The 55,696-nt window shown below is 66.5% G+C and carries 52 protein-coding genes (2 of these 52 running past the window's edge); 41 read left to right on the top strand and 11 right to left on the bottom strand.

Going from position 1 to position 55,696, the window contains the following annotated elements; all coding sequences use genetic code 11:
• The 9 genes from AC07M7_RS10105 to hslU all read left to right on the top strand — a co-directional run.
• Positions 1 to 284 carry the end of a S9 family peptidase gene (locus AC07M7_RS10105; protein ID WP_046985002.1) on the top strand. It extends 1,849 nt beyond the left edge of the window, so only the last 284 of its 2,133 coding nucleotides appear in the window; the start codon falls outside the window, past its left edge; the stop codon is at positions 282 to 284.
• A 55-nt stretch (positions 285 to 339) separates the two neighbouring features.
• Positions 340 to 762, top strand: coding sequence for a YbaN family protein (locus AC07M7_RS10110; protein ID WP_046985003.1), 423 nt, complete (start codon positions 340 to 342; stop codon positions 760 to 762).
• 128 nt (positions 763 to 890) lie between these two features.
• The gene (gene lptM, locus AC07M7_RS10115) at positions 891 to 1,163 is read left to right on the top strand and encodes an LPS translocon maturation chaperone LptM (RefSeq protein ID WP_012512147.1); all 273 of its coding nucleotides are present in this window, start codon (positions 891 to 893) and stop codon (positions 1,161 to 1,163) included.
• A complete protein-coding gene (gene dapF / locus AC07M7_RS10120) occupies positions 1,156 to 2,007 on the top strand; it encodes a diaminopimelate epimerase (RefSeq protein ID WP_428709878.1) in 852 nt (283 codons plus the stop codon). Before lptM ends, dapF begins: the two co-directional genes overlap by 8 nt.
• Positions 2,004 to 2,678 carry a DUF484 family protein gene (locus AC07M7_RS10125; RefSeq protein WP_006393359.1) on the top strand — a complete coding sequence of 225 codons (675 nt, stop codon included), beginning with the start codon at positions 2,004 to 2,006 and terminating at the stop codon, positions 2,676 to 2,678. The genes dapF and AC07M7_RS10125 overlap by 4 nt, the downstream gene beginning before the upstream one ends.
• Positions 2,679 to 2,691: 13 nt before the next feature.
• On the top strand, positions 2,692 to 3,582 hold the full coding sequence (xerC, locus tag AC07M7_RS10130) for a tyrosine recombinase XerC (RefSeq protein WP_046985005.1): 891 nt from the start codon (positions 2,692 to 2,694) through the stop codon (positions 3,580 to 3,582).
• Positions 3,583 to 3,660: 78 nt separating this feature from the next.
• A complete protein-coding gene (locus AC07M7_RS10135) occupies positions 3,661 to 3,861 on the top strand; it encodes a DUF3079 domain-containing protein (RefSeq protein ID WP_046985006.1) in 201 nt (66 codons plus the stop codon).
• Positions 3,862 to 4,034: 173 nt separating this feature from the next.
• On the top strand, positions 4,035 to 4,586 hold the full coding sequence (hslV, locus tag AC07M7_RS10140) for an ATP-dependent protease subunit HslV (protein WP_005411093.1): 552 nt from the start codon (positions 4,035 to 4,037) through the stop codon (positions 4,584 to 4,586).
• A 60-nt stretch (positions 4,587 to 4,646) separates the two neighbouring features.
• Positions 4,647 to 6,020, top strand: a complete 1,374-nt coding sequence (gene hslU / locus AC07M7_RS10145) for an ATP-dependent protease ATPase subunit HslU (protein WP_046985007.1) — start codon at positions 4,647 to 4,649, stop codon at positions 6,018 to 6,020.
• A 109-nt stretch (positions 6,021 to 6,129) separates the two neighbouring features.
• Here hslU and AC07M7_RS10150 read toward each other — a convergent pair whose 3' ends face one another.
• Together AC07M7_RS10150 and smeT are read right to left on the bottom strand one after the other, a co-directional pair.
• Positions 6,130 to 7,122: a Gfo/Idh/MocA family protein gene (locus AC07M7_RS10150; RefSeq protein WP_337302209.1), complete on the bottom strand. Its 993-nt coding sequence runs from the start codon at positions 7,120 to 7,122 to the stop codon at positions 6,130 to 6,132.
• Between the two features lie 44 nt (positions 7,123 to 7,166).
• Positions 7,167 to 7,826, bottom strand: a complete 660-nt coding sequence (gene smeT, locus AC07M7_RS10155; RefSeq protein ID WP_046985009.1) for an efflux transporter SmeDEF transcriptional repressor SmeT — start codon at positions 7,824 to 7,826, stop codon at positions 7,167 to 7,169.
• Between the two features lie 227 nt (positions 7,827 to 8,053).
• On the opposite strand from smeT, the gene smeD reads away from it, so the two are divergent.
• From smeD to smeF, 3 genes are all read left to right on the top strand, one after another.
• Positions 8,054 to 9,235 carry a multidrug efflux RND transporter periplasmic adaptor subunit SmeD gene (smeD, locus tag AC07M7_RS10160; protein WP_495207308.1) on the top strand — a complete coding sequence of 394 codons (1,182 nt, stop codon included), beginning with the start codon at positions 8,054 to 8,056 and terminating at the stop codon, positions 9,233 to 9,235.
• Between the two features lie 12 nt (positions 9,236 to 9,247).
• Entirely contained in the window at positions 9,248 to 12,370 is a 3,123-nt protein-coding gene (smeE, locus tag AC07M7_RS10165; RefSeq protein WP_495207309.1) for a multidrug efflux RND transporter permease subunit SmeE, read from the top strand.
• A 97-nt stretch (positions 12,371 to 12,467) separates the two neighbouring features.
• Complete coding sequence (gene smeF, locus AC07M7_RS10170) at positions 12,468 to 13,853, top strand: multidrug efflux RND transporter outer membrane subunit SmeF (RefSeq protein ID WP_046985012.1); 1,386 nt, start codon at positions 12,468 to 12,470, stop codon at positions 13,851 to 13,853.
• Between the two features lie 108 nt (positions 13,854 to 13,961).
• Here the strand turns inward: smeF and AC07M7_RS10175 are convergent, their stop codons facing one another.
• The 4 genes from AC07M7_RS10175 to AC07M7_RS10190 all read right to left on the bottom strand — a co-directional run bounded on the left by AC07M7_RS10175 (position 13,962) and on the right by AC07M7_RS10190 (position 15,767).
• Entirely contained in the window at positions 13,962 to 14,384 is a 423-nt protein-coding gene (locus tag AC07M7_RS10175; RefSeq protein ID WP_012512139.1) for a low affinity iron permease family protein, read from the bottom strand.
• A gap of 73 nt (positions 14,385 to 14,457) precedes the next feature.
• Positions 14,458 to 14,784, bottom strand: a complete 327-nt coding sequence (locus AC07M7_RS10180) for a hypothetical protein (protein WP_006393104.1) — start codon at positions 14,782 to 14,784, stop codon at positions 14,458 to 14,460.
• 74 nt (positions 14,785 to 14,858) lie between these two features.
• A complete protein-coding gene (locus tag AC07M7_RS10185) occupies positions 14,859 to 15,116 on the bottom strand; it encodes a hypothetical protein (protein WP_295382056.1) in 258 nt (85 codons plus the stop codon).
• A gap of 198 nt (positions 15,117 to 15,314) precedes the next feature.
• Complete coding sequence (locus AC07M7_RS10190; protein ID WP_046985014.1) at positions 15,315 to 15,767, bottom strand: nucleoside deaminase; 453 nt, start codon at positions 15,765 to 15,767, stop codon at positions 15,315 to 15,317.
• 79 nt (positions 15,768 to 15,846) lie between these two features.
• On the opposite strand from AC07M7_RS10190, the gene ubiE reads away from it, so the two are divergent.
• From ubiE to AC07M7_RS10215, 5 genes are all read left to right on the top strand, one after another.
• Complete coding sequence (ubiE, locus tag AC07M7_RS10195; protein WP_136639030.1) at positions 15,847 to 16,608, top strand: bifunctional demethylmenaquinone methyltransferase/2-methoxy-6-polyprenyl-1,4-benzoquinol methylase UbiE; 762 nt, start codon at positions 15,847 to 15,849, stop codon at positions 16,606 to 16,608.
• A 302-nt stretch (positions 16,609 to 16,910) separates the two neighbouring features.
• The gene (locus AC07M7_RS10200; RefSeq protein ID WP_495207310.1) at positions 16,911 to 18,839 is read left to right on the top strand and encodes a M1 family metallopeptidase; all 1,929 of its coding nucleotides are present in this window, start codon (positions 16,911 to 16,913) and stop codon (positions 18,837 to 18,839) included.
• A 127-nt stretch (positions 18,840 to 18,966) separates the two neighbouring features.
• Positions 18,967 to 19,698, top strand: a complete 732-nt coding sequence (locus tag AC07M7_RS10205; protein ID WP_428709871.1) for a hypothetical protein — start codon at positions 18,967 to 18,969, stop codon at positions 19,696 to 19,698.
• Positions 19,695 to 20,327 carry an HAD family hydrolase gene (locus AC07M7_RS10210; protein ID WP_295382064.1) on the top strand — a complete coding sequence of 211 codons (633 nt, stop codon included), beginning with the start codon at positions 19,695 to 19,697 and terminating at the stop codon, positions 20,325 to 20,327. The genes AC07M7_RS10205 and AC07M7_RS10210 overlap by 4 nt, the downstream gene beginning before the upstream one ends.
• 286 nt (positions 20,328 to 20,613) lie before the next feature.
• Positions 20,614 to 22,587: an LTA synthase family protein gene (locus tag AC07M7_RS10215; RefSeq protein ID WP_495207311.1), complete on the top strand. Its 1,974-nt coding sequence runs from the start codon at positions 20,614 to 20,616 to the stop codon at positions 22,585 to 22,587.
• 142 nt (positions 22,588 to 22,729) lie between these two features.
• On the opposite strand, the gene AC07M7_RS10220 is transcribed toward AC07M7_RS10215, so the two are convergent.
• A complete protein-coding gene (locus tag AC07M7_RS10220) occupies positions 22,730 to 23,668 on the bottom strand; it encodes a carbohydrate kinase family protein (RefSeq protein WP_006392776.1) in 939 nt (312 codons plus the stop codon).
• Positions 23,669 to 23,951: 283 nt separating this feature from the next.
• Between AC07M7_RS10220 and AC07M7_RS10225 the strand changes: the two genes are divergently transcribed.
• From AC07M7_RS10225 to AC07M7_RS10265, 9 genes are all read left to right on the top strand, one after another.
• Positions 23,952 to 24,998, top strand: coding sequence for a rod shape-determining protein (locus AC07M7_RS10225; RefSeq protein ID WP_005419402.1), 1,047 nt, complete (start codon positions 23,952 to 23,954; stop codon positions 24,996 to 24,998).
• Positions 24,999 to 25,119: 121 nt separating this feature from the next.
• The gene (gene mreC, locus AC07M7_RS10230) at positions 25,120 to 26,211 is read left to right on the top strand and encodes a rod shape-determining protein MreC (RefSeq protein ID WP_495207312.1); all 1,092 of its coding nucleotides are present in this window, start codon (positions 25,120 to 25,122) and stop codon (positions 26,209 to 26,211) included.
• Entirely contained in the window at positions 26,208 to 26,693 is a 486-nt protein-coding gene (gene mreD / locus AC07M7_RS10235) for a rod shape-determining protein MreD (protein WP_046985023.1), read from the top strand. The genes mreC and mreD overlap by 4 nt, the downstream gene beginning before the upstream one ends.
• Before the next feature lie 3 nt (positions 26,694 to 26,696).
• Positions 26,697 to 28,772 (top strand): penicillin-binding protein 2, encoded by a 2,076-nt coding sequence (mrdA, locus tag AC07M7_RS10240; RefSeq protein ID WP_046985024.1) that lies wholly within the window; start codon positions 26,697 to 26,699, stop codon positions 28,770 to 28,772.
• A complete protein-coding gene (gene rodA / locus AC07M7_RS10245) occupies positions 28,769 to 29,881 on the top strand; it encodes a rod shape-determining protein RodA (protein WP_046985025.1) in 1,113 nt (370 codons plus the stop codon). The genes mrdA and rodA (AC07M7_RS10245) overlap by 4 nt, the downstream gene beginning before the upstream one ends.
• A gap of 159 nt (positions 29,882 to 30,040) precedes the next feature.
• A complete protein-coding gene (rodA, locus tag AC07M7_RS10250) occupies positions 30,041 to 31,120 on the top strand; it encodes a rod shape-determining protein RodA (RefSeq protein WP_428710013.1) in 1,080 nt (359 codons plus the stop codon).
• Between the two features lie 1,072 nt (positions 31,121 to 32,192).
• Entirely contained in the window at positions 32,193 to 33,338 is a 1,146-nt protein-coding gene (mltB, locus tag AC07M7_RS10255; protein WP_046985795.1) for a lytic murein transglycosylase B, read from the top strand.
• Positions 33,335 to 34,606, top strand: a complete 1,272-nt coding sequence (locus tag AC07M7_RS10260) for a septal ring lytic transglycosylase RlpA family protein (RefSeq protein ID WP_046985794.1) — start codon at positions 33,335 to 33,337, stop codon at positions 34,604 to 34,606. The genes mltB and AC07M7_RS10260 overlap by 4 nt, the downstream gene beginning before the upstream one ends.
• Before the next feature lie 100 nt (positions 34,607 to 34,706).
• Positions 34,707 to 35,927, top strand: a complete 1,221-nt coding sequence (locus AC07M7_RS10265; RefSeq protein WP_046985793.1) for a D-alanyl-D-alanine carboxypeptidase family protein — start codon at positions 34,707 to 34,709, stop codon at positions 35,925 to 35,927.
• A gap of 90 nt (positions 35,928 to 36,017) precedes the next feature.
• Here the strand turns inward: AC07M7_RS10265 and AC07M7_RS10270 are convergent, their stop codons facing one another.
• Positions 36,018 to 37,091, bottom strand: coding sequence for a lipid A deacylase LpxR family protein (locus AC07M7_RS10270; RefSeq protein ID WP_495207313.1), 1,074 nt, complete (start codon positions 37,089 to 37,091; stop codon positions 36,018 to 36,020).
• Positions 37,092 to 37,449: 358 nt separating this feature from the next.
• Here AC07M7_RS10270 and AC07M7_RS10275 point away from each other — a divergent pair, with 358 nt between their 5' ends.
• The 8 genes from AC07M7_RS10275 (at position 37,450) to gnd (ending at position 46,101) form a co-directional block, all read left to right on the top strand.
• Positions 37,450 to 38,442 carry a CsgG/HfaB family protein gene (locus AC07M7_RS10275; protein ID WP_136638951.1) on the top strand — a complete coding sequence of 331 codons (993 nt, stop codon included), beginning with the start codon at positions 37,450 to 37,452 and terminating at the stop codon, positions 38,440 to 38,442.
• Positions 38,443 to 38,610: 168 nt separating this feature from the next.
• Complete coding sequence (locus tag AC07M7_RS10280) at positions 38,611 to 38,889, top strand: YbeD family protein (protein WP_012512125.1); 279 nt, start codon at positions 38,611 to 38,613, stop codon at positions 38,887 to 38,889.
• On the top strand, positions 38,877 to 39,587 hold the full coding sequence (gene lipB / locus AC07M7_RS10285; RefSeq protein WP_046986305.1) for a lipoyl(octanoyl) transferase LipB: 711 nt from the start codon (positions 38,877 to 38,879) through the stop codon (positions 39,585 to 39,587). Before AC07M7_RS10280 ends, lipB begins: the two co-directional genes overlap by 13 nt.
• Positions 39,588 to 39,605: 18 nt before the next feature.
• The gene (gene lipA / locus AC07M7_RS10290; protein WP_136638952.1) at positions 39,606 to 40,616 is read left to right on the top strand and encodes a lipoyl synthase; all 1,011 of its coding nucleotides are present in this window, start codon (positions 39,606 to 39,608) and stop codon (positions 40,614 to 40,616) included.
• 301 nt (positions 40,617 to 40,917) lie between these two features.
• Positions 40,918 to 43,095 (top strand): carboxy terminal-processing peptidase, encoded by a 2,178-nt coding sequence (locus AC07M7_RS10295; RefSeq protein WP_046986307.1) that lies wholly within the window; start codon positions 40,918 to 40,920, stop codon positions 43,093 to 43,095.
• 246 nt (positions 43,096 to 43,341) lie between these two features.
• Entirely contained in the window at positions 43,342 to 43,932 is a 591-nt protein-coding gene (locus tag AC07M7_RS10300; RefSeq protein WP_295378966.1) for a DUF2242 domain-containing protein, read from the top strand.
• A gap of 17 nt (positions 43,933 to 43,949) precedes the next feature.
• Positions 43,950 to 45,185: a hypothetical protein gene (locus AC07M7_RS10305; RefSeq protein ID WP_495207356.1), complete on the top strand. Its 1,236-nt coding sequence runs from the start codon at positions 43,950 to 43,952 to the stop codon at positions 45,183 to 45,185.
• A 10-nt stretch (positions 45,186 to 45,195) separates the two neighbouring features.
• Entirely contained in the window at positions 45,196 to 46,101 is a 906-nt protein-coding gene (gene gnd, locus AC07M7_RS10310; RefSeq protein WP_046986309.1) for a phosphogluconate dehydrogenase (NAD(+)-dependent, decarboxylating), read from the top strand.
• Between the two features lie 295 nt (positions 46,102 to 46,396).
• Here gnd and AC07M7_RS10315 read toward each other — a convergent pair whose 3' ends face one another.
• Entirely contained in the window at positions 46,397 to 47,440 is a 1,044-nt protein-coding gene (locus tag AC07M7_RS10315) for an oxidoreductase (RefSeq protein ID WP_495207314.1), read from the bottom strand.
• Between the two features lie 171 nt (positions 47,441 to 47,611).
• On the opposite strand from AC07M7_RS10315, the gene AC07M7_RS10320 reads away from it, so the two are divergent.
• The 4 genes from AC07M7_RS10320 to AC07M7_RS10335 all read left to right on the top strand — a co-directional run bounded on the left by AC07M7_RS10320 (position 47,612) and on the right by AC07M7_RS10335 (position 52,053).
• Positions 47,612 to 47,995, top strand: coding sequence for a BON domain-containing protein (locus AC07M7_RS10320; RefSeq protein WP_012512120.1), 384 nt, complete (start codon positions 47,612 to 47,614; stop codon positions 47,993 to 47,995).
• 287 nt (positions 47,996 to 48,282) lie between these two features.
• The gene (locus tag AC07M7_RS10325) at positions 48,283 to 50,100 is read left to right on the top strand and encodes a sensor histidine kinase (RefSeq protein ID WP_447782594.1); all 1,818 of its coding nucleotides are present in this window, start codon (positions 48,283 to 48,285) and stop codon (positions 50,098 to 50,100) included.
• The gene (locus tag AC07M7_RS10330) at positions 50,097 to 50,537 is read left to right on the top strand and encodes a response regulator (protein ID WP_005411057.1); all 441 of its coding nucleotides are present in this window, start codon (positions 50,097 to 50,099) and stop codon (positions 50,535 to 50,537) included. Before AC07M7_RS10325 ends, AC07M7_RS10330 begins: the two co-directional genes overlap by 4 nt.
• Positions 50,538 to 50,541: 4 nt before the next feature.
• Positions 50,542 to 52,053, top strand: coding sequence for an ATP-binding response regulator (locus tag AC07M7_RS10335; RefSeq protein WP_012512119.1), 1,512 nt, complete (start codon positions 50,542 to 50,544; stop codon positions 52,051 to 52,053).
• A 75-nt stretch (positions 52,054 to 52,128) separates the two neighbouring features.
• Here AC07M7_RS10335 and AC07M7_RS10340 read toward each other — a convergent pair whose 3' ends face one another.
• A complete protein-coding gene (locus AC07M7_RS10340) occupies positions 52,129 to 52,872 on the bottom strand; it encodes a proteasome-type protease (protein WP_495207315.1) in 744 nt (247 codons plus the stop codon).
• A gap of 92 nt (positions 52,873 to 52,964) precedes the next feature.
• On the opposite strand from AC07M7_RS10340, the gene folK reads away from it, so the two are divergent.
• Complete coding sequence (gene folK, locus AC07M7_RS10345) at positions 52,965 to 53,450, top strand: 2-amino-4-hydroxy-6-hydroxymethyldihydropteridine diphosphokinase (RefSeq protein WP_136638956.1); 486 nt, start codon at positions 52,965 to 52,967, stop codon at positions 53,448 to 53,450.
• A gap of 66 nt (positions 53,451 to 53,516) precedes the next feature.
• On the opposite strand, the gene AC07M7_RS10350 is transcribed toward folK, so the two are convergent.
• On the bottom strand, positions 53,517 to 54,254 hold the full coding sequence (locus AC07M7_RS10350) for a pteridine reductase (RefSeq protein ID WP_006391894.1): 738 nt from the start codon (positions 54,252 to 54,254) through the stop codon (positions 53,517 to 53,519).
• A gap of 59 nt (positions 54,255 to 54,313) precedes the next feature.
• Here AC07M7_RS10350 and AC07M7_RS10355 point away from each other — a divergent pair, with 59 nt between their 5' ends.
• Both AC07M7_RS10355 and AC07M7_RS10360 read left to right on the top strand, forming a co-directional pair.
• Complete coding sequence (locus tag AC07M7_RS10355; protein ID WP_495207316.1) at positions 54,314 to 55,498, top strand: class I SAM-dependent methyltransferase; 1,185 nt, start codon at positions 54,314 to 54,316, stop codon at positions 55,496 to 55,498.
• Positions 55,495 to 55,696 carry the 5' portion of a VanZ family protein gene (locus tag AC07M7_RS10360; protein WP_495207317.1) on the top strand. Its footprint extends 191 nt past the window's final position, so only the first 202 of its 393 coding nucleotides appear in the window; its start codon is at positions 55,495 to 55,497; its stop codon lies off the right edge, out of view. The genes AC07M7_RS10355 and AC07M7_RS10360 overlap by 4 nt, the downstream gene beginning before the upstream one ends.

Here is a 55,696-nt window from a genome sequence, read left to right on the forward strand (position 1 = left end):
ACTCGCCCTATGACAACGTGAAGAAGCAGGCCTACCCGGCGCTGTTCGTGGGCACCGGCCTGTGGGATTCGCAGGTGCAGTATTGGGAGCCGGCCAAGTGGGTGGCCAAGCTGCGTGACGACAACACCGGTCATCTTCCGATCCTGTTCCGCACCAACATGGAAGCTGGTCACGGTGGCAAGTCGGGGCGCTTCCAGCGCTACCGTGAGCTGTCCGAGTCATACGCCTTCGTGCTGCAGCAGCTGGGTATCCAGGACCCGGCCGGCGCCGCTGCGGCGGAATGAGGCAGGGTGGCGGCGGTGATATCGCCGCCGCCACCGCTCTGGGTATCCTTGTGCGATGAGCCAGCCCGACCCACCCGTTGCCAAAGCATCGTCCGCGCCGGTCCGGCCGGTACGTTTCCGCTGGGCCTGGTGGCTGCTGGCGTACGTCAGCCTCGGCACCGGCATCGTCGGCATCTTCGTGCCGGGCCTGCCGACCACCGTATTCATCCTGATCTCGGCCTGGGCCGCTTCGCGCGGTTCCGAGCGCCTGCACAACTGGTTGCTGCAACACCCGCGTTTCGGCCCGGCCATCGCCAACTGGCAGGCGCATGGCGCGGTCAGCCGTTATGGCAAGTGGATGGCCACGGTCACCATGGCGGTGTGCGCCGGCATCATGCTGTGGTGCGTGCCGATCGCCTGGGTGAAGTGGTTCTCGATCGGAAGCATGACCGTGGTGGCGATCTGGTTGTGGACCCGGCCGTTGCCGCCACCCGAGTAACGTCCCCCGCCGGGCATGATCCGGCGCTACCAGGGGGCCCGGTTGCGGTGGCGCCGGGCCATGCCCGGCGGATGCGCGGCACGGCACCCTGCACCAACCGCTCAGCCGCCAATGGCTATACTCGGGGCATGAAGATCCCCCATCGAAACGCCATCCTGATTCCGCTGGCAGCGGCTTCGCTGCTGCTCCTCGCCGCCTGCGGCAACAAGGGCCCGCTGGTACTGCCGCAGAAGCCGGTGCCGGTGGAAGAACTGGTCGAACCGGTTGCCGAGCCCGCCAACGAAGCGACTCCGGCGGAGACCCAGGGCACCGGCACCCCGGCCACGACCGTGGACCCGGCCGCGCCGACGACCCAGCCGGCGCCTGCGCCCGCGAAGAAGGTGGGCAGCGGGAATGAGTGAGGCCGGTTCCAAGGCGCTGCGTTTCAGCAAGATGCACGGCGCGGGCAATGATTTCGTAGTGATCGACCTGCGTGACAGCACCGTGCCGCCTACGCCCGAGCTGGCCGCGCGCTTGGCCGATCGCCACACCGGTGTCGGCTGCGATCAGATCCTGACCATCGAAGCGCCGCGTGCGGAAGGCTCGGTGGCTTCGTACCGGATCTGGAATGCCGATGGTTCCAATTCCGAACAGTGTGGCAACGGTGCGCGCTGCATCGCCGCCTGGCTGGTGCGCGAGGGCAGTGCACAGGGCGATGCGTTCGTCATCGACAGCCCGCTGGCCAGCCACGAAGTGAAGGTGCTGGGCGATGGCCAGTACGCGGTGACCATGGGCGTGCCCGCGTTCGAGCCGGCCAACGTGCCGCTGGTGGGCTTCGCCCATCCGCGCGAGGAGTACCTGCTGCCGCTGCAGGGCGAGACCGTGCGTTTTGCCGCAGTGTCGATGGGCAATCCGCACGCGGTGATTGAAGTCGGCCTGATCGATGCCGCACCGGTCGAGCGCGTCGGTTCGCTGCTGCAGCAGCATGCGTCGTTCCCGCGTTCGGTGAACGTGGGCTTCGCCCAGGTGATGAGCCCCGCGCATGCACGCCTGCGCGTGTTCGAGCGCGGCGTCGGCGAAACCCTGGCCTGCGGCAGCGGTGCCTGTGCCGCTGCGGTGACCCTGATGCAGCGTGGCCGCTTGCAGCGCGATGCGCGCATCAGCCTGCCCGGTGGTGACCTCCGCATCCAGTGGCCGGGTGATGGCCAGCCGGTGGTAATGGCCGGCCCGACTGCATTCGTCTTCGAAGGGGAGTGGATCGCATGACCGAAACCGTCGACAAGCTCGGGGCCCACGAAGTTGCTGCCTGGTTGCGGCGTCATCCCGGCTTCCTCAAGCAGTTCCCGGACCTGGCCCTGACCCTGGTGGTGCCCCGCGATGACGGCCCGACCGCATCGCTGGCCAGCTACCAGCTGGAAGTGCTGCGTGAGAAGAACCGCGAGCTCGCGCGACGCTTGGCCGATCTGGGCGCCACCGCGCAGGTCAACGAGCGTCTGGCGGTGCGTACGCACCAGCTGACCCTGGCGCTGATGAAGCAGGACAACGCCGCCGACACCCTGCGTGCGATGGCCGCCTCGCTGCAGGAAGACTTCGCCGGCGACCTGGTGCGGTTGGTGGTGCACACGCCGGTGGCGGGACTGGAACAGGCAGACTGGCTGCAGGTGATCGCCGCCGATGATGCGCAGCTCGGTCCGTTCCGCGATTGCCTGAAGGACGGCGAGCCGATCTGTGGCCGCCTGCAGCCGGAAAAGAACGCCGTGCTGTATGGCGTACGCAGCGAAGAAGTGCAGACCACCGCATTGCTGCCACTGCCGGGCGTAGGCCTGATCGCGGTCGGCAGCCATGACCCGAACCGCTTCTACCCGGGCATGGGCACGCTGTTCCTGCGCATGATGGGCGATGCGCTGGTCACCGGCCTGAAGCGCTTCCCGGGCTGAGCAGGACACGACGATGAGCGCGGTACAGGCCTTCCTGCAGCACCTGCAGGTGGAGCGGCGGATGTCGGCGCATACGCTTGATGCCTATCGCCGCGACCTGGACGCTCTGTCGGTGTGGGCCGAGCCGCGGGGCGTGGTGGTGGAAGCACTCGATGCCGAAACGCTGCGCCAGTTCGTCGCCGATGAACACCGCCGCGGACTGTCGGCCAAGAGCCTGCAGCGCCGCTTGTCTGCCTGCCGCAGCTTCTACGCCTGGCTGCTCAAGCACGACCGTATCGAGGTCAACCCGGCGGCGACGCTGAAGGCGCCGCGCGCGCCACGTCGGCTGCCGCAGGTGCTCGATGCCGATGAAGCCGTGCAGCTGGTTGAACTGGAGCCCGAGGGTGAACTCGGCCGTCGTGATCGCGCGTTGCTGGAACTGTTCTATTCCTCCGGCCTGCGCCTGAGCGAAGTGTGTGCGTTGACCTGGCGCGATCTTGATTTTGCCAGCGGCCTGGTCAACGTGATGGGCAAGGGCAATCGCCAGCGCCGGGTGCCGTTCGGCCGACCAGCGCGCGAAGCGCTGCAGGCATGGCGTGCGGAAAGTGGTGGTGGCCCGGCAATGCCGGTGTTTCCCGGTCGCAACGGGTCGATCAGCCAACGCGCGGTGCAGATCCGCATCCGCCAGCTGGCGCAGCGCCAGGGCCTGTTCAAGCACGTGCATCCGCACATGCTGCGGCATAGTTTCGCCAGCCATATCCTGGAATCCTCCGGCGACCTGCGCGGCGTGCAGGAGTTGCTCGGCCATGCCGACATCGCCACCACGCAGATCTATACCCACCTCGATTTCCAGCATCTGGCCAAGGTCTACGACGCCGCGCATCCACGTGCGAAGCGTCGCAGCAAGGACGACAAGGCTGAATAGACCGCCCTTGATCTGGATCAGGGCTGGGCGGATGCAACCGGCGCACCGTGGCCGCAGGCCACGAGGAAACTGCCTGCCATGGCGAAGCCCATTCCGCTGCACCCCAGGCATCCCGAGCGCATCTGCTGGGGCTGCGACCGCTACTGCGCGGCTGACGCGCTGGCCTGCGGCAATGGTTCCGGCCGGACCCAGCATCCGATCGAGACGCAGGGGGAGGACTGGTACATTGCCTGGGGCATCGAGCCCAATCCGGAGCGGCCGTCGCAGGCAAAACGTTGAACGACAGGCGTTCCACGTTCGGGCGGCGGGGTCCGCGCGCATTGCGATGCGTTCGTTGAAAGGGCGCCCGCCTGCCCATGGCGCGCCGCCAAGCGCTGAACGGCAGCCATCCGCACAGGCTTGATCGCACCCGGCGCTGTCCCCATCTCCCGGGAACAGCTATCGGAGGCCGCATGGACCCCAGTCAGAATCCCAACGTTTTCCACGCCACCACCATCGTCTGCGTCCGTCGCGGCGAGCACGTGGCCATTGCCGGCGACGGCCAGGTCACGCTGGGCCACACCGTGATGAAGGGCAATGCGCGCAAGGTGCGACGCCTTGGCCGTGACGGCCAGGTGCTGGCCGGCTTCGCCGGTGCCGCCGCCGATGCCTTCACCCTGTTCGAGCTGTTCGAGGCCAAGCTGGAAAAGCACGGCCAGCTGCAGCGCGCTGCGGTCGAGCTGGCCAAGGATTGGCGCACCGAGCGCCGTCTGGGCAAGCTCGAAGCCCTGCTGGCCGTGGCCGACAAGGAAACCTCGCTGATCATCAGCGGCACCGGTGATGTGATCGAGCCGGAGGACGGCATCATCGCCATCGGTTCCGGTGGTTCCTATGCACTTTCCGCCGCCCGCGCGCTGATGGCGCACACAGAACTGGATGCGCGCACCATCGCCAGTGAAGCGATCGGCATCGCCGGCGACATCTGCATCTATACCAACCGCAACGTGGTGGTCGAGGAGCTGTAACGCTCCCCGATCCGCCGGGCATGGCCCGGCGCTACCGACAACGAATTCGTGAGCACATCCATGTCGAAGATCGAAGTTTCCTCCGCCACCATGACCCCGCGCGAGATCGTGCAGGAGCTGGACCGGCATATCGTGGGCCAGCACGACGCCAAGCGCGCGGTGGCCATCGCCCTGCGCAACCGCTGGCGTCGCATGCAGCTGGTGCCTGAGCTGCGCAATGAGGTGATGCCGAAGAACATCCTGATGATCGGCCCGACCGGCGTCGGCAAGACCGAGATCGCACGCCGCCTGGCCACGCTGGCCAACGCGCCGTTCGTCAAGGTCGAAGCAACCCGCTTCACCGAAGTCGGCTACGTCGGCAAGGACGTCGAGCAGATCATCCGTGACCTGGCCGATACCGCAGTGAAGCTTTACCGCGAACAGGCCAAGGTGCGCGTGCGTACCCAGGCCGAAGAGCGCGCCGAAGACCGCATCCTTGATGCGCTGCTGCCGCGACGTAGTGGCGGCATCGGTTTCGATCCGGAGGTGGCGCGCAACGAGCCGTCGGCACAGGACAACGAGACCCGCATCAAGTTCCGCAAGATGCTGCGCAATGGTGAGTTGGACGACCGCGAGATCGAGCTCGACCTGGCCGCCAACGTCAGCATGGACATCATGACCCCGCCGGGCATGGAGGAAATGGGCCAGCAGCTGAAGTCGATGTTCGCCAACCTCGGTGGTGGCGCCAAGGCGCACAAGCGCACGCTGACCATCAAGGCCGCGCGTCCGCTGCTGATCGAAGAAGAAGCCGGCAAGCTGGTCAACGAGGACGACATCCGTACCGCGGCGATCGAAGCCTGCGAGCAGCACGGCATCGTTTTCATCGACGAGATCGACAAGGTCGCCAAGCGTGGTGACAACGTGGGTGGTGGCGACGTCTCGCGCGAAGGCGTGCAGCGCGACCTGCTGCCGCTGGTGGAAGGCTCCAACGTGTCCACCAAGTACGGCACGATCAAGACCGACCACATCCTGTTCATTGCCTCCGGCGCATTCCACCTGGCCAAGCCCAGCGACCTGATTCCCGAGCTGCAGGGTCGTTTCCCGATCCGTGTCGAGCTGGGTGCGCTGAGCAAGAACGATTTCGTGCGCATCCTGACCGAACCGAAGGCCGCGCTGACCAAGCAGTACGAGGCGCTGCTGGCCACCGAGGGCGTCAAGGTCAGCTTCACCGCCGATGCCATCGATCGCCTGGCCGAGATCGCCTTCCAGGTGAACGAGCGCCAGGAGAACATCGGTGCGCGCCGCCTGCACACCGTGCTGGAGCGGTTGCTGGATTCGCTCAGCTACGAAGCACCGGACCGTGATGGCGAGACCCTTGCAATCGACAGCGCCTACGTCGATACGCACCTGGGCGAGCTGGTGCAGGATCCGGACCTCAGCCGCTACATCCTGTAACGCAGAAGGCCGCTATCCGATGGGGGCGGATCCCTCGCCGTAGCGAGGGCTCTGACCCCGGCCGCTGCAACATGGAAGGCTGCCGCAAGGCGGCCTTCTTCGTTGATGGTCAGCGCGATTGCCGTGTGCGGTAGGCCTGCAGCACCTGATCCATCACCGCATTGGTGCGGGCGGCGCTGACGCCGGTTGACGGCGAGTGGCCGTTGCCGCGCAGCTCATCGACCAGAGTGGCGATCAACGGCTGCTGGATCGACGGCGGGTTCGGGATGTCGAACGCCTGCACGCCGGCCTCGGTCTCCAGTACTACCGGAACATCATCGAAGGTGGCAAAGCGCAGCTGACCGTGGTCGCCGGTGATCTCGACTTCATCCTGGCGGCGGAACGCGCAGAAACTCCACTGCGCGATGCCATGCACCCCCCGACCGGCACGAAAGCACATCGAGACGCTGTCCTCGGCGGCATACGCGCCTGCCTGCGAACTGGCCAGGCCACGCACATCGGTCAAAGGCCCGAGCAGGTGATCGAGCAGGTCCAGGGTGTGCGAGCCCAGATCAACGAACAGGCCGCCGCCGGAGATTGCCGGGTTGGTCCGCCAGAAGTCCGGCGACGCGGCATTCGCCGAGTGCGGTCGATGCAGGGTGGCGCGCACGCTGCGCGGTTCACCGATCGCGCCGCTGTCCAGCAGCTGCTTCACCTTCTCGAAGCGGGGCAGGGCGCGGCGGTAATAGGCTACGAACACCGGTACGCCGCTGCGTGCGCTGGCCTCCATGATGCGTTGGCACTGGTCATGGTCCATGGCCATCGGCTTTTCGATGTAGACCGGCTTGCCCGCGGCAATCGCCTTCAATGCGTAATGCATGTGCGTGGAAGGCGGCGTCGCAACGTAGATCGCGTTCACTTCCGGATCGGCGATGAGCGCATCGGCATCGGCGTACCAGCGGGGAATCGCATGGCGCCGTGCGTAGTCTTCGGCCAGTGCCGCATTGCGGCGCATCACCGCGGCCACCCGTGAGCCGGGCGCGCCGGCCAGAGCCGGGCCGCTTTTCTTCTCGGTGACGCTGCCGCAACCGATGAAGCCCCACGCCACATTGTCCAGGATCATGGGGCCGTCCTCACATGGGGCCGTCGTGGCGGCAGCAATGCCGCTCACGCCTCCGGCAGCGGCTCGGGTACTGTGCCCGGCACGAACACGCCTTCCTTCACGTAGGCGGCCAGGGTCATGTCCAGCGCCAGCATGCCATCGCGCTTGAGGTCCATCAGGTCCGGTTCGACCATCGCCCCGTGCAGCACGCCCAGTACCGTGGCATGCAGCATGCGTGCGGCGATCTTCGGGTCCGCACCCTCGCGCAGCTGGCCCAGGTCCTGGGCACGGCGCAGGGCGCGTTCCATGCGGTCCAGGGCATCGCGGAAGCCGCTCTGCTGCAGTTCGGTCAGCACCCTGGTGTCGGCCGAGGCATCGCTGCGCAGCATGATTTCCATGGTCTTGCGCAGGCGCTCGTCCTCGGACAGCTCGATGAACGAGTGGATCATCACCGCGCGCAGGTCATGCACCGGGGTGTCGCGCTGGTCGGTGGAGGTGCGCTCCAGTTCCTGCATGAAAGGCAGGTGCACGCGCTCGACGATCGCGGTCAGCACCTCGCTCTTGTTCTTGAAGTGCCAGTAGACCGCGCCGCGGGTATAGCCGGCACGGGCACCGATCATCTCCAGCGTGGTACGGGCCACGCCGTGTTCATGGAAGCAGGCTTCGGCGGCGTCAAGGATGCCTTCCCGGGTTGCCTGGGTGTCCTCTTTGGTCTTGCGGGCCATGGGTAGGTACGAGTGCGGGTGAAACGTGGCTGAATTGTACCTGTTTACAAACAAACACGCATGTATGTATATTTCGTTCCCATCATTCCCGTCGTGTGCGTGGCAGGCCCGTCCTGGCTCCCACTCCACCCGGGTGGGCGCTGTCCGTGCGGCCTTCCCTCCAGCAAGGAGAGGGGGCGCCTTGTCAGCCCCTGCTGAGATCCCTCCCTTCAAGAGCCATTCCCATCATGTTGCTGAGCCGAATCCGACCCTTCGCGTTGTCGCTGGCGATCGCTGCCACCGTCGCTGCCTGCGGCGGCCAACCCCAGGCGCCCGAACAGGGACCGGGCCAGGTCAGCGTGGTCACGCTGAAGTCCGAGACCGTCGGGCTGACCCGTGAGCTGCCGGGCCGCACCAACGCCTTCCTGGTGGCCGAGGTGCGCCCGCAGGTCAATGGCATCGTCGCCAAGCGCCTGTTCACCGAGGGCGGGATGGTCAAGGCCGGCGAGCCGCTGTACCAGATCGAAGACGCCAGCTACCGCGCCCAGGCCAACAGTGCGCGTGCACAGCTGGCCCGCGCCGAAGCCACCGCCAATGCAGCGCGGCTGAGCGCCAAGCGCATCACCGAACTTGCCAAGGTCGACGCGGTCAGCCAGCAGGATCTGGAAAACGCCGTGGCCGCGCAGAAGCAGGCAGAAGCTGATGTCGGCGCCGCCAAGGCCTCACTGGATGCCGCCAACGTGACCCTCGGCTATGCGCGCATCACCGCGCCGATCAGCGGCCGCATCGGCAAGTCCAGCGTCACCCAGGGCGCGCTGGTCAGCGCCGGGCAGGCAACGGCGCTGGCAACCGTGCAGCAGCTGGACCCGATCTACGTCGACCTGACCCAGTCCTCGGCCGAGCTGCTGCAGCTGCGCCGCGAACTGGCCGCCGGCCGCCTGCAGGACAACCAGCAGACGCCGGTCAGCATCCTGATGGAAGACGGCAGCACCTTCGAACACAAGGGCACGCTGGAGTTCTCCGAAGTCAGCGTCGATCCGGCCACCGGCAGCTTCGCGCTGCGGGTCAGGGTCGACAACCCCGACGGTCTGCTGATGCCGGGCATGTACGTGCGCGCGGTGATCGGCGGCGGTGTGCGCAGCGACGCAGTGCTGGTGCCGATGCAGGGCATCGCCCGTGATCCGAAGGGTGATACCAGCGCGATGGTGGTCGGCAAGGACAACAAGGTCGAAGTGCGCCCGGTCAAGGTCAGCCGCACCGTCGGCGACAGGTGGCTGGTCGAGGACGGCCTGAAGGCCGGCGACAAGGTCATCGTCGAAGGCCTGCAGAAAATCGGCCCGGGCATGCCCGTGAATGCCACCGAACAGGGCGCCGCCCCGGCCAAGCCGGCCGCCGCCCAACCTGCAGCTGCGGCCGCAGGCGCGAAGTAAGCGGAGAACTCCATGGCACGTTTCTTCATCGATCGACCCATCTTCGCGTGGGTCATCGCGATCATCATCATGCTCGCCGGCGGCCTGGCCCTGTTCAAGCTGCCGATCTCGATGTACCCCAACGTCGCACCGCCGGCGGTGGAAATCAGCGCCAGCTACCCGGGTGCTTCGGCCAAGGTGGTCGAAGACTCGGTGACGCAGATCATCGAGCAGAACATGAAGGGCCTTGATGGCCTGATCTACTTCTCCTCCAACAGCTCGTCCAACGGCCAGGCCACCATCACCCTGACCTTCGAGAGCGGCACCAACCCGGACATCGCCCAGGTGCAGGTGCAGAACAAGCTGCAGCTGGCCATGCCGCTGCTGCCGCAGGAAGTACAGCGGCAGGGCATCAACGTGGCCAAGTCCAGCTCGGGCTTCCTCAACGTCATCGCCTTCGTGTCCGAAGACGGCAGCATGGATGCCAACGACATCGCCGACTACGTCGGTTCCAATGTCGTCGACCGTCTCAGCCGCGTGCCGGGCGTGGGCAACATCCAGGTATTCGGTGGCAAGTACGCCATGCGCATCTGGCTGGACCCGAACAAGCTGCACACCTATGGCCTGTCGGTTCCGGAAGTGACCGCCGCGATCAAGGCGCAGAACGCACAGGTGGCGATCGGCCAGCTGGGTGGTGCGCCGTCGGTGAAGGGCCAGCAGCTCAACGCCACCATCAACGCGCAGTCGCGCCTGCAGACTCCGGAACAGTTCCGCAACATCATCGTGCGCGGCGCGCAGGACGGTGCCGAACTGCGCCTGGGCGATGTTGCCCGCGTCGAGCTGGGCGCCGAGTCGTACGACTTCGTCACCCGCTACAACGGGCAGCCGGCCAGCGGCCTGGCGGTCACCCTGGCCACCGGCGCCAACGCACTGGATACCGCTGCCGGTGTCGATGAGACCCTGAAGGAGCTGGAAGGCTTCTTCCCGGCCGGCCTGAAGGCCGAGATCCCGTACGACACCACTCCGTTCGTGCGCGTGTCGATCAAGGGTGTGGTGCAGACCCTGCTCGAAGCGATCGTGCTGGTGTTCGTGGTGATGTACCTGTTCCTGCAGAACTTCCGCGCCACCCTGATCCCGACCATCGCCGTGCCGGTGGTGCTGCTGGGTACCTTCGGCGTGCTCTCGGTGCTGGGCTTCTCGGTGAACATGCTGACCATGTTCGCGATGGTGCTGGCCATCGGCCTGTTGGTGGACGATGCCATCGTGGTGGTGGAGAACGTCGAGCGCATCATGTCCGAAGAAGGACTATCGCCGCTGGAGGCCACCCGCAAGTCGATGGGCCAGATCACCGGCGCACTGGTGGGTATCGGTCTCGTGTTGTCGGCGGTGTTCGTGCCGATGGCCTTCATGAGCGGCTCCACCGGCGTGATCTACCGGCAGTTCTCGGCCACGATCGTTTCGGCGATGGCATTGTCGGTGCTGGTGGCGATCGTTCTGACCCCGGCACTGTGCGCCACCATGCTCAAGCCGCTGAAGAAGGGCGAGCACCACGTTGCACACAAGGGCTGGTCGGGCCGCTTCTTCAATGGCTTCAACCGCGGCTTCGACCGCACCAGCGAAAGCTACCAGCGTGGCGTGCGAGGCATCCTGCACCGCCCGTGGCGGTTCATGGGCATCGTCGCCGCACTGTTCCTGCTGATGGGCGTGCTGTTCGTGCGCCTGCCCAGCTCGTTCCTGCCCAATGAAGACCAGGGCGTGCTGATGGCGCTGGTGCAGGCACCGGTCGGTGCTACCCAGGAGCGCACGCTGGAGTCGATCGCCGCGCTTGAAAAGCACTTCATGGAAAACGAGAAGGACGCGGTCGAGTCGGTGTTTTCGGTGCAGGGCTTCAGCTTCGCCGGCATGGGCCAGAACGCGGGCATGGCCTTCGTCAAGCTGAAGGACTGGAAGGACCGTGATGCTGACAACGGCGTGATGCCGATCACCGGCCGCGCGATGGCAGCACTGGGCCAGATCAAGGATGCCTTCATCTTTGCCTTCCCGCCGCCGGCCATCCCAGAACTGGGCACCGCCTCGGGCTACACCTTCTTCCTGAAGGACAACAGCGGTCAGGGCCATGAAGCCCTGGTGGCGGCGCGCAACCAGCTGCTGGGCCTGGCGGCCCAGAGCAGCAAGCTGGCCAACGTGCGTCCGAACGGCCAGGAAGACACGCCGCAGTTCCGCATCGATATCGATGTGGCCAAGGCGACGTCGCTGGGGCTGTCGATCGACCAGATCAACACCACCCTGACCACCGCGTGGGGCAGCTCGTACATCGATGACTTCGTCGATCGTGGTCGCGTCAAGCGCGTATTCGTGCAGGCCGACCAGGCGTTCCGCATGGTGCCGGAGGACTTTGATCTCTGGTCGGTGAAGAACGACAAGGGCGAGATGGTTCCGTTCAGCGCCTTCGCCAGCAAGCGCTGGGACTACGGTTCGCCACGCCTGGAGCGTTACAACGGCGTGTCGGCCACCGAGATCCAGGGTGAGCCGGCGCCGGGCGTGGCCTCCGGTGATGCGATGGCCGAGATCGAACAGCTGGCCAAGCAGCTGCCGCAGGGCTTCGGTGTCGAGTGGACGGCGATGTCCTACCAGGAACGCCAGGCCGGTTCGCAGACACCGCTGCTGTACACGCTGTCGCTGATGATCGTGTTCCTGTGCCTTGCGGCCCTGTATGAAAGCTGGAGCGTGCCGACCTCGGTGCTGCTGGTTGCGCCGCTGGGTATCCTCGGTGCAGTGCTGGCCAATACCTTCCGCGGCATGGAACGCGACATCTACTTCCAGGTGGCGATGCTGACCACGGTGGGCCTGACCAGCAAGAACGCGATCCTGATCGTCGAATTCGCCAAGGAAAATCTGGAGAAGGGCGCGGGGCTGATCGAAGCGACGATGCACGCGGTCCGCGACCGCCTGCGTCCGATCATCATGACCTCGCTGGCCTTCGGCATGGGCGTGCTGCCGCTGGCGATCTCCAGCGGTGCCGGCTCCGGCGCCAAGCAGGCGATCGGCACCGGCGTGCTCGGCGGCATGGTCGTCGGCACGGTGCTCGGCGTGTTCTTCGTGCCGCTGTTCTTCGTCGTGGTGCAGCGCGTGTTCAAGCGCAAAACCGCCGAATGATGAAATCAGGCAGCGCCGGGCCATGCCCGGCGGATGTCTCACCGCGTAGCCGCCGGGTACGGCCCGGCGCTACCACCGTGATCCCCAAGGTGTTGCCATGAAGCTTCATTCCATTGCTGTTTCCATCGCCGCCGCGCTCGTGCTGGCCGGCTGCTCCACCCTGGTGCCGAAGGACACCGCCGTCGCTCCGGCCATTCCGGCGCAGTGGCCGGCCGAGGCCGCGCAGGGCCAGGTGGCTGACGTCGCCGCCGTCGGCTGGCGCGACTTCTTCACCGATGCGCGCCTGCAGCAGGTGATCGACCAGTCCCTGCAGAACAACCGCGACCTGCGTGTGGCGGTGCTCAATGTTGAACGTGCGCGTGGCCAGTACCGCGTGCAGCGCGCTGATCGCGTGCCGGGCGTGGCCGTTACCGGCCAGATGGATCGCCGTGGTACGGACGCTGGCGTCACCGAGCAGTTCACTGCCGGTGTTGGTGTGGCGGAGTTCGAGCTGGACCTGTTCGGTCGCGTGCGCAATCTCAGCGAGGCCGCCCTGCAGCAGTACTTCGCCGTGGCTGCGAACCGTCGCAACGCGCAGCTGAGCCTGGTCGCCGAGACCGCCACCGCGTGGTTGACCTACGGTGCGGACGCGCAGCGATTGAAGATCGCCGAAGCGACGCTGAAGACCTACGAGGATTCACTGCGACTGGCCGAGGCCCGCCACGAACGCGGTGGCAGTTCGGCACTGGAGCTGACCCAGACCCGCACCCTGGTCGAAACCGCACGCACCGACGCCGCACGCCTGCGTGGCCAGCTGGCCCAGGACCGCAACGCGCTGGCGCTGCTGGCCGGTGGCCAGCTCGACCCGGCGCTGCTGCCCGACGCTGTGGCGCCGAGCCTGCTGGCACTGGCGCCGCCGCCGGCCGGGCTGCCCAGCGACGTGCTGCTGCAACGCCCGGACATCATGTCCGCCGAGCATCAGCTGTTGGCCGCCAACGCCAGCATCGGTGCGGCGCGCGCGGCGTTCTTCCCGAGCATCTCGCTGACCGGCAGCATCGGCAGCGGTTCGAACGAACTGTCCAACCTGTTCGATAGTGGCACCCGCGTATGGAGCTTCCTGCCGAAGATCACGCTGCCGATCTTCCAGGGCGGCAAGCTGCGCGCGAACCTGGCCATCGCCAATGCCGATCGTGACATTGCATTGGCGCAGTACGAGAAGGCGATCCAGGTGGGCTTCCGCGAGACCGCCGACGCACTGGCGCTGAATGTCAGCCTGGATGAACAGGTCGCCTCGCAGCAGCGCCTGGTCGAGGCTGCCGAGCAGGCCAACCGCCTGTCGCAGGCACGCTATGACGCCGGCCTGGACAGCTTCGTGACCCTGCTCGACGCACGTCGTACCGCCTACAACGCGCAGCAGACGCAGCTGCAGGCGCAGCTGGCCCAGCAATCCAACCGCATCACCCTGTACAAGGTGCTGGGCGGCGGCTGGCACGAGCGCGGATAAGCAGCGCTTCTGGTAGGTGCCAACCTTGTTTGACACGGATGCGTCAGCGCAGGCGGCCGGCATTGTGCCAACCAAGGTTGGCACCTACCAGAGCAGGTAGCGCTACCTTCAGACCGCTTCATCATCCCGGCGCACGCCATGGCAGGCGCGCACGCGCGCCAGCGCGTCACCGGCCTCGCGGGCCATCTGCTCGTACTCGGCGCGGATCTCCTCCAGGCGCTCTTCATCCAGTTCTTCCAGGTCCAGAAGCTCGTTGTTGGCTTCGGCTGTCGCCCGGATCAGCTCGTCCAGCTTGATCTGCATCGCCGCGGTATCGGCGTTCTGCGTGTGCTGGATCAGGAACACCATCAGGAAGGTGATGATCGTGGTGCCGGTGTTGATCACCAGCTGCCAGGTGTCGTTGAAGCCAAACACGGGCCCGCTGATGCCCCATATCACCACGATCATCACCGCAGCCAGGAAGGTCCACGGCGAACCGGTGGCGGCCGCAGCCTTCTTGGCGATCGTATTGAACAGGTTTCTTGCTTTCATCGTCGTCGTCCCACTCAGGTGACGAGGATGATCGGCAGTGGCCCGTGCAGGGGCCGTGCAGCCGTAGTTCGGCTCAGGCGCGCAGGCGCGGAGCGTCCTGCAGCCGCACCGGGCTGGTCTGGTAGACATGCTGCCAGCAGCGGTCTACGAACTCGCGGGCCTGGGACTCGCTCAGCCTCGGCATGATCTGCAGCGCGTACTGGGTCTGGAACATCTCGTCGCGCTGGGCATTGCTTGCGCGCGGTTGGGTGATCAGCGAATCGCAGGCGAACTTGATCCACGGCACGTAGGAACCGAACGAGTTGTGCGGCAGTGCGCCGTCGGCATGCTGGCGGCGCCAGTGATCAAGCTCGGCATCGACATTGATGACCGGGGGAATGGTGGGGACTTCAGCGTGCATGTCGATCCAATCGGTTGAGGTGGATGGGAGTGGGGGTTCATCGCAGTGTGGCGTATGCGCCGGTGCATGCCGCGTCAGCGCGGCGTGCAGCCGGTGTTGCCATCGAGCAGCTGCGCGCGGGTCACGGCACCGAGGTCTTCGGCGATGTCGGCCATGGCATTGCACAGCCGCACATGATCACGCGGATGGGCGCGGATCACTTCCTGCTGCAGTCCCTGGTAAGCGGTCCAGAACGGCGCGGTGCGTCGATGCAACGCGAACTGCTGCGTCAATCGGTCGCGGATGCCGGCAAGGGCCGGGTCTGATGCAGGGCGTAGGGCGAGCGCGCACATGGCTGGCTCCGCCGGGGAAAGGGGCCCCGGTCATTCCACCCTAGGTGCGATGGCGGGCTCGGGTGTTACCGGCGCGTGTGCATGCCAGGCAACTGACTGTGCACTGGTTCACGGCGATGGCTGCAAACGCTGCCGGCACAAGGATGTGCCGGCACTGAAGCGTTCATTAAGCGGGTTCAACAGGACGCTGCGCGGTGTTCATTCACCGATGTCTTCGTTCCAGATCTCCGGATGCTGCGCAATGAAGCCGCCCAGCAGGTCCACGCATTCCTGGCTGTCCAGGTCGATCACCTTGACGCCGTTTTCGCGCAGCCAGTCGATGCCGCCCTGGAAGGTGCGCGATTCGCCGACCACCACGGTGCCGATGTTGAACTGGCGCACCAGGCCCGAGCAATACCAGCACGGCGCCAGGGTGGTGACCATGATGGTGTCCTGATAACGGCGCTGGCGGCCGGCCTTGCGGAAGGCATCGGTCTCGCCATGCACTGACGGGTCGCCTTCCTGCACGCGGCGGTTGTGGCCGCAGCCGAGCAGACGGCCGTCGTTGTGGTACAGCGCCGCGCCGATCGGCACGCCACCCTCGGCCAGGCCCTGGCGGGCTTCGGCGATGGCGGTCTGCAGCAGGGCCTGGTAGTCGGGCGTGGTGATCATGCGGGGCTCCGGTAAGTCATGGCCCGCCATGATACGGGCAGGGGGTGCCGATGGCCCCCGGCGGTGCGATAATCGGGGCATGAGCGAATCCCCCTACAAATCCGGTACCACCCATTTCGGGTTCCGCGACGTCGCCGCCAAGGACAAGCAGAAGCTGGTCGGCCAGGTGTTCACGTCGGTCGCGCGCAACTACGACCTGATGAACGACCTGATGAGCATGGGCGTGCACCGGGCGTGGAAGCGCTACTACGTCGCCACTGCGCAGGTGAAGCCGGGTGACCGCGTGCTCGATCTGGCCGGCGGCACAGGTGACATCGCCGCGCTGCTGAAAGAGCGCGTGGGCGCCGAAGGTTCGGTGGTGCTGGGCGACATCAACGCCGGCATGCTGTCGGTCGGCCGCGACCGCCTGACCAACCGCGGCCTGGTGCTCGGCCTGGACTACGTGCAGTGCAATGCCGAAGCCCTGCCGTTCCCGGACAACAGCTTCGACCTGGTGACCATTGCCTTTGGCCTGCGCAACGTGACCGACAAGGACGCCGGCCTGCGCGAGATGTACCGCGTGCTGAAGGTCGGCGGCCAGGCCCGCGTGCTGGAGTTCTCCGAAGTCACCGCCGACTGGTTCAAGCCGATCTACGACTTCCACTCGTTCAAGATCCTGCCGAAGCTGGGCAAGCTGTTCGCCAACGATTCGGACAGCTACCAGTACCTGGCCGAGAGCATCCGCAAGCACCCGCCGCAGGAAGAGCTGAAGGCGATGATGGGGCAGGCCGGTTTCGAGCGCTGCCACTACAAGAACCTGACCGGCGGCATCGTCTCGATCCATTCCGGCTACAAGCTGTAAGCCCCGCTTTGGTAGGTGCCAACTTTGGTTGGCACACGCCCGTCCGCGAGCGATGACAGATCCGTGCCAACCAAGGTTGGCACCTACCGGTAGAGGCCAACCTTGGTTGGCATGCGCCCGAGGCGCAGCGCAGCCCCGGCCGCCCGTACCGCGTCCGTCGCCATTCCGGTAGAGGCCAACCTCGGTCGGCATGCGCCGAAGGCGCAGGATCGGCCCCGCCCGCCATTACCCCGCAGCGCGCAACGCCTGCGGGGCCGGACGGAGGTACCATTGGGGTTTGTTCCCCGTAACGGTCCCGATTCATGCGTAATCCGCTGATGCTCCTTCCGCTGGCCGTGGCCCTGGCCGCCGGCTGCTCCCAGGAGGCGGCCGCGCCCGCCGCCGCCCCGACTGCCGAAAAGGCCCCCGCTGCTCCAGTGAACGCCGAAAACCGCAGCCACGACGAAAGCTCGTATGCCGAGCCGGACAAGGTCGTCATCAAGGACATCGCGCTGGACCTGAAGCTGGACTTCGACCAGAAGCAGATCGGCGGTACCGCCACCTACACGCTGGAGTGGAAGCAGAAGGACGCCAAGCAGCTGGTGCTCGACACCCGCGAGCTGAGCGTGTCCAAGGTCGAGGCGATCGCCGCCGATGGCGCGCGCAGCCCGCTGCAGTTCGTGCTGGCCCCGGTCGACAAGGTGTTCGGCAGCAAGCTGACCATCGAGACTCCGGCGCAGCCGGCGAAGGTGGAAGTGACCTACCACACCGCACCGACCGCATCGGGCCTGCAGTGGCTGGCGCCGTCGATGACCGAAGGCAAGAAGCTGCCCTTCATGTTCAGCCAGTCGCAGGCCATCCATGCCCGTTCCTGGGTGCCGCTGCAGGACACCCCGAGCGTGCGCTTCACCTACAGCGCGCACGTGGTCTCGCGCCCGGACGTGATGGTGCTGATGAGCGCCGACAACGACCCCAAGGCCGCGCGTGACGGTGATTACACCTTCAAGATGCCGCAGCCGATTCCGTCCTACCTGCTGGCCATCGCCGCCGGCGACATGGTGTTCGAGCCGATCTCCGGCCGCTCCGGCGTATGGGCCGAGCCGACCATGGTCAACAAGGCCGCCAAGGAATTCGAAGACACCGAGAAGATGATCGGTGCCGCCGAGAAGCTGTACGGCGAATACCGCTGGGGCCGCTACGACATGCTGGTGCTGCCGCCGTCGTTCCCGTTCGGTGGCATGGAAAACCCGCGCCTGACCTTCGCCACCCCGACCGTGATCGTCGGCGACAAGTCGCTGGTCTCGCTGGTTGCACACGAACTGGCGCACAGCTGGTCGGGCAACCTGGTGACCAACGCCAGCTGGAAGGACATCTGGCTCAACGAAGGCTTTACCACCTACGTCCAGGGCCGCATCACCGAAGCCCTGTACGGCAAGGAGATGGCCGAGATGGAGAAGCAGATCGACCAGACCGATCTGCTGGCCGAAGTGAAGGACATGAGCCCGGCCGACCAGGCCCTGGCGCTGCCGCCGCTGAACGAGCGTGACCCCGACGAAGCCCTCAGCCAGGTCGCCTACGTCAAGGGTTCGTGGTTCCTGGAATTCCTGGAACAGCGCTTCGGCCGCGAGACCTTCGATCCGTTCCTGCGCGGCTGGTTCGATGACCACGCCTTCCAGAGCGCCAACACCGACCAGTTCGTCGAGTACCTGAAGAAGAACCTGCTGCCGAAGAACCCGTCGGCGGTGACCGAGGCCGAACTGAAGGCATGGCTGGACGAGCCGGGCATCCCGGCATTCGCGGCCAAGGCGCAGTCGCGCAACTTCAGCAGCGTCGATACCGCACGCATCGCCTTTGCCAGCGCCGGCACCGTGCCGAGCAGCCAGGTCATTGCTGACTGGAGCACGCAGGAATGGGTGCGCTTCATCGACGGCCTGGGTGCCACCCAGCCGCTGGACAAGTTGGCCACGCTGGACAAGGCGTTCCACTTCACCGGTACCCCGAATGGCGAGATCGCCATGCGCTGGTATCCGTTGGCGATCCGCAGCGGTTACGAGCAGGCCAATGAAGGTGCCGCCGCGTTCATCGAGCGCGTCGGTCGTCGCAAGCTGATCCTGCCGATCTACGCCGAACTGGTGAAGACCCCGAAGGGTCTGGAGCTGGCCAAGCAGGCCTTCGAGAAGGCCAAGCCGGGCTACCACCCGATCACCACGGGCTCGGTGCAGGACATGCTGTCCAAGGCTGAAGCGAAGTAAACGGTAGTGCCGGCCGCTGGCCGGCAACCTGATACTGCTTCACCAGCAACGGCGGGGAAACCCGCCGTTGCTGTATCCGCTTTTCGCTGCCGATAGAATCGGGATGCACCCGTAAAGGACCTCCGCCATGAAACGACTGATCCTGCTCACCGCCTGCACCCTGGCCCTGGTTGCCTGCAGCAACCCCGAGGAAGAGCGCAAGGCGCAGGAAGCTGCCGCTGCCGCCGTGCAGGCACAAAAGGAAGCCAAAGCCGAGGACGTGGCCAAGCAGTACGACATGGCCGTAGCCGCGCAGGACTGGGAGCGCGCGCGCCTGCACGGCGCCTCGCTGCTGGACCAGTACAAGGACACCGCCGCCGCCGAACGCATTGCTGCCGGCTTTGACGAGGTCAAGGCCAAGGGCGATGCCGCACGCGATCTGCGCCGCATGCAGGGGCTGTGGCAGTACAACCAGATTCCGGTCGGCAGCAAGGGCAACCAGGTCTCGGCGCAGATCTACAGCAAGGAACGGGTGGACGTGGATGGCAGCGGTGCGAAGCCGGTGCAGCTGGTGTTCCGCGATCACCCGGAATGGAAGCGGCATGCCTACCTGGTGCTGCAGGCCGGCGATTTCCGCTGCCCGCAGTGCACGGTGAAGGTGACCGTGGACGACGGAAAGCCGATTTCCATGGCCGCCTGGCGGCCGAAGACCGATGAAGCCATCGCCATGTTCATCACCGACCAGAAGGCGCTGTGGAAGCTGGCAGCCAAGGGCAAGTCGATCAGCATCGAGTTCCCGGTCAAGGCCGGTGGCACCCGTACCGCGGTGTTCGAGACCGGTGGCGTCGATGCCAGCCGCATGCCAGCGTGGTGGCGGTGACCTTGGCGGTACCCGTGGTGGCACCCGTGGCAGTAGCGGCGTTGTCGACAATCCGCCACTGGGTGTTCGACATGGATGGCACGCTGACCGTGGCGATGCATGATTTCGCGCGGATCAAGCGCGAACTGGCGATTCCGGCGCAGGACGACATCCTCACCCACCTGGCCGCTCTGCCCGCTGCAGAGGCCAGCGCCAAGCATGCTTGGCTGCTGGCCCACGAGCGTGAACTGGCCGCGGCCTCCGTGCCGGCGATGGGCGCGGTGGCGCTGGTGCGTGCGCTGCAGGGCGCCGGTTGCCGGCTGGGCATCCTCACCCGCAACGTGCGCAGCCTGGCCCAGGTCACGCTGCAGGCGATCGGGCTGGGCGATGTGTTTGCCGAAGAGGACATCATCGGCCGCGACGAAGCCGAGCCCAAGCCCTCGCCGGACGGCCTGCAGTACTTCCTGCGGCGCTGGCAGGTAGATCCAGCACAGGTGGTGATGGTGGGCGATTACCGCTTCGACCTGGAATGCGGCCGCGCCGCGGGCACGCGCACCCTGCTGGTCAATGCTCCGGACAACCCGTGGCCGGACATGGCCTGCTGGCACCTGGCCGATTGTGCGGCGGTGCTGGAGCATTGGCAGCGCTAGCGGGGCACCCTCTGCGCCCCATGGCGGGCAGGAGGAAAGGGTCCAGATGTCGAAAGCCGTCGAAGTAGACGGTCATCACAGTGTATTGTGCGCGGTCACCGCGCTGGACCTTGTCTGGCGGGAAGCCCGGCCGGAGCTGAGGCCGGGGGCGGTTGGGGAACCGCTGCCGACGACTGTCGCGGCCTGGTCGGGCGCTGGCGACGGTGTCAGGTAACACGTTGGTCGATGTGGCCCGCTGCCAGGGAGGTGGCAAGGGTCTCTGTTGTTCCATTCCTGGATTCCTTTCATGCCTCGAACTGTGTTGCTGTCGCTGTACCGGCGTCTGTGTCCGATCGCCGCCTTCTTCCTGTTTGGCCTGGTGGCCCTGTCGCTGTCGCGGCTGGGGTTGGCGCTGTGGCATGCCGCGCGGGTCAGTGCTGCCGACGGTTGGTCCACGATCTTCCTGCAGGGACTGCGTGTGGACGTGTCCACGCTGTGCCTGCTCTTTGGCATCCCTGCGGTGCTGGCGCTGCTGTTGCCGGTCGAAGGACGGTTGGGCCGCGCCTGGCGGCATGTCCTGCGCGGGTGGCTGATCGTGGCCAGCGTGCTGCTGGTGTTCATGGAGCTGGCTACGCCAAGCTTCATGGCCGAGTACGGCCTGCGGCCCAATCGTTTGTTCCTTGAATATCTGATCTACCCCGAAGAAGTTGGAATGACGCTGCTGCGGGGGCATCTGCTGGCGGTGGTGATCGAAGTGGTCGCCGTGATCGTGCTGTGCTGGGCGCTGCTGCGCGGCTCGCGTCGCTGGGTGGAAATCCGCCAGGCGACCGTGGTCGAAGCCGGGTGGCTGTGGCGATTGCCGCTGGCGGTGCTGGTGCTCCTGCTGGCGGCGATGGGTGTGCGTTCGAGCCTCGGCCATCGGCCGTTGAATCCGGCGCTGGTGGCGTTCTCCACCGACCCCACCATCAACGTGCTGCCACTCAACTCGCTGTACACCGTCGGCTATGCGGCGCGCCAGCTGGCTGCCCGCAGCGAGACCTCGCGCATCTATGGCGAGCTGCCGTTGGGGCAGGTGGTCGACGAGCTTCACGCGACCAGTGGCCTGCCTGCCACGGCGTACGTGTCCGAGGCGCTGCCGAGCCTGGCACTGCGTCCGCCGCTGCACCAGGGCAAGCCGCGCAACCTGGTGATCGTGCTGGAAGAAAGCCTCGGTGCACAGTTCATCGGCAGCCTCGGCGGGCGGCCGCTGTCGCCCAACTTCGACCGCCTGAGCAAGCAGGGCTGGGCGTTCGAGCGCCTGTATGCCACCGGTACGCGTTCGGTGCGCGGGATCGAGGCGGTACTGACAGGGTTCCCACCGACCCCGGCCGAAGCGGTGGTCAAGCTGCCCGCCAGCCGCCAACGCTTCTTCACCCTGGCCGATGTATTGGGCCGGCATGGCTACGACACCGGCTTCTACTACGGCGGTGAAAGCCATTTCGACAACATGCGCGAGTTCTTCCTCGCCAATGGCTTCACCCGCATCGTGGATCGCAAGGACTACCGCACGCCGACGTTCGTCGGATCATGGGGGGCATCGGACGAGGATCTGTTCAACCGCGCCGATGAGCAGTTCCAGCAGTTGAATGCGCAGGGCAAGCCGTTCTTCGGCCTGGTGTTCACCTCCAGCAACCATGATCCGTTCGAGTTCCCGGACGGCCGCATCGAGCTGTACGAGCAGCCCAAGCAGACCCGCGACAATGCCGCCAAGTATGCCGATCACGCGCTGGGAGAATTCTTCCGCAAGGCGATGGCCTCACCGTACTGGGAAAACACCGTGTTCCTGGTGGTGGCCGACCATGACTCGCGCGTGTTCGGCAAGGACATGGTGCCCATCGCCAACTTCCATATCCCGGGCTTGATCCTTGGCGGCGGCATCGAGCCGCGGCGGGATACCCGCATCGTCAGCCAGATCGATCTGGCGCCGACGCTGCTGTCGCTGCTGGGCATCGCCGACCCCACGCCGCTGGTAGGCCAGGACCTGACCGACATGCGGCGGCTGCAACCGGGTCGCGCGCTGATGCAGTACGACCGCAACCTGGCATGGATGGAGGGCAACGACGTCGCCATCCTGCAGCCGGACAAGCCAGCGCAGGGATTCCGCTACGACCCGGCGACCGATCAGCTGCAGCCACATCCACTGCGGCCGGAGCTGGCACGGCGCGCACATGCCTATGCCATGTGGGGCACGCTGGCTTACGAGAAAGAGCTGTACCGGTTGCCGGAGAAACCCAAGCCCTGAGCCGGCCGCTGGCCGGCAGTGTCGACCAAGGTCGACACCTACCAGACGCATTCCCGATAGCGCGTCGGGTGGAAAGCCCCCTTGTTGTTAAAGGGGGCGCGCCAACGGCGCGGGGATAAGGCGGAATGCGCGGGCAATTCGCTTACGCGTTCAACGCGTAACCGAACTGCTGCTTGAACTGCTCGTTGAACTCTTCGAAGGTGAAGCGCTGGTTCTGGGTGCCCGGGTGCTCCACCTTCAGCGCGCCCATCAGGTTGCCCATGCGGCCGATGGTCAGCCAGTCGTAGCCCTTCTGGATGCCGTAGATCAGGCCGGCGCGGAACGCGTCGCCACAGCCGGTCGGGTCGACCACGCGGCGTTCGTGCGCCGGCGGGATGTCGTAGCTCTTTTCCGGGGTGTGGATGACCGCGCCCTTCGGGCCACGGGTGGTGATGTAGGCCTTGACCCGGCTGACGATCTCCTTTTCGTCCCAACCGGTGCGTTCCTGCAGCAGGTTCGACTCGTAGTCGTTGACCACCACGTAGTCGGCCTGGTCGATGAAGGCGCGCAGCTCCGGTCCGTTGAACAGCGGCATGGCCTGGCCCGGGTCGAAGATGAACGGGATGCCGTCTTCGTGGAATTCCTGCGCGTTCTGGATCATGCCTTCGCGACCGTCCGGGCCGACCAGGCCGAGGGTCACGCCGGGCACGCCACGCACGTGGTTCTCGTAGGAACGCATCATCGCGCCTGGATGGAAGGCGGTGATCTGGTTGTTGTCGTGGTCGGTGGTGATGAACGCCTGCGGGGTGAACAGCTCATCGATCACGCGCACGCGGGTCAGGTCGATGCCCAGGCCTTCGAAATACTCGCGGTACGGGCCGAAGTCCGAACCGACGGTGCCCATCGGGATCGGCTGGCCGCCCAGCAGGTGCAGGTTGTAGGCGATGTTGCCGGCGCAGCCACCGAACTCGCGGCGCATGCGCGGCACCAGGAAGGACACGTTCAGGATGTGCACCTTGTCCGGCAGGATGTGATTCTTGAACTGGTCCGGGAACACCATGATGGTGTCGAAGGCAAGAGAACCACAGATCAGAGCGGACATCGATGTAAGCCTATGCGGTGAATTTTGGGGTGGGCCGGCCCGGTTCAGCAGGCAAGCAAACGGCGCCCTTGGGCGCCCGACGGCGCAAAGGTTACCCGCTGGTGCCGCTCAGGGCCAGAACCGGGTGATGCCCGATCGGGCCGAAAGCCTGTCAAGGCGCGGGTTCAGCTAGTTTTTTCCTTGCTCGGCGGCAGGCGGGTTGCTAGGCTTGTCGGCCTCGATTTCTGCCCATTTTTTCGCCATCCCGCGGCGGGCACGACACCCCTCAGGACTCCTTCCTCAGATGTTCAAGAAACTCCGTGGCATGTTCTCCAACGACCTGTCCATCGACCTGGGCACGGCCAACACCCTCATCTACGTGCGCGGGCAGGGGATCGTGCTGAACGAGCCGTCGGTGGTCGCAGTGCGTCAGGATCGCGCCATCGGTGGTACCCGCTCGGTGGCAGCCGTCGGCGCCGAGGCCAAGCAGATGCTGGGCCGTACCCCGGGCCACATCACCACCATCCGCCCGATGAAGGACGGCGTTATCGCCGATTTCACCTACACCGAGGCGATGCTCAAGCACTTCATCAAGAAGGTGCACAAGTCGCGCGTGCTGCGCCCGAGCCCGCGCGTGCTGGTCTGCGTGCCGGCCGGCTCGACCCAGGTCGAGCGCCGTGCGATCAAGGAATCGGCCGAGGAAGCCGGCGCCCGTGACGTGTTCCTGATCGAAGAGCCGATGGCCGCCGCGATCGGCGCCGGCATGCCGGTCACCGAGGCCCGTGGCTCGATGGTCATCGACATCGGCGGCGGTACCACCGAAGTGGCGGTGATCTCGCTCAACGGCATCGTCTACTCGGCCTCGGTCCGTATCGGCGGCGACCGCTTCGACGAGTCGATCACCAACTACGTGCGCCGCAACCACGGCATGCTGATCGGTGAAGCCACCGCCGAACGCATCAAGGTCGAACTGGGCTGCGCCTATCCGCAGGCGGAAGTGATCGAGATGGAAATTTCCGGCCGCAACCTCGCCGAGGGCGTGCCGAAGATGATCAAGATCAGCTCCAATGAAGTGCTCGAAGCCCTGCACGAGCCCCTGTCGGGCATCGTCAGTGCGGTCAAGCTGGCGCTGGAGCAGACCCCGCCGGAACTGTGCGCCGACGTCGCCGAGCGCGGCATCGTGCTGACCGGTGGTGGCGCCCTGCTGCGTGACCTGGACCGCCTGATCTCCGAGGAAACCGGCCTGCACGTGCAGGTGGCCGATGACCCGCTGACCTGCGTGGCCCGTGGTGGTGGCCGTGCACTGGAGCTGGTCGACATGCACGGCAACGAGTTCTTTGCGCCGGAGTAAGCCGTCCCGGCTGCCTGCGCCCGCAGCGCCCCTCCGGGGTGCGGCCCGCCATGATGGCGGGTCGGCACCGGCGGGGCGTCCGCGTGTTTCCCCTCCGCCTTCTGCCAGTTGAATCGTTGCCGTGCCGCCCTACGCCGGACCTCCCGTCGCTTCCCGATCCGGTGATGCCGCCAGCCCGCTGCGGCTGCTGGCTTACCTCGCACTGGCCATCACCCTGATCGTGCTTGACGACCAGGCCGGCTGGCTGGCGCGCCTGCGCGGGCAGGCCAACAGCCTGGTGCAGCCGGTGTGGGCACTGGCCGGCCTGCCAGGCAAGCTCGGCAACCAGGTCAAGGATTCTGCGGCCAGCCACAGCCAGCTGGTGACCGAGAACCGCGAACTGCGCAACCAGCTGCTGCTGGCCAACGCTCGCCTGACCCGGCTGCAGACCGCCGCGCTGGACAACGCACAGCTGCGCGAGCTGCTGAACGTGGCCGAGCGCAGTGGCCTGGACGTGCAGCTGGCGCCGATCCTGGACATCGACCTGGACCCGGTGAAACAGCGCCTGGTGCTGGATGCCGGCAGCCGCGAGGGTGTGCACGTGGGCCAGGCCGTGATCGATGTCGGCGGTCTGATGGGCCAGGTGATCAGCGTTACCGGGAGCACCTCCACGGTGCTGCTGCTGACCGACCCTGACCACGCGGTGCCGGTCACCGTGGCCCGCAACGGTGTACGTCTGATCGTTTATGGCCGCGGTGACAAACTGGAACTGCGCGACATCCCGCTCAGCGCCGGCGTGGAAGTGGGCGACGAGATCGTCACCTCCGGCCTCGGCGGTCGATTCCCGGCGGGCTTCCCGGTCGGCACCATCACCGGCCTGCGCCCGGACGACACCCATGCCTTCCTGGTCGGCGAACTGAAGCCGGCGGCCCAGCTCGACCGTGGCCGCGACGTGCTGCTGCTGCGCCCGGGTGCGGCGATCCGCATTCCGCCGGAACTGCGCCTGCAGCTGGAAGAGACCGCCCCGGGTGGCCCGGCCGCGGGCGGAACTGTGCCGGCGGCAACCACGCCGGCCACCACCACACCGGCACCCGCTCCTGCAACGCCCGCACCGGCTCCGTCTGCGACGCCGACGGTGGCCCCGGCATCGTCGCTTGATCCTGCTGCTCCGGTAGTGCCGGCCGCTGGCCGGCAACCGCAACCCACCCAGCCGCAGCCGGAGGCCCAGCGATGAGCCGCCTGCGCGACAACCCCTGGGTGCTTCCGGCCAGCCTGGTAGTGGCCCTGCTGCTCGGCCTGTTGCCGTTGCCGACACTGCTGCAGCCGCTGCGCCCTTACTGGCTGGCGCTGGTGCTGGCCTACTGGGTGATCGAAGCGCCCGAGCGTGTCGGCCTGGGCATTGCCTTCGCCAGTGGCGTCATCGCCGATCTGCTGTACGGCGGCGTGCTGGGAGAACAGGCGCTGCGGCTGGTGATGCTGGCCTTCATCCTGCAGCGCTTCCGTGCCCGCATCCGCTTCTTCCCGATGTCGCAGCAGATGCTGGCCATCGGCGGCCTGCTGTTCAACGACCGCATCGTCAGTGCGCTGGTCCACATCCTGGTGGGTGAGCCGACCCTGCCGTGGTCGTACTGGTGGGCGCCGTTGCTGGGCATGGGCCTGTGGCCGCTGGTGTTCGTGCTGCTGGACGCGGTGCGCTTCGGCAAGCGCGGGCGCTGAGCCATGATCCCGCGCCGCCAGGTCAAGAATCCGCACGCCGAAGCCGAGCAGTTCCGCCGTCGCGCGGCGCTGGGTTTCCTCGGCGTGCTGGTCTGCCTGCTGGGCCTGGGCGGCTGGTATTTCAAGCTGCAGGTGCTGGACCACGACGTCTACGCCACCCGCTCGGAAGCCAACCGCATCAAGCCGCGGCCGGTGGTGCCCGGGCGCGGGATGATCTACGACCGCAACGGCCGCCTGCTGGCGGAGAACGTGCCAGCCTTCCGCCTGGACGTGACCCCGGACAAGGTCAAGGACATGGATGCCACCCTGGAAGGGCTGGCGAAGATCATCAGCATCAGCCCAGAAGAGCTGGAAGCGTTCGACAAGTCGCGCAAGGCGCGCCGCAAGTTCCTGCCGGTCACGCTGAAGCTGCGCATGAGCGACGAGGAGATGGCGCGCTTCGCGGTCGATCGCTGGCGTTTCCCCGGCGTCGAGCTGGAACCCTATCTGACCCGGCGCTACCCGTACGGTGACCTGTTCGCGCACATCATCGGCTACGTCGGCCGCGTCGATGAAAAGGATCTGGAGATCCTCGGCGAAGGCAATGCAGCCCTGACCCACATCGGCAAGTCCGGGCTGGAGCGCTATTACGAGCAGCAGTTGCGCGGCAAGGTCGGCTACGAACAGGTCGAGACCAACGTACAGGGCCGTGCGATCCGTACGATCGGCCGCGTCGCCGCGCAGTCCGGCGCCGACCTGCGGTTGTCGATCGATGCCGACCTGCAGCGCGCAATGGTGGCCGCCTTCGGCGAACAGGAAGGCTCGGCCGTGGCGATGGACCCGCGCACCGGAGAGGTGCTGGCAATGGTCAGCCTGCCGTCCTACGACCCCAACCTGTTCGTCAACGGTATTTCCCATGCCGACTTCAAGGCGCTGAACGACAACCCGTCGCGGCCGCAGTTCAACCGCCTGGTGCTCGGTGGCGTCGCGCCCGGTTCCACGCTGAAGCCGCTGATCGGGCTGGCCGGCCTCGATTCGGGCGTGCGCCGGCCGGAAGACAAAGTGCTTTCCACCGGCATGTTCTACCTGCCCGGCACCTCGCGTGGCTGGGGTGACTCGCATCGCGGCGGCCATGGCTGGACCGACCTGCGCAAATCCATCGCGCAGTCGGTCAACACCTACTACTACAAGCTCGCGCTGGACCTGGGCATCGAGCGCTTCGACCACTACATGGAGTACTACGGCTTCGGCCAGCCGACCGGCATCGACCTGACCGGCGAGATCGGCGGCATCCTTCCGTCGCCGGCCTACAAGCGGAAGAGCCGCAAGGAAGCCTGGTACCCCGGCGACACGGTCAACATCAGCATCGGCCAGGGCGACTGGAAGGTCACTCCGCTGCAGCTGGCGCGGGGTGTCAGTGGGCTGGCCAACGGGCAGCTGCGCACGCCGCACCTGGTGATCCAGCAACGTGCAGGTTTCGACCATGACTGGATGGCCACCGACCCGGGCGAGAGCAAGCCGGTCAGCCCGAACCCGAACAACCTGCAGGCGGTGCGCGAAGGCATGATGGCCACCATGCTGCCCGGCGGCAGCGCTGCGCGGATGGCGGCCGGCGCACCCTATACGATGGCAGGCAAGACCGGTACCGCGCAGGTCGTCAGCCGCAAGGGCACCGCCGCAGTGAACCCGAAGAGTCTGCCGATGCACCTGCGCCACCGCGCGCTGTTCGTCGGTTTCGCGCCGGTCGATCAGCCGGTGATCGCGCTGGCGATCGCGGTGGAAGGTGGGGGTTACGGCGGTGCGGCCGCCGCACCGATTGCACGCAAGGTGTTTGATGCCTACCTGCTGGGCAAGATGCCTGAAGGCATGCAGCCGCTGGACAGCGAACGTGGCACCACTGCCATCGGTGCGACCGCATTCGACAACGAAGATGTGGGCGCGCGCCAGGCTGGCGACCTCGCCGCCACACAGGTGGGTGAACACCCGGTGCTGGTCGGCGTGCCTGCGCCGGAACCGGTACCTGCACCACAGCCGGGTACGCCGGCTGCCGCCGCACTGCCGGTCACACCACGCCCGACCGCCGCGGAGCCCGCGCGATGAAAGTATTCCTGCGCTGGGCCGGCGACATGCTGCGCCGCTTCTTCAGCACGCTGGACTGGGTGCTGTGCCTGGCGCTGGGCGCGTTGATGGTGATCGGTCTGGCGACACTCAAGAGCGCAGGCGGCGACAGCCTGGTGATGGCCCAGGGCGCGCGTTTCGCGGTGGGCATGGCCGCGCTGTGGGGCATCTCGCGGGTGCCGATCCTGCGCATCCGCTCGGCCACGCCGATGATCTATGCGATCTCGATGATTCCGCTGCTGGCAGTGTTCGTGCTTGGCACCGGCAAGTACGGTCGGCAGTGGCTGGACCTGAAATTCTTCTACCTGCAGCCGGCCGAACTGCTGAAGGTCAGCCTGCCGATGATGGTGGCCTGGTACCTGCACAAGATGCCGCTGCCGCCGCGCTTCAACACGGTGCTGGTTGCCCTGGTCATCATTGGTGTGCCGACCGGCCTGGTGATGCTGCAGCCCGACTTCGGCACCGGCGTGCTGATCGCTGCCAGTGGCGTGTTCGTGCTGCTGCTGGCCGGCTTGCCGTGGTGGTGGGTTGGCCTGGGCGTGGGTGGCGTGGCAGCGGTCGCACCGGTGGCCTGGTTCTGGCTGCTGCGGCCCTACCAGAAGGACCGCATCATGATGTTCCTGGATCCGGAGATGGATGCACTGGGCGCAGGCTGGAACATCATCCAGTCGAAGATCGCGATCGGCTCCGGCGGCTTCGATGGCAAGGGCTGGGGCGAAGGCTCGCAGTCGCACCTCAACTTCATTCCCGAGCAGACCACCGACTTCGCGTTCTCGGTACTGAGCGAGGAATTCGGCTGGATCGGCGTGGCCACCGTGCTGGCGCTGTACCTGGTGGTGATCGGTCGCTGCCTGTGGATTGCCAGCCAGTCACGCGACTCCTATTCGCGCCTGCTGGCCGGTGCCACCGGGCTGGCGTTCTTCGTCTACGTGCTGGTCAACGGCGGGATGATTTCCGGCCTGCTGCCGGTGGTGGGCGTGCCAATGCCGCTGATCAGCTACGGCGGCACCTCGGCGGTTTCGCTGCTGGCCGGCTTCGGCTTGGTGATGGCGGTACGCAGCCACAACCCGGTGCACGGCGGCTACGGTTGAGTCCGGCTGTGGGGTCAGATCCCTTTTTCCACAGGAAAAAGGGATCTGACCCCACAGCTCGGAAGCAGTCGAGCATGGCTCGACGCTACAAACGCAGAAGCACCATGACAGCTTCACGCAAGCGCCCGTTGCTACCGTGGCCGCGTGGAATGGAAACGTATGCTTGGCGGCTGCCGTGAGGCGGTGCGCACGATCGATCTGCCGTTGCTGGTCGCGCTGTTGATCCTGATGGCCGCCGGCCTGGCGGTGCTGCACAGCGTGTCCGGTCCGGTGGCCGGGCAGGCGGCGCGCTTCGCCGGTGGTCTGTTGGCAATGTGGTTGCTGTCGCGTGTCTCGCTGCTGCGTCTGCGCGCATGGACGCCTGCGTTGTATGCACTGTCGATGCTGCCGCTGATGGCGGTGTATGTGATCGGCACCGGCAAGTACGGGCAGCGCTGGCTCAACCTGGGCGTGTTCTATCTGCAGCCGTCCGAACTGCTCAAGCTCAGCCTGCCGTTGATGATGGCCTGGTACCTGCATCGGCAGCCGTTGCCGCCGTCGCCACGCACGGTACTCACCGCAGCGGTGCTGATTGGCGTGCCAGCGGTTCTGATCCTGATGCAGCCCAACCTCGGCACCGCCACGCTGGTGACCGCCAGCGGCGTGTTTGCGTTGTTGCTGGCCGGCCTGCACTGGGGCTGGGTGGCGACGGGGGCGGCGGGGCTGGCGGTGGCCGCGCCACTGGCGTGGTTCGGACTGCTGCGGCAGTACCAGAAGGATCGCGTGCTGACCTTCCTTGACCCGGCGGCGGACCCGCTCGGCACCGGCTGGAACATCCTGCAGTCTCGCATCGCCATCGGCTCCGGAGGCTGGCAGGGCCGTGGCTGGGGGCAGGGCACGCAGGCGACACTGGATTTCCTGCCCGAGTACACGACCGACTTCGCATTTTCAGTGCTCGCCGAGGAGTTCGGTTGGATCGGCGTGGCGACAGTGTTCGCACTCTACCTATTTGTGGTCGGGCGCTGCCTGTGGATCGCGGTGCAGGCGCGCGACACCCATGCACGGTTGCTGGCCGGCAGCCTGGGGCTGGCGTTCTTCGTCTACGTACTGGTGAACGGTGGAATGATTTCCGGCCTGCTGCCGGTGGTGGGCATTCCGATGCCGTTGATCAGCTACGGCGGGACATCGGCGGTCTCGCTGCTGGCCGGTATCGGATTGGTGATGGCGGTACGTGGGCACCGGCCCGTGCACGGGGGATAGGGTTTCCAGCCAACGGCGCAGCCCCTCGTGGGTGGTCGCGCAAAGCAGTTCATCGGTGCGGCCGGGTAGATGGGCTGCGCAGGGGGCGCTGCAAGTACGTCCATGTAAGCTCGGTCGCCGCATCCATGCGGCTCACGCCCCTGCGCAGCCCATCTACCCGGCCACGGACAGGTTCCGTGCGCGTCCACCCACGGAGAAGAAAAAGAAGATCAAAAGCAAAAGCAAAAGCGGCCTGGCGGATCGCTTCATTGCCTTGTGTAGAGCCGAAGGCACCGGCAGGAGCCGCTGCCAACATCGCCCACGGCGACGGCCTGAAGGGTGCCGGTCAGGACGACCGGCATAGCCATGCTCGGCTCACGAGCAAGCGCAGCGCGCGACCCGCTTTTGATCTTCTCTTTCTTCTCCGTGGGTGGCAGACCTCCGAAATCTGTCAGAGGGCGGTCGGGTTGGGTACGCGGGGGTGTCAGCCGCATGGATGCGGCTGCCAAGCCTCCAGGGACGGATTCACGGCGTCCCCCGCGCACCCAGCCCGACCGGCCCACCCATGGCTTCTGCTTTCCACGACCAACCAGACACCACCCACGAGGGGCTGCGCCGTTGGATGGAAACTTCCTGACTCTGCGCAACGCCCGTTGTGGAAGCGTTCTCACGACGATGCACGGCAGCACGCCCGCCGACCAAAGTCCGTAAAAAACGTTATCTGGTTCACACTTTTACAGCGCGTTGATCCTGATCAATGGACTTGTCGTAATCGGCCTGCACAATGGCGGCCCGTTCGGCACGGCGCGCCGTCAATCGTTGCAGCGCGAGGGGGGCGTCGGGCGGGAAGCAGTACTGGTCCAACGGGTACAGGGAGCGCGGGGGACTGCCACTGGGGAGCGGCAGCCGCGCAGGTACCGACCGGATCCGGTCGCCGGTTGCGTCTGCGGGGATGGGGACGCAACCGGCAACCTCTATCTGAATGGGGAAACGGGATCACGAGGTCTTCACATTTCCCGCTGCTCGCAGGCAAATCGTTGTGATTCATGGTGTTAGGGGTTTTAATTCATCCATGACCTGCTAACCTGCGACGATGATTCGACGCACTCTGGCCTGCATGCTCACCCTCGGCCTGGTCGCCTGCGCGACCCAGCCGAAGTCCCCACCGTCTTCGCCCCAGGCCAGCAGTACGCCGCGCCAACCTGCCGCCAAGGCCCATGGCCCGGCCGAGGCCGCGCCTGAAGCCACCGCTGCCACCGCGCCGCCGGTCGACCTCACCCCGGTCCCGTTCGAGACTGCGCGGGCACGGTTCATTGCCGATACCGCCAAGCGCTACGGCCTGAAGCCGGAGCAGATCAGCAGCGTGCTCGACCAGGCGCAGGTGCGCCAGCCGATCATCGCCGCCATGTCGCGCCCGGCCGAACGGGTCAAGCCGTGGAACGAATACCGGCCGATGTTCATCAGCAAGGCACGCATCGATGGCGGCCGCGCGTTCCTGGCCCAGCACCGTGCCGAACTGGATCGCGTGCAGCAGCGCACCGGGGTGCCGGCTGAAGTGATCGTGGCGATCATCGGCGTGGAAACCAGTTACGGCAAGAACGCCGGCAGCCATCGCGTGCTCGATGCGCTGTACACGCTGGCGTTCTATTACCCGCGCAGTGGCGACCCGGCCAAGCTGGAGCGCGAAGTGCGCCGCGAACTGTTCTTCCGCGATGAGCTGGCCAAGCTGTTCGAGCTGGGCCGCGAAGAAAACCTGGACATCACTACGCTCAAGGGCAGCTATGCCGGTGCGATGGGCATGGGCCAGTTCATGCCGTCCAGCTATCTGGATTACGCCGTTGACGGCAACGGCGATGGTCGCCGCGACCTGTTCACCAGCTATGACGACGTGTTCTCGTCCATCGCCAATTACTTCGTGAAGAAGGGCGGCTGGGTACGTGGTGGCCAGGTCGCCGTGCCAGCAACGCTGGCTGCTGGCCGCGAGGAATTCAACCCGACCGAGTGGATGCCCACCTGGTCGCTGGCCGATCTGGCGCAGCGCGGCTACCAGCCGAACGCAGCGGTACAGCCGGGCGCCACCGCTACCCCGATCACCCTTGAAGGCAGCGCCGGCAAGCAGTACTGGCTGGGCTTCCAGAACTACTACGCGATCACCCGCTACAACCTCTCGAAGATGTACGCGATGGCCGTGTTCCAGTTGTCCCAGGCCATCGCCGGACAGGAGCTGCCCCCGGCATGAACATCAGATGGCTGGTCCCAGGCTTGATCGTCCTCGCGCTGGCTGCCTGCAGCAGCGCGCCGAAGAAGCCGGCCACGGCCGGCCATGGCGGCAAGTCCGGCGGTACGCTGGTGCAGGGCCGTGGCTCACGCCCGGCGCATTGCCCGGAGGGCTCGCCGTATGCGGCCGCCAAGGAAGACCTCAATACCCGCGGCAACTACACTGCCGGTGGCCTGTACAAGCCGGGCGTGCGTGACAGCACGCCAGACTACATTCCCAACGTGGCCTGCATCCCCGAGCCGGAAGTAACCGCGGAAGAACGCTCGGCGATCGGCAACAAGACCCCGTACGTGGTGCTGGGCAAGTCCTACAAGGTGCTCGACGACACCCGCAACTATGTCGAGCGCGGTACCGCGTCGTACTACGGTGCCAAGTTCCATGGCCGCCTGACCTCCAACCGCGAGGTCTACGACATGTACCAGTTCACCGCCGCGCACAAGACGCTGCCGCTGCCCAGCTTCGCCCGCGTGACAAACCTGGACAACGGCGAATCGGTGATCGTGCGCGTCAATGACCGTGGCCCGTTCCACGACGGCCGCGTGGTCGATCTCAGCTATGCGGCCGCCGTGCGCCTGGGCATTACCCAGCGCGGCACCGGCAACGTCGAAGTGCGCGCGCTGCAGCCGGGCGAAAGCAACTTGATGGCGCAGAAGCCGTCTCGTCGCGAACGCCGGGCTGCGGAAGCCGCCGCTGCGGCAACTGCGGTGGCCAGTGCGCGGCCGGTACCGGCCGCACGTGCCGCCGCCGACAGTGACATCGATCGCCTGGTCAAGGGCCTGCCTGCCGATGGCATGCCGGCGCGCGGCCAGCCGGCCACCACCCAGGGCGTGGCCAGCACCGTGCCGGACGTGGCGGTCAGCAGCCTGCCGCCGAGTGCGCCGCCGGTACGCGGCACCGCGCCGGCACAGGCGGTCGTTGCCAGCACCACGCCGCGCGCTGTTGCGCCGGCGCCGGTCCGCACCACGCCAGCGGCACCCAGCCTGTCGCAGCAGGTAGTGGGCGCGGTGATGGTGCAGGTCGCCAGTTTCTCAAGCCGCGACAACGCCAACCGCGCGATGGGCCAGCTCAACGCCGCCGGTATCGTCGGCGCGACCATCAGCGACATCGCTGCCGGTGGCCGCACCCTGTTCCGCCTGCGCGTTCCCGCCAGCGACCATGCCAGTGCCGCGGAACTTGCCGGCCGCATCGCCGGTCTGGGCCTGGGTTCGCCGCAGATCGTCAAGGATTGATCCGCCCGGGCCGGTGCTGCCGGCCCATGCTCCCCCGGCCTTACAATGGCCGTTACGTTCCACCCTCCATTCCCGGCCGTCCCCTGGAGCCTGCTGTCCAATGAATTTCCGTTCCGCCGCCACCGCCCTGGCCGCCACCCTGGTGGTGGGCCTGGCCTCCGCCCAGACGCCGCTGCCGACCCCGGCCACGCCGGCGCCTGCCGCCGCCGCTGCTGCCCCGGCCACCGTCGCCACCCCGCCGGCACCCGCGCCCAGCGTGTCCAAAGCCTGGGTGCTGATGGATTACGCAACCGGCCAGGTGCTGGCTGGTGAAAACATCAACGAACAGCTGGCCCCGGCCAGCATTACCAAGGTGATGACGTCCTACGTGATCGCCGCCGAGGTCAAGAACGGCAAGGTCCGTCCGGACGACCAGGTGATGATGAGCGAGCGCGCCTGGCGCGAAGGTGGCGCGGGTACCGATGGCAGCTACAGCGGCTTCCCGGTCAACCAGACTGCACGCCTGGAAGACATGGAAAAGGGCATGGCGATCCAGTCCGGCAATGACGCCGCGATCGCCCTGGCCGAGCACGTGGCCGGCAGCGAAGAAGCCTTCGCTTCGCTGATGAACAGCTACGCTGCCAAGATCGGCATGAAGAACTCGCACTTCGTGAACGCCCACGGCCTGACCGCCCCGGGCCATCACAGCAGCGCCTACGACCTGGCCCTGCTGGGCCGCGCGATGGTGCGCGATTACCCGGAAACCTACGCGTACAACAAGATCAAGGAATTCCAGGTCGGCAACATCAAGCAGCCGAACCGCAACCTGCTGCTGTGGCGCGATGGCAGCGTGGACGGCATCAAGACCGGCCACACCTCGGAAGCCGGTTACTGCCTGATGAGCTCGGCCCAGCGCGGCGACCAGCGCCTGGTGGCCGTGGTGCTGGGTGGCGCTTCGGAAAAGCAGCGTGCCGACGACAGCCTGGCGCTGCTGAACTGGGGCTTCCGCTTCTTCGAGACCCACCGCCTGTATGAGCCGGGCAAGGCCGTGGCCGAGCACAAGGTCTGGAAGGGCACCACCGACAAGGTGCAGCTGGGCGTGGCCCAGCCGATGCTGGTGAGCGTGCCGCGCGGTCGCTACAACGACCTGAAGCCGAGCATCGACGTACCCAAGACCCTGGAAGCACCGTTCACCGCCGGCCAGCAGATCGGCACCGTGAAGGTGATGCTGGATGGCAAGCTGGTGGCCGAAGCGCCGCTGGTGGCGGTCGCTGCCGTTGAGCAGGCCGGCTTCTTCAAGCGCCTGTGGGACAGCTTCTGGATGTGGTGGGAATCGGAATGATCCACGCCTTGGCGTGGTGAACGGAAAAGGCCGGCGAATGCCGGCCTTTTTCGTTGGAATCGGTGTGCCGACCAACGGTCGGCAACTACCTTACAGCGACCGGCTGATGGTGAAGCTGCCGAACACGGGCGACTGGCGCTGGCCATCGAATTCGCGGGTGCCGTGGTAGCGCGCCACCGCGAACTTCCAACGGCCGCGCATCACTGCAATGCCATAACCGCCCTGTGCGACCACGTGGCGCTTGTCCACACTGTGGCTGCTGCGGAACGTGTTGCCGTCCAGCGTAATGTCGCGGATCACCCACGCCGCGTCGGTGGTCACGAACATGTGCCACGACCAGCCGCTGGCACGTCCACCACGTGTCGGCGCGGTGTTTTCGCCGGCCGGGCGCAGCGGCGTGCTGCCGAAGTCGTCGGGCAGCTTCCAGCCGAAGCGCACTTCGCCACCGGCGTTGGCCTTGGTTTCCAGGTTGCCGATCGCGCCGCCGTAGTGGCTGATCGCATCCCAGCCCCAGCCGCCGGCATTGACGCTGGCATCGGCCGGCCAGCGCCGCATGCGCTCGTGGGTCAGCATGAACACCGGCTCGTTGTGCAGCTGGTTGTCCCAGCCTTCGAACTTCTTGTCGTTGAGGATGTTGTGCACCGCATCCTGCACCTGCTTGCCCTGCGCCCACGGGCCGACCACGCCCAGCGCCAGCTGGGTGGTCTGCAGGCGGTCGCCGCTGCGCGCGTTGAAGCCGAAACTGGCCAGCAGCACACCGGCATACGGGCGGTCATCCTCGATCAGGTCGCGGCGCGTCGGGTCGGTCGGGGTGAAGATGCCCTGGCCGATGCTGAAGATCATGTTCTGTTGTTCGAACTTTCCCGGGTGCAGGCCTTCCAGGTACTGGTTCACCCAACGCGCCATACGCGGCAGGCACGGGTCATCGGTGTAGTCGACCAGATTCGGCGAGACCAGGGTCAGCTGCGCGCCGTTGGTGTAGCCCTGGTCCTGGTGGCGGCCGCCAAACAGGTCGTTGTCGACGCGGAAGTTGATCTGCGGCGGATGGTCGCGCATCGCGTCCGGACCACATTGTTCAGCTGCCTGGGCAGCAAGGGGGAGGGCGGTGGCCAGCAGGCCAGACAGCCCGAAGGCTGCGAAACAGCGTTTGGAAGGGGGGCTCATGGGGGGCGGATTCTATTTGTCGTTTTCAGCCGCGACACGGTACCCCCAGGCGGTCCGTGAAACGACCACACGGCGCTCACTTGTCTGTTCCGAAAACAACATTGTCCATCCGACACGATGTGATACGGAATGTGGGGTACTGCGGGCAGGGACGGGTGCCGGTGGACCCGTGCTCGGGACCGGTCGCGCGCCCCGGCGGGGCCAAGCCGCACGTCCAGTCAGCTGCGGTTGTGGTTGGGGGCACCTTGCCCTATTCTCTGCGCCGACGCCTGGGGGGCGTCGCTAAGGATTCAGGTCCCAGACCCTTTCTCAACCCATGGATTGTGCTTCGCCGTCGGCGAGGTGCTGGATGACTCAAATGAACAAATCGAATTCGCTCGCCCATGCGCTGGCCTGCGCGCTGCTGGGTGTCGGTCTGGTGGCCATCAGTGCCCCGGCTTCGGCTGGCCTGCGTGACAGTTTTGCCAACAGCCGTACCTCTGCCCAGGAGCAGAGCAAGAAGGGCCAGGCCGAGATTCCGGTGTGCACCAAGCCGCTGGGCTCCATCTCGGTGATCGAGCCGGAAGACGTTGTGAACTGGTGGACCGGCCAGCAGCTGCCGGCGCCTTCGAAGCTGATCAAGGTGTTCGTCAACAAGTCCAAGTGCTTCACGCTGGTGGACCGTGGGGTCGGCATGGCGGCGGCCCAGGCTGAGCGCGCGCTGGCCAGCGAAGGCCAGTTGCGCGGCCGCTCCAACATCGGCAAGGGCCAGATCCGTGCCGCCGACTACGTGCTGGTGCCCGACCTGATCTCGCAGAACAGCAACTCCGGCGGCAACGCCATCGGTGGCCTGCTGGGTGGCCTGATCGGCGGCAAGGCCGGTGCCGTGGTCGGCGGGCTGAACTTCCGCAGCAAGACCGCCGACGTGACCCTGACCCTGACCGACGTGCGCTCCTCCGAGCAGGTGGCCATTGTCGAGGGCAACTCCAAGAAGACCGACCTGGGCTGGGGCGCTGGTGGCGGCCTGTTCGGCGGCGGCGGCATCGGGGCCATGGGCGTGGGCGGCTATGCCAATACCGAAATCGGCCAGGTGATCACCCTGGCCTACCTGCAGGCCTACACCAACATGGTGGCCGAGCTGGGTGGCCTTCCGGCCAATGCGTCGGCCGCCAACGCCGGCCAGGCCGTGACCATGCTCAAGGCCGGTCGCCTGCTGGCCAATGCCAAGGGCACCGGCGCGCCGGTACGCTCGCTGGAGCCGGGCATGCTGCTGTACCCCACCGGTGTCAAGGAAGGCACGATGTGGGAAGTGGAAGACGAAATGGGCAACAAGGGCTGGGTCAACTCCACCCTGATGGAAACGGCCAAGTAAGCGGCCTGCATACCGGCTGCGTGCGGTATGTGTCCTGCCAGGGGCCGGCCTTCACGGGCCGGCCTTTTCCATGTGTAGGCCCCCTTGCAACGCAGCGGCCCGCAGATGCCGCGTTTGACGTTGATGAATACTCTTGGGTTTGTTGCCCTGCGGCCCGATAATGGGGGCATGGAAATCAAGTCCGACAACCCCGACCACGGCTTCCAGTTCCCCGGCCAGTTCGAGCTCAGCGCGATGGGCCCGGCCAACCGCGGCCTGGAACATGAGCTTCCCCGCCTGCTGCTGGCTGCCGGTATCGATGTGGTCAATGAACGCATCAGCTGGAAGCACTCGACCAACGGCAAGTACGTGTCTGTGCGCATGGTGTTCAAGGCCGAGAGCCGCGAACAGTACGATCTGGCGCACCAGGCACTGCGTGACCATCCGGAAGTGAAGTGGACGCTGTAGCCGACAGCTGCCCGGCCGAAGCCGCCCCTGAGCACCGCGCGCCGCGTCCGGCACTGGTCCGTGATCTCGGTCGTCAGGCCTATGAGCCGGTGTGGCGTGCCATGCAGCGCTTCACCGACCAGCGTGGCGACGCCGATGCCGACGAGCTGTGGGTGGTCGAGCACGATCCGGTGTTCACTCTCGGCCAGGCTGGCAAGGATGAGCACGTGCTGGCGCCGGGTGAGATCCCGGTGCTGCACGTGGATCGTGGTGGCCAGGTGACCTACCACGGCCCCGGCCAGATCGTGGTCTATCCGCTGCTGCGCCTGCCGCGGCTGGGTATCGGCGTGCGCGACTACGTGTGCCGCATCGAACAGGCGATCATCGACACGCTCGCCGAATGGAACATCGGCGCTGAGCGCCGCGAGGGCGCCCCCGGCGTCTATGTCGGTAACGCCAAGATCGCCGCGCTCGGCATCCGCGTGCGCCGTGGCTGCACCTTCCACGGCCTGGCCTTCAACGTGGCCATGGACCTGGAACCCTTCCACCGTATCAACCCCTGTGGCTATCAGGGGTTGCAGGTGACCTCGGTGGTAGACTTGGGTGGCCCCTCCGGGATGGATGCCGTCAAGCCGGTGCTGCTGGACCACCTGGCCCGCCAGTTCGGCCTGCTGCTGCAGCACACGCCCGAACTGCCTGATTTTTCTGCGGCCGCCTGACCGCCACCCGGAACTGCCATGACTGAATCCACCGCCCGTTCCATTCCCCTGCAGATCGTGCAGGGCGATTCTCCGTCCGCCGCGCCGTTGCAGGCCGGGGTCAAGCAGCTGGGCGGTGACAAGATCAACCGCTCGCCGGTGCAGTTCGCCGACGCGCCGGTGCTGCGCAAGCCGTCCTGGATCCGCGTGCGCATTCCCTCGGGCAATGCGGTGCAGAACCTGAAGGCCAAGCTGCGCGAGAACCGCCTGGTGACGGTGTGCGAGGAAGCCAGCTGCCCGAACATCCACGAGTGCTTCGGCCACGGCACGGCAACGTTCATGATCCTCGGCGAAGTCTGCACCCGCCGCTGCTCGTTCTGCGACGTCGCCCATGGCCGCCCGAAGCCACCGGATGCCAACGAGCCGGCCAGCCTTGGCCAGACCGTGGCCGACATGGGCTTGAAGTACGTGGTGGTGACCAGCGTCGACCGCGATGACCTGCGCGACGGCGGTGCCCAGCACTTCGTCGACTGCATCACCGCCATCCGCGAGAAGTCGCCGGGCACCCGCATCGAAGTGCTGACCCCGGACTTCCGTGGCAAGGGCCGCATGGAGCGCGCGCTGGAGATCCTGGCGCAGAACCCGCCCGATGTGTTCAACCACAACATTGAAACCGTGCCGGACCTGTACCGCAACGTGCGTCCGGGTGCGGACTACCAGTGGTCGCTGAACCTGCTGAAGAACTTCAAGGCGCAGCATCCGGAGGTGCCGACCAAGAGCGGCATCATGCTGGGCCTGGGCGAAGAGTTCGAACAGATCAAGGCCACCATGCGCGACCTGCGCGCGCATGACGTGGACATGATCACCATCGGCCAGTACCTGCAGCCGACCGCGCACCACCATCCGGTGCTGAAGTACTGGACGCCGGAAGACTACAAGGCGCTGGAAGACTACGGCTACGAGCTGGGCTTCAGCCACGTGGCCTCCGGCCCGATGGTGCGCTCGTCGTACCACGCCGACGTCCAGGCCAAGGGCGCAGGGGTCTCCTGAGGCCCCAGGCGGGCGCGGCCCGCCACCTTCGGTGGGTGCGAACCGTCCCGGTGGGTGCGAACCTTGGTTCGCACGCCTTTGCCTGCTATAGAGCCGAGCCCATGCTCGGCTGCTTGCTGACGGCTTGCCGAGCAAGGGCTCGGCCGTGCCTTCGCCTGCATTCACAATTTGCTACACCGGCCCCGCTAGGCTGGTTTTCCACCGAGCGCGGCCGGGTGACAAACCCGGCAACTTTCGGCACTGTCGTGGTGTCTGAACACCCCGCAGTCTCCCCCTTGGCAAGGCGCCTTCGAGCACGTCAATGAAATTCAAAGCCCCCGCATTCCTGATGGCCCTGGCGCTGGTCGCGCCGCTGGCGCTGGCGGCCAAGGCCGACTCGCCTGCATTGCCCGCAGCGGCAACTGCCGATCAGGTGACCACCTCCAAGCTGGTGTACGGCCTGTTGTCCGACAGCCGCTACGCCTATCGGCCGCGCGCGCTGGACGAGGCCACTTCCAAGGACGTGTTCAAGCGTTACCTGGAAACGTTGGACGGCGGCAAGCAGTACTTCACCCAGGCCGACGTGGCGCGCTTCGCGCCGTTCGAGGCGAACATTTCCTCGGCCATCCGTGGTGGCGAGCTGGAGCCGGCGTTCCAGGTGTTTGCGGTGTACAAGCAGCGGGTCGGCGAACGCGTGGCGTATGCACGCAGGCTGCTCAAGCAGGAGCCGGACTTCACCGCCGACGAGCGCTTCGAATACGACCGCAAGAAGGTGCCGTGGGCGGCCAGCAGTGCCGAACTGGACGAGCTGTGGCGCAAGTCGGTCAAGAACGATTGGCTGCGCCTGAAGCTGGCCGGCAAGAAGCCGGACGACATCCGCAAGACGCTGGACAAGCGCTATGCGACGCTGCAGAAATCAGTCAACGAACTGAAGGGCGAAGACGTCTTCCAGTTCTTCATGAATTCGTACACCAGTGCGGTCGATCCGCATACCGACTACTTCACCCCGCGTACCGCCGAGAACTTCAACCAGGCGATGTCGCTGTCGCTGGAAGGTATCGGCGCGCAGCTGCAGCGCCAGGACGACGTGGTGGTGATCCGCGAGATCATCGCCGGTGGTCCGGCGGCGGTGGACGGCACGCTGAAGCCGGGTGACCGCATTGTCGGCGTTGGCCAGGGCAAGTCCGGCCTGGTCGAGGACGTGATCGGCTGGCGCATCGACGATGTCGTGGCCAAGATCCGCGGCGCCAAGGACACCGAGGTCAAGCTGGAGTTCATTCCGGCGGCCGAAGGTGCCGACGGCAAGCACCACACCCTGGTGCTGACCCGGCAGAAGGTGCGCCTGGCCGAACAGGCCGCCAAGGGCGAGACCATGAGCATTCCGGCTGCCAACGGCGAGCCGGCACGCAAGATCGGCGTGATCAAGCTGCCGACCTTCTACCAGGACTTCGAAGGTCGTCGCCGTAATGCCGCCGACTACGCTTCGGCGACCCGCGACGTGGCCAAGCTGCTGGCCGGCTTCAAGAACGACAAGCTGGACGGCGTGGTGCTGGACCTGCGCAACAACGGCGGTGGTTCGCTGGATGAAGCCATTGAACTGACCGGTCTGTTCATCGAGCAGGGCCCGGTGGTGCAGGTGCGTGAATCCGGTGGTCGCATCACCGTCAACAGCGACCGCAACCAGGGCGTGGCCTGGGACGGCCCGCTGGCGGTGCTGATCAACCGCGGTTCGGCCTCGGCCTCCGAGATTTTCGCCGGCGCCATCCAGGACTACGGTCGTGGACTGGTGATCGGTGAGACCAGCTTCGGCAAGGGCACCGTGCAGAACATCGTCGACCTCGACCGTTGGCCGAGTGGCGAAACCCAGCGCTTCGGCCAAGTCAAGCTGACCATCGCCCAGTTCTTCCGCATCAGCGGCAGCAGCACCCAGCACAAGGGTGTGGTGCCGGACCTGGCGTTCCCGGCCAGCGTCGATGCAACCGAATTCGGCGAGAGCACCTACGACAACGCGCTGCCGTGGACCCGCATCGCCGCCGTGCCGCACACCCAGTACGGCAACTTCGCGCCTCTGCTGCCGAAGCTGGAAACCCGCCATGACGCGCGCATTGCCGCCGACAAGGAATTCCAGTGGTGGAACGAGGACGTGCAGCAGTTCCGCACCGAGGCCGCGAAGAAGTACATCTCGCTCAACGAGGCCACCCGTCGCGCAGAGCGTGAGCGCCAGGACACCCAGCGCAAGGAGCGCCAGGTGATGCGCAAGGAACTGGGCCTGGCCCTGGACCCGCTGGCCGATGACAGTAGCGATGACGGTCTGACCGGCAACGAGCGCGACATCGTCAAGGATGCCGCCCGCGAAAAGGCTGCCGAGAAGCGTCCGGACCCGCTGCTGCGCGAGTCCGCGTCGATCCTGTCCGATGCGGTGAACCTGCTGGCCAACGATCGCCCGCTGTCGGCGCAGGTGCTGCCGCAGTCCACTGGTGCCGGTCGCTGGGCTGACTGAGCCGGGGCGAGACGTTAGATACCCGAGGGGCCGGCATTGCCGGCCCCTTTGCGTTTGAGGACCTCATTCCAAGTGGCGCCCGGCCATGCCCGGCGAGCGAAGTGCATCGCGCGCTTCCGCCGGGCATGGCCCGGCGCTACCGGTGCATGAACAGGCCGCAACGACGGGGTCTGGTGGGCGTACTTTCGACCTGCCGCACACGGGCGCGGGACTACCCTTGGCCGTACTGTCCTCGCAGGAGTACCCATGCGGGCCTCCCGTTTTTCCAGTGCTGCCGTGGCGCTCGCCAGCGCCCTGATCCTGTCGGCCTGCGGTGGTCGTGCCGCCGACAGCACCGTGCTGCGCGAATCCTTTGATTCCGGCGATACCTTCTCGCGCACCGTCGATGGCCGCGCGGCTGACGCCTGCGAGGCTGCGCGGCGCACGCTGCTCAGCCAGGGCTACGCAATCGCCCGTTCCGACGACACGCAGGTGGAAGGCAACAAGAACTTCCAGCCGCGCGAGGATGACCACGAACAGCTGGTGCTGCGCATCTCCTGCGCGCCGCGTGGCAGCCAGACGCTGGTGTTCGTCAGCGCGGTGCAGGACCGCTACGCGCTGAAGAAGAGCCCGACCTCAGCCAGTGTCGGTGTCGGTGCGCTGGGCTCGGTGTCGCTGCCGTTCGGCAGCAATGACGACTCGCTGGTGAAAGTGGCCAGCAGCACGGTCACCGATGCCGAGTTCTATCGCCGCTTCTTCCAGCGCCTGCAGCAGTATCTGCCGGCGGCCGCAGCCCCGCCCGCGCCGCCTCCGACCGCACCACCGGAACCCGCACCGGCCAGCCTGGACCAGGGTTGAGCGTGCGCGGCAGGTTCATGTGCGTGGCCCTGTTGCTGGCCCCGCCGCTGGTCACGGCAGCTCCCATCGACTGCACGCAGGGCCTGCTGCAGCGGTTGGGCTGGCAATTCGACGAGGCGACGGTGGCCGCGCCACAGGTGCAGGGTGGTCCGGTGTGCACGCGTGCGTCGCTGGCTGAAGCGCAGGCGGCAGGTGATCTGCGCGTGCGCTGGCCGACGGCATTGCCGACCCAGGCTCGGCAGGCGCTGCTGCAGCAACTGCTGGAAGATCCGGCCACGGTCTGCGCCTATGCCTTCCAGTTGGGGGCAGCCACGCAACGTACGGCCTCGGCATTGCAGGACAACCCGGCCTTCCGCTTCTCCGGCCCGCAGCTGGGCTGGATCGGCTTCGGACTGCAGGGCGCGCAGGCACAGGGCTGGCAGCGCACGCGTAGTTTCGGCCGTGGCTTCGTGCCCAGCGCGGGCAACAGCCAGGCGCTGCAGACGTTCTACAGCGGTGCCGTGCGTGCCGAATGCGGGGTCGGCCGCCAGGTCGCGCAGCTGGCCACGCAACGAGAGCTGTATGGCGATGCTGCATTCGATACTGAGTTCGCAGCGGATGAACTGTCGATCGGCACCTTCCTCGCCCTGCACAAGACCGACAGCATCCTGCTTGGCGCGCATGCCGGCGATTTCTTCGCCGATGGCAAGGCGGTGCGCACGTCGGCGATGGGGCGGCAGGCCTTCGTTGGCGTGCCCGGTTTCATCGAGCATGTGTATGACAAGGGCACGCTGGATGACCTGAGCAACCAGGCCGAGAACTTCGTCGTGGTCGAGGTGGGCGAGGGCGCCGCGCAGGCACTGGCTGAGCATGGCGGCCTGGCCTGGTACGACCAGCGTAATGCCGAACTGTGGACGCTGGCGCAGCGTATTCCGCGCGTCGGCCGGCGCTACTTCGAGCGGCTGCTGTTCGAGCGCGACCCGGACCTTCGTGCACGGCTGGAACCGCGCTACCACGACACGCTCGCGCGAATGGACCAGCTGCTGGACGATCCGTTCTACCAGCAGTTCGTGATCTATGTGCACCCGCGCGGTATACGTCCCATCGGCTACCACATCGCCCGCCTGCTTGATCGCAACCCGCGAACGCCGTTTTCGATCGATCTGGCGGTGCACAATCTGCATACCACGCTCTACCGGCGTTGGCGCGAGGCGCAGCTGCGCCACTGCGCGGCTACCGGCAGGCCAGGCAGCCTGACCCTAGACCCCAACTGAAGGTGAAACAATGGACATTGCAATGATCGGCCTCGGCCGCATGGGCGCCAACATGGCCCAGCGCCTGCATCGCGGCGGCCACCGCGTGGTCGGCTACGACCCGGGCGAGGGCGCCCGCCAGCGCGCTGCCGAGGCCGGCCTGGAAGTGGTTGATTCGCTGGCCGCGGCCGTCGCCGCCCTGCCGGTACCGCGCGTGCTGTGGCTGATGGTGCCGGCCGGCGAAACCGTCGACCAGACCCTGGGCCAGTTGACCCCGCACCTGGCTGAAGGCGATATCGTCATCGACGGCGGCAACTCCAACTATCAGGACTCGATCCGCCGCGCCAAGGCGCTGGCCGAGGACGACCTGGGCTATGTCGACTGCGGCACCAGCGGTGGCGTGTGGGGCCTGCAGGAAGGCTACAGCCTGATGGTCGGTGGTGAAGCGTCGGTGGTGGAGCAGGTCGCACCGCTGCTGCGCACGCTGGCACCGGCCGAAGACCGCGGCTGGGCGCGTGTCGGCCCGTCCGGCGCCGGCCACTTCACCAAGATGGTCCACAACGGCATCGAGTACGGAATGATGCAGGCCTACGCCGAAGGCTTCGCACTGATGGAGCGCAAGCAGGAAATGGAGCTGGACCTGGCCCAGGTGGCCGAGGTGTGGCGCCACGGCAGCGTGGTGCGTTCGTGGCTGCTGGACCTTAGCACCGAGGCGCTCAAGCGCAATCCGTCGCTGGATGGCATTGCACCGTACGTGGAAGACTCCGGCGAAGGTCGCTGGACGGTTGCCGAAGCGATCGCACTGGATGTACCGGCGCCGGTGATCACCTTGTCGCTGCTGGAACGCCTGCGCTCGCGTGAATCGAATTCGTTCACCGACCGCCTGTTGTCGGCGATGCGCAACGAATTCGGCGGTCACGCGATCAAGAAGTCGTAATCACTGCGGTGGGGGCGGATCCCTTTCCGTAGGAAAGGGCTCTGACCCCATGAAGCCAGTCGAGCTGGCTCGACTCTACAAAAGCCGTCTCCGATCGTTCCCACGTCATCCACGCCTGGCGTGGATGTGTCGACCAAGGTCGACACCTACCGTCGGGCGCGGATAACTGTCGAAGGCGGAGTGGGTCCGGTTGCGGGGGCGTGAGCGGCCCCCCCGCCATCCCATGGATAGCCAGCTATTGCTTTGACGTTGACGTTGCCGTTGATTCGGTAGGTGCAGGGCGCAGCCCTGCCGGTCACCCCAACTGAACCCGCCGCCCTTCGCGCGCACTGACCATCCCCGCCTCCAGCAACCGCATCAGCTGCAGCGCCTGCATCGGGCTGACCGTCGCTTCGCCGTCACCATGCATCGCCGCCGCGAACTGCGCATACAACCGCCGGTAGTCACCGGGCAGGTTGTCGACAGTACTGCGCTGCACGTTGTCCTCCGCATCGCAGTGCACCCGCTCACCATGCCGTGGATCGATGCCCCAGCCTGGCGCCCCCGGCGCAACCCCACGCCGCAACTGCGCTTCCTGCACGTCCAGGCCGTGCTTGATCCAACTGGCCTTGCTGCCATGCACGCTGAAGTGTGGTGTCTGCGCCGCAACCAGCGAACCGGCATGCACGATTGCGCGATGCCGTGGGTAGTGCAGCACCGCATGGAAGTAATCGATGCCGCTGCCGCCTTCGCGCTGCACGGCCAGATCGGCATCGATCGACTGTGGCCAGCCGAACAGCTCCAGCATCTGGTCCAGCAGGTGCGGTGCCAGGTCGTACCACAGGCCGCTACCGGGGCCATCCTGCTCGCGCCAGCGGTCGCGCACCTGCGGCCGGTAACGGTCGAAGTGCGCGTGGCATTCGGCAACATCACCCAGCACGCCTTGCGCCAGCAGTGCCTGCAGGGTGAGGAAGTCGGCGTCGAAGCGCCGGTTCTGGAACACCGTAGCGATGCGCCCGGCGTCGCGCGCCGCAGCCAGTACCGTTTCCGCTTCGGCCACGTCCAGCGCGAACGGTTTGTCGACCAGCACGTGCTTGCCCGCGGCCAACGCCGCGATGGCCAGCGGAGCGTGTTGTTCGTTCGGTGTGGCAATCACTACCGCATCCACTGCAGGATCGCCGAGCACTTCCTGCGGAGTGGCACGCACGTGCACGTCGCTGAACGCGCGCAGCAGCGTGTCGCGTTGCGAACTGACGATGCTGTGCAGCACCAGGCCGGGCGTGTGCTGGATCAGGGGCGCATGGAAGACGCGGCCGGCGAGGCCGTAGCCGATCAGGGCCAGTTGCAGGTCGGGGCGCATGGCAGAGCTCCGGCAGTGGGGAAGGGCAGGGTAAACGACGGGGGATGGCAGGCCAAAACTGAACCGTTGCCGTTGGAAACGCTTCGATTCACGGCAGCATGACCGTAACGCCACGCCTGCTCTACGCCGGTATGTCCAGACTGGCAGCACATTCCGAAGGAGTACGACACGATGAGCAATACCACCCGCACGCTGATTGCTTCCGCCCTGACGCTGGGCCTGGCGCTGTCCTCCTCGGCCGCATTCGCCAAGGATCCGGCCGCGAAGAGCCCGCCGACCAGCACTCATCCGGCCACCCACGCCGACCGCCATGATTCCAACGAGCCGGTGACCGACAGCTGGATCACCACCAAGGTGAAGGCCGACCTGCTGGCCAGCAGCAACGTCCCGGGCACCGAAATCAAGGTGGAAACGGTGAACGGCGTGGTCAGCCTGAGCGGTGCCGTGGCCACCCAGGCCGAGAAAGACAAGGCGGTCACAACTGCCAAGGGCATCAAGGGCGTGACCCGCGTCGATGCCGCCGCATTGAAGGTCAGCGCGGCCGCCAAGCGCTGAACCCGGTGGGCGCCCCGCATGGGGCGCCCACTGCCCGGGTAGATTCGAGCTTGCTCGGCTCGCTCCACTGCAGATCAACCCCCGAGTCAACCGCCCGAGCAGTCGAGCGACCTCGACTCTACGAAGCAGAGCCGACGGCCCTGCCCGGCCCTACCGTGGGTTTCCGGAGCCCGTTCAGCCAACCAGGCTGGAAACTCCAGAGTTGTGACCGCCTGCGCTATATTGCCCGTTCCGCCGCAGCCGGGCCGGTATCGGCCTACGCTCCGCGGCCGTGCTGACGAGGAACTATGGCGCAGGTTTTCAGTGATGACGTCTGGGATCGCTGGCGATTGCCGGCCCTGGCGCTGGCGGCTGCCGCGATCATCGTGGTGCCGTGGTTGACCCTGCGCAAACTGCAGCAGGACAACGAACAAGCGATGGCCTGGGTCAGCCACACCCAGGCCGTGGGCGTGGCCCTGCAACAGCTGCAGGCCGATGTCCGCGATGTCGAATCGGCTGCGCTGACGCTGTCCAAGGGTGTGGACGCGCCGGGCCTGCGTGAGCGCATGGCCAAAGCGAATGAAATACCGGGCCGGCTGGCCCAGCTCGGCCGCATGACCCGCGACAATCCCGAACAGCTGATCCGCATCGGCCGCATCGAGTCGATGCTGGACGGGCGCTTGGCGGTCGCGCGCGAGCTGGCCAAGTCCGAACCGAACAGCGACCAGCGTGAACTGGTGCAGGACCTGAGCACGCGTTACCCGATCCGTGGCCTGGTCGAGGAGCTGCAGGCCAGCGAGGAAAAGTTGCTGGCTCTGCGCGCCGAGCAGGCCGCACGCCAGCGCAGGCAGACCGAGTTTGTTTCCTGGAGCTCGCTGGTGGTGCAGCTGGCCCTGCTGGGCCTGGTGCTGTGGTTGTTGCAGCGGCAGATCGGCCGCCGCCTGCATGCGGAGCAGCAATCGCAGCGCTCGGCCGCGCGCGCGGCGTCGGTACTGCAGACTGTGCGTGAGCCGATCGTGCTGCTGGATCGTGAGTTGCGCGTACAGCTGCACAATCCTGCATTTGCTGAGCTGTACGGGTTGCAGGATGAGCGTGCCGATGGCCTGCTGCTGGAATCGGTCGGTGATGGCGCCTGGCGGGATCCGGTCATGCGCCAGCGACTGTCCGATGTGCTGCTGCGTGGCCGCGAACTATGGGACTTCGAGCACGAACAGCGCGCCGCCGACGGCATGGTGCGCTACATGCTGCTCAACGCCCGGCGCATGCCGCTGCCCGATACCGATGACGAGGTGGTGCTGTTGACCGTCAGTGACGTCACCGTGCAGCGGGCCGTGCAGCTGCGCGTGGAAGAGCTGAACCGCCAGCTGGAGGGCAAGGTGGCGCAGGTATCGGAGGTCAACCGCGAATTGGAGGCGTTCAGCTATTCGGTCTCGCACGACCTGCGTGCGCCGCTGCGCCATGTTGCTGGTTTCTCCGACAAGCTGTCGCGCCATCTGGGCGAGCAGGCCGACGACAAGAGCCGCCATTACCTTGAAGTGATATCCAGTTCGGCGCGGCGCATGGCAGCCCTGATCGACGACCTGCTGGTCTACTCGCGCCTGGGGCGCGTGGCGATGCGCCAGCAGGCGGTGGACATGCAGTCGCTGGTGGCCGATACCCGTGCCATGCTCGATTCCAACCTGCAGGCCGAGGCCGAAAACAACGGCCATGCGCATCAGGTGGAGTGGAGCATCGCACCGCTGCCGATCGTGGTCGGCGATGAAAACATGATCCGCCAGGTCTGGCTGAACCTGCTCGGCAACGCGGTGAAGTACTCGGGCAACCGCGAGCCGGCAAAGATCCGCGTGGACTACCAGCTGCAGCCCGACGGTGGTCATCAGTTCACGGTCAGCGACAATGGTGCAGGCTTTGACATGGCGTACGCCGCCAAACTGTTCGGTGTGTTCCAGCGCCTGCACAAGGCCAGCGACTACCCGGGTACCGGCATCGGCCTGGCCAGCGTGCGCCGCGTGCTGACCCGCCATGGCGGCCGTATCTGGGCAGAAGCCGAGCCTGACGTCGGCGCCACCTTCCACTTCTACCTGCCTCCCGCGATCGACGCGGACAAACAAGGTCCCTCTGCATGACGACTCTGCGCACCATTCTTCTCGCCGAAGACAGCCCGGCCGATGCCGAAATGGCAATCGACGCTCTGGAAGAGGCGCGTCTGGCCAATCCCATCGTGCACGTCGAAGACGGCGTGGAAGTGATGGACTACCTGCTGCGCCGCGGCGCCTTCGCCAACCGTGAGGAAGGCCTGCCGGCGGTGCTGCTGCTGGACATCAAGATGCCGCGCATGGATGGCCTGGAAGTGCTGCGGCAGATCCGCGAGCACGAAGAACTCAAGCGCCTGCCGGTGGTGATCCTGTCGTCCTCGCGCGAGGAAAGCGACCTCGCCCGCAGCTGGGACATGGGCGTGAACGCCTACGTGGTCAAGCCGGTGGACGTGGACCAGTTCTTTGGCGCGGTGCAGACCCTGGGCAAGTTCTGGGCGTTGATCAACCAGGCACCGGAACTCGAGTGAGCCCATGCCCCTGACCGGTCCCGCCCTGGGGGCGCTGCGCATCCTGCTGGTGGAAGATTCCCCGGAAGATGCCGAGCTGATGTCCGAACAGATGCTCGATGCGGGCCTGGAAGCCCGTTTCGAGCGTGTCGAGAGCGAGGTCGAGCTGCGCCAGGCGCTGGCTGCGTTCGTGCCGGACATCGTGCTGTCCGACCTGAGCATGCCGGGGTTCTCCGGTGACGATGCACTGCGCATCGTGCGTGAGACCTCACCGGAAGTGCCCTTCATCTTCGTCTCCGGCACCATGGGTGAGGAGAACGCAGTGGCGGCACTGCAGAAGGGTGCCAACGACTACATCATCAAGCACCTGCCGGCGCGCCTGCCGTCGGCGGTGGCGCGCGCGATCCGCGAGGCGCGCAGCGCTGTTGAACGCGCACGCGTGGAAACCGAGCTGATGCGCGCACAGCGGCTGGAAAGCCTGTCACTGCTCGCCGCCGGCCTCAGCCATGACCTGCGCAACATCCTGCAGCCGCTGCTGATCATGCCGGACCTGCTGAAGGCCCGTACCGACGATCCACAGCTGCACCACCTGGCCGACGTCATCGCCGAGTGTGGTCGTCGTGGCCACGAGATGGCCGAATCGATGCTGTCGTTCGTGCGTGGCTCGCGCAAGCCGAGTGAACGCATCGAGATCGATGGCCTGTTCGATGCGGTGGCACTCCTGTTGCGCAGCAACGTGCCCGATGCCGTGCGCCTGGAACTGCAGGTGCAGGACCAGGGCCTGGTGGTCGATGCCAATTACACCGAGCTGCAGCAGGTGATGTTGAACCTGGCGCTCAACGCGATCCAGGCGATGCCCAACGGGGGCCGGCTGAGCCTGACCGCCAGCCATGCCGGCCAACGCGATGGCGTGGACTGGATGCAGATCCGTGTGGTCGATGAGGGCATCGGCATGGATGCGGACACGCTCTCGCACCTGTTCAACCCGTTCTTCACCACCAAGGCCGATGGCACCGGCCTGGGCCTGATTTCCTGCAAGCGCATCGTTGAAGGCGCCGGCGGCAGCATCCACGTCAGCAGCCAGCCGGGGCAGGGCACCTGCTTCGAACTGCGTCTGCCGATGCATGAGGCCATTGATGGCAGCGAGCCGATCGAGCAGCTGGTGGCGCTGGGCAGTGGCCAGTCGATCCTTGTGGTCGATGGCGAAGCCACCCGCCTGTCGCTGCTCGGCAATGCGCTTTCCAGCCAGGGCTATCAGCTGCAACTGGCGTCCGATGGTCCGGCGGCGCTGCGCTGGATGCAGCAGGAGGCGTTGCCGGCACTGGTGATCGCCGACGCCGGTTCCAAGCTGCTGCCGGCCAGCCAGCTGCTGGGCGAGATGGCTGTACTGGGCTATCGCGGCCCGGCGCTGGTGCTGGAAGACGCAACGGTGGATGTATCGGCCGATGCATTCCCCGCTGGCGTGGAAGTGCATGTGCTGCGTAAGCCGCTGCAGATGCAGCAGGTGTTCCGCGCGGTGGCCGAAGCGCTGGGCTGACGCCGCGGTAGTGCCGGCCGCTGGCCGGCGTCTGCGTGTGGTGGGATCATTGCGGTTGCCGGCCAGCGGCCGGCACTACCGTTCGGCGGTTTCCCACGGAAACCGCGGCAGGCTGTCCACCGCCTGTTCCAGCCGCCGCGACCAGTTCTGGTGGATGTCCGCATACAGCGCTGAATCCGCACCCAGCCGCAGCTGCTGGCCGATGCGCAGTTCGCCGTCGCGCAGCAGCGCCAGGTCGATCGGCAGGCCCACCGACAGGTTGGAACGGATGGTGGAGTCCAGCGAGACAATCGCCGTGCGTGCGGCATCTTCCAGGCGTGTTGCCGGGCTGAGGATGCGGTCGAGGATCGGCTTGCCGTACTTGGATTCGCCGATCTGCAGGTAGGGCGTCTCCGGCGAGGCGGCGATGGCGTTGCCCAAGGGGTAGACCATGTATAGCCCTGGGCGTTCACCGGCAACCTGGCCGCCGAAGATCAGCGTGGCCTGGGTGTTGACCCCGTCATGGCCGTGCTCGCTGTGCTCGGTCTTGACCTGGCTGTCGACCAGCAACTGGCCGACGTAGGCCGCGGCCTCGAACAGGTGGGCCATGTCACGCAGGTTGGGCGTACGCCGCTCGTCGGCGTCGCGGACCAGGCGCGACACCAGCAGCTGGGTAGTGGCCAGGTTGCCAGCCGCCATCAGTACGTAGGCTGCCTGGCCGGGGTACCCGAACACGTGCAGCTTGCGGTGCACGCGCACATCGTCCAGCGAGGCATTGGTCCGGGTGTCGGCGGCGAAGACCAGGCCCTCGTCCACCTCGATTCCAACGCAATAGGTCATGTCGGTGCCCTATCATGTGCGTCCCGGATTGTAGGCAGGCCGCCGTGACGACGGCATGTCCACGCCCCCCCAAGTGCCGTCACCTGAACCGCATGACCACCGTGCTCCTGAGCTTGGGCAGCAACGTCCAGCCCCGCCGCTACCTCCACGCCGCGGTGACGGCCCTGCGCGAGCGCTTCGGCGCGCTGCAGGTGTCACCCGCCTACCGTACCGCTGCGGTCGGCTTCGATGGCCCGGCCTTCCTCAACAATGCGGTGGCGATCGAGACCGACTTGCCACTGCAGGAACTTGACGACTGGCTGCATGCGCTGGAAGACGCGCACGGGCGTGACCGCAGTGGCCCGCGCTTCTCCGACCGGACCCTGGACATCGATGTGGTGTTCTACGGCGACCTGGTGGTGGAGGGCCCTGGCCACCTGCGCATCCCGCGCCCGGAGCTGAAGCATGCCTTCGTACTGAAGCCGCTGGCGGACATTGCGCCGGGCTTCGTCGACCCGGTCAGCGGCCAGGACCTGGCCACGCTGTGGCGTGCGCACAGGCAGTTTGGTGAAGCGTTCGAGGTCGTGGAGCTCGAATGACGGGGTCAGATCCCTTTTCCCGCCGGGAAAAGGGATCTGACCCCCATCATGCATCCCGGCAACGCCTCAGCTGACCGTACGCCCGCCATCCACGCGCAGGGTATGGCCGGTGACGAAGCTGGCATCGGCCACCAGCCAGTACACCGCCTCGGCGATCTCTTCCACGGTGCCGATCCGCGCCAGCGGCGTGCGCGCCAGCAGCGCCTCGCGGGCGAAATCGTCCTTGCCCTGTTCCGGCCACAGGATCGCGCCGGGGGCGACCGCGTTGACCCGCACCTTCGGCGCCAGTTCCAGCGCCAGCGAGCGGGTGGCCATCTCCAGCGCGGCCTTGGCCATCGTGTAGGCGATGTGGTCGCGCATCGGGTCGGTGCCGTGCAGGTCGGTCAGGTTGACGATGCAGCCGTGCTGGCGGCGCAGGTACGGAGCTGCCGCCTGCGACAGCAGCAGGGGCGCCCGTGCATTGACCGCGTAAAGCTCGTCCATCGCCTCGGCGGTGACCTGGCCCAGCGGGGTAGGGAAGAAGTTGGAGGCGTTGTTGACCAGCGCATCCAGGCGGCCGAAGTGGGTCACGGCCTGTTCCACCAGATCGGTCAGCGCGTCGGCGTCACGCAGGTCGGCCTGCAGCGCCAGCACGCTGCCGGGGCGCACGTTGTCGAAATCGAACGCAGCCTGCTGCAGCTCGGCGCTGGAGGTGTTGGCATGCAGCACCACCGACCAGCCACAGGCATGGAACTGGCGGGCAATGGCCGCGCCGATCCGGCGCGCGCTGCCGGTGATCAGGACCACGGGGGTGGTGTCGCTCATCGAGGGTCCTCCAAGGCTCGGCTATCCTGTGCACCATTGTCACCGCATTCGAAGACGCCATGCAGCCCACCTTCCCTCTGCCCGAAGCCGATGCCCTGGCCCACAGCGACCTGCTGGCCGCCGCCCTGCGCGCTGAAATCCTTGCGCAGGGCGGGGCGATGCCGTTCTCGCGGTTCATGGAGCTGTGCCTGTATGCCCCCGGCTGGGGCTATTACAGCGCCGGCGCCAGCAAGTTCGGCGGCAGCGGCGACTTCACCACCGCGCCCGAGCTCGGCAGCCTGTTCGCCGGCAGCGTGGCCAATGCACTGGCCCCGGTGTTCGCCCAGTTGGGCGCGCAGGCGCGCATGCTGGAGCTGGGCGGCGGCACCGGCGCCTTCGCCGAAGCCGTGCTGCTGCGCCTGGCCGAGCTGGACGCACTGCCGGCGCGCTACGCCATCCTCGAACCCAGTGCGGACCTGCGCGAGCGCCAGCAGCAGCGTCTGCAGCAGAACCTGCCGACCGAGCTGGCCGCGCGCGTCGACTGGATCGACCGCCCGTTCGAAGAGGATTGGGAGGGTGTGGTGTTCGCCAACGAGGTGATCGACGCGCTGCCGACTCCGCGCTTCCTGATCAGGGACGGCGAGGTGTACGAGGAGACCGTCGAGCTCGATGGCGATGGCAACTTCATCCGCGGTGCGCAGCCGGCCGACATTCTGCTCAACGGTGCGGTGCGCCATCTGGAACGCTACCTGGAAAAGCCCTTTCCCGAGGGCTACCGCTCCGAAGTGCTGCCGCAGCTGCCGTATTGGCTGCAGGCGGTGGCCGGTGGCCTGCAGCGTGGTGCAATGCTGTTCGTCGACTACGGCTACAACCGTGGCGAGTTCTACATGGAAGATCGCGATGACGGCACCGTGCGCGCGTTCTATCGCCAGCACGTGCACAACGAGATCTACCGCTGGCCGGGCCTGCAGGACATCACTGCTTCGGTCGATTTCACCGCGATGGCCGAAGCCGGCCTGCACGGCGGTTTCGAGCTGGCCGGCTACTGCAGCCAGGCCAGTTTCCTGCTCGGCAACGGCCTGGACCAGGTGCTGCTGCTGGCCGAGGAACGCACAGATGAGGTCGGCCGCATCCAGCTGCGTGACCAGGTGAAGAAGCTGACCCTGCCGACCGAGATGGGCGAGCGCTTCCAGGCTATCGGCCTGCAACGGGGCGTCGATTTCGAGCCGGCGTTCGAGCTGGGTGACCTGAGCTGGCGCCTGTGAGTGACGTGTTGCCGGTGATCAAGCCGCTGCAGCGGCCGCGGCTGTGGGGCGTGCTGTGGGCGCTGGCGGTGCTGTTGGTGATCGTGGTCTGCCTGATCCCGCCGCCGCCGATCCCGCTGCCGGAAAACAGCGACAAGGGCGAGCACTTCCTCGCCTATTTCATCCTCGCCGGCAGCGCGGTGCAGTTGTTCCGTCGCG

It is taken from the genome of Stenotrophomonas sp. GW821-FHT09E08, from assembly GCF_059416125.1.

What these genes read in the sequence shown, in the direction of transcription:
- AC07M7_RS10110 (WP_046985003.1), top strand. Translation starts at nt 340, where the DNA reads ATGAGCCAGCCCGACCCACCCGTTGCCAAAGCATCGTCCGCGCCGGTC.
- lptM (WP_012512147.1), top strand. Translation starts at nt 891, where the DNA reads ATGAAGATCCCCCATCGAAACGCCATCCTGATTCCGCTGGCAGCGGCT.
- dapF (WP_428709878.1), top strand. Translation starts at nt 1,156, where the DNA reads ATGAGTGAGGCCGGTTCCAAGGCGCTGCGTTTCAGCAAGATGCACGGC.
- AC07M7_RS10125 (WP_006393359.1), top strand. Translation starts at nt 2,004, where the DNA reads ATGACCGAAACCGTCGACAAGCTCGGGGCCCACGAAGTTGCTGCCTGG.
- xerC (WP_046985005.1), top strand. Translation starts at nt 2,692, where the DNA reads ATGAGCGCGGTACAGGCCTTCCTGCAGCACCTGCAGGTGGAGCGGCGG.
- AC07M7_RS10135 (WP_046985006.1), top strand. Translation starts at nt 3,661, where the DNA reads ATGGCGAAGCCCATTCCGCTGCACCCCAGGCATCCCGAGCGCATCTGC.
- hslV (WP_005411093.1), top strand. Translation starts at nt 4,035, where the DNA reads ATGGACCCCAGTCAGAATCCCAACGTTTTCCACGCCACCACCATCGTC.
- hslU (WP_046985007.1), top strand. Translation starts at nt 4,647, where the DNA reads ATGTCGAAGATCGAAGTTTCCTCCGCCACCATGACCCCGCGCGAGATC.
- AC07M7_RS10150 (WP_337302209.1), bottom strand. Translation starts at nt 7,122, where the DNA reads ATGATCCTGGACAATGTGGCGTGGGGCTTCATCGGTTGCGGCAGCGTC.
- smeT (WP_046985009.1), bottom strand. Translation starts at nt 7,826, where the DNA reads ATGGCCCGCAAGACCAAAGAGGACACCCAGGCAACCCGGGAAGGCATC.
- smeD (WP_495207308.1), top strand. Translation starts at nt 8,054, where the DNA reads ATGTTGCTGAGCCGAATCCGACCCTTCGCGTTGTCGCTGGCGATCGCT.
- smeE (WP_495207309.1), top strand. Translation starts at nt 9,248, where the DNA reads ATGGCACGTTTCTTCATCGATCGACCCATCTTCGCGTGGGTCATCGCG.
- smeF (WP_046985012.1), top strand. Translation starts at nt 12,468, where the DNA reads ATGAAGCTTCATTCCATTGCTGTTTCCATCGCCGCCGCGCTCGTGCTG.
- AC07M7_RS10175 (WP_012512139.1), bottom strand. Translation starts at nt 14,384, where the DNA reads ATGAAAGCAAGAAACCTGTTCAATACGATCGCCAAGAAGGCTGCGGCC.
- AC07M7_RS10180 (WP_006393104.1), bottom strand. Translation starts at nt 14,784, where the DNA reads ATGCACGCTGAAGTCCCCACCATTCCCCCGGTCATCAATGTCGATGCC.
- AC07M7_RS10185 (WP_295382056.1), bottom strand. Translation starts at nt 15,116, where the DNA reads ATGTGCGCGCTCGCCCTACGCCCTGCATCAGACCCGGCCCTTGCCGGC.
- AC07M7_RS10190 (WP_046985014.1), bottom strand. Translation starts at nt 15,767, where the DNA reads ATGATCACCACGCCCGACTACCAGGCCCTGCTGCAGACCGCCATCGCC.
- ubiE (WP_136639030.1), top strand. Translation starts at nt 15,847, where the DNA reads ATGAGCGAATCCCCCTACAAATCCGGTACCACCCATTTCGGGTTCCGC.
- AC07M7_RS10200 (WP_495207310.1), top strand. Translation starts at nt 16,911, where the DNA reads ATGCGTAATCCGCTGATGCTCCTTCCGCTGGCCGTGGCCCTGGCCGCC.
- AC07M7_RS10205 (WP_428709871.1), top strand. Translation starts at nt 18,967, where the DNA reads ATGAAACGACTGATCCTGCTCACCGCCTGCACCCTGGCCCTGGTTGCC.
- AC07M7_RS10215 (WP_495207311.1), top strand. Translation starts at nt 20,614, where the DNA reads ATGCCTCGAACTGTGTTGCTGTCGCTGTACCGGCGTCTGTGTCCGATC.
- AC07M7_RS10220 (WP_006392776.1), bottom strand. Translation starts at nt 23,668, where the DNA reads ATGTCCGCTCTGATCTGTGGTTCTCTTGCCTTCGACACCATCATGGTG.
- AC07M7_RS10225 (WP_005419402.1), top strand. Translation starts at nt 23,952, where the DNA reads ATGTTCAAGAAACTCCGTGGCATGTTCTCCAACGACCTGTCCATCGAC.
- mreD (WP_046985023.1), top strand. Translation starts at nt 26,208, where the DNA reads ATGAGCCGCCTGCGCGACAACCCCTGGGTGCTTCCGGCCAGCCTGGTA.
- mrdA (WP_046985024.1), top strand. Translation starts at nt 26,697, where the DNA reads ATGATCCCGCGCCGCCAGGTCAAGAATCCGCACGCCGAAGCCGAGCAG.
- rodA (WP_046985025.1), top strand. Translation starts at nt 28,769, where the DNA reads ATGAAAGTATTCCTGCGCTGGGCCGGCGACATGCTGCGCCGCTTCTTC.
- rodA (WP_428710013.1), top strand. Translation starts at nt 30,041, where the DNA reads ATGCTTGGCGGCTGCCGTGAGGCGGTGCGCACGATCGATCTGCCGTTG.
- mltB (WP_046985795.1), top strand. Translation starts at nt 32,193, where the DNA reads ATGATTCGACGCACTCTGGCCTGCATGCTCACCCTCGGCCTGGTCGCC.
- AC07M7_RS10260 (WP_046985794.1), top strand. Translation starts at nt 33,335, where the DNA reads ATGAACATCAGATGGCTGGTCCCAGGCTTGATCGTCCTCGCGCTGGCT.
- AC07M7_RS10265 (WP_046985793.1), top strand. Translation starts at nt 34,707, where the DNA reads ATGAATTTCCGTTCCGCCGCCACCGCCCTGGCCGCCACCCTGGTGGTG.
- AC07M7_RS10270 (WP_495207313.1), bottom strand. Translation starts at nt 37,091, where the DNA reads ATGAGCCCCCCTTCCAAACGCTGTTTCGCAGCCTTCGGGCTGTCTGGC.
- AC07M7_RS10275 (WP_136638951.1), top strand. Translation starts at nt 37,450, where the DNA reads ATGAACAAATCGAATTCGCTCGCCCATGCGCTGGCCTGCGCGCTGCTG.
- AC07M7_RS10280 (WP_012512125.1), top strand. Translation starts at nt 38,611, where the DNA reads ATGGAAATCAAGTCCGACAACCCCGACCACGGCTTCCAGTTCCCCGGC.
- lipA (WP_136638952.1), top strand. Translation starts at nt 39,606, where the DNA reads ATGACTGAATCCACCGCCCGTTCCATTCCCCTGCAGATCGTGCAGGGC.
- AC07M7_RS10295 (WP_046986307.1), top strand. Translation starts at nt 40,918, where the DNA reads ATGAAATTCAAAGCCCCCGCATTCCTGATGGCCCTGGCGCTGGTCGCG.
- AC07M7_RS10300 (WP_295378966.1), top strand. Translation starts at nt 43,342, where the DNA reads ATGCGGGCCTCCCGTTTTTCCAGTGCTGCCGTGGCGCTCGCCAGCGCC.
- AC07M7_RS10305 (WP_495207356.1), top strand. Translation starts at nt 43,950, where the DNA reads ATGTGCGTGGCCCTGTTGCTGGCCCCGCCGCTGGTCACGGCAGCTCCC.
- gnd (WP_046986309.1), top strand. Translation starts at nt 45,196, where the DNA reads ATGGACATTGCAATGATCGGCCTCGGCCGCATGGGCGCCAACATGGCC.
- AC07M7_RS10315 (WP_495207314.1), bottom strand. Translation starts at nt 47,440, where the DNA reads ATGCGCCCCGACCTGCAACTGGCCCTGATCGGCTACGGCCTCGCCGGC.
- AC07M7_RS10320 (WP_012512120.1), top strand. Translation starts at nt 47,612, where the DNA reads ATGAGCAATACCACCCGCACGCTGATTGCTTCCGCCCTGACGCTGGGC.
- AC07M7_RS10325 (WP_447782594.1), top strand. Translation starts at nt 48,283, where the DNA reads ATGGCGCAGGTTTTCAGTGATGACGTCTGGGATCGCTGGCGATTGCCG.
- AC07M7_RS10330 (WP_005411057.1), top strand. Translation starts at nt 50,097, where the DNA reads ATGACGACTCTGCGCACCATTCTTCTCGCCGAAGACAGCCCGGCCGAT.
- AC07M7_RS10335 (WP_012512119.1), top strand. Translation starts at nt 50,542, where the DNA reads ATGCCCCTGACCGGTCCCGCCCTGGGGGCGCTGCGCATCCTGCTGGTG.
- AC07M7_RS10340 (WP_495207315.1), bottom strand. Translation starts at nt 52,872, where the DNA reads ATGACCTATTGCGTTGGAATCGAGGTGGACGAGGGCCTGGTCTTCGCC.
- folK (WP_136638956.1), top strand. Translation starts at nt 52,965, where the DNA reads ATGACCACCGTGCTCCTGAGCTTGGGCAGCAACGTCCAGCCCCGCCGC.
- AC07M7_RS10350 (WP_006391894.1), bottom strand. Translation starts at nt 54,254, where the DNA reads ATGAGCGACACCACCCCCGTGGTCCTGATCACCGGCAGCGCGCGCCGG.
- AC07M7_RS10355 (WP_495207316.1), top strand. Translation starts at nt 54,314, where the DNA reads ATGCAGCCCACCTTCCCTCTGCCCGAAGCCGATGCCCTGGCCCACAGC.